This is a genomic window from Massilia aurea (assembly GCF_014200505.1).
In the GTDB taxonomy this organism is placed as follows: Bacteria; Pseudomonadota; Gammaproteobacteria; order Burkholderiales; family Burkholderiaceae_D; genus Telluria; species Telluria aurea_B.
Genome location: NZ_JACHBX010000003.1, coordinates 112,870 through 170,540 on the forward strand (window position 1 = coordinate 112,870; position 57,671 = coordinate 170,540).

The window sequence follows — 57,671 nt, forward strand, 5'->3', positions numbered from 1 at the left end:
TGTGGCAGCGGGACGTTGGCGCCGCGCAGGGTCGCGGTCACGGCGCCCGGCACGCCGACGGTCAGGTTGACGGGGCCGGCGACTTCGACCGACTCGGTGCTGCCGGCCTTGACCAGGCGCGAGATCAGCGGACGACCGCCGCCGCTCGGGCGCACTTCGATCCACGAATCAGCGCGCACGTTCAGCACCAGCGTGTTGGCGCCGGTGGCAGCCGGCGCTGCGGAAGCCGGTGCTGTGGCAGCCGGGGCCGCCGCGACTGGCGTCGGCGTGGCCGTCCCCGGTGCAGTGACCGGCGCGGCAGCAGGCGCGGCAGCGGGTGCGGTCGGCGTGGTCGGCGCTGTGGTTGGCGTGCCGGCCGGGGCCGTACCCTGGCTCGATGGCGACGGTACCGAGATGAGCGGCACCGATGGATTGATCAGGCCTTCATGCGCCGGCGTAGCGACGCCTGGCGCCACGACAGCGGCAGCCGGGTTTTCGAGCACCATGGCATCGCCCGATTCGACATCGCGGTTCAGGCTTGGTATCAGGTTGAACTGCCAGGCCGCGACAGCAGCGCCAGCCACGACGACCACGGCCGCGATCCAGCCCAGTGGCAGGCTGCGGCGCTTGCCATTGATCGGGAACCGGGTTTCCGAGAACGCAGCCGGTTTTTGTTCACGGCGGGCAGCAGCCATCGCCGACTGGGCGCCCGCACGGGCTTCCGGCGGCATGTTCAGTTCGATCATCGACACCAGTGGCGCCGCGTCGATGCGCAACAGCTTGGCGTAGGCGCGCACGAAGCCGCGCGTGACGGCCGGGCTGGGCAGCGAGGCGTAATCGCCCGCTTCCAGCGCCAGTACCTGGCGCGGCGCCAGCTTGAGCTGGTCGGCAACCTGCTCGACGCTCCAGCCCATGGTCTCGCGCTGGGATTGCAGGGTCTTGCCAGGGATGCCGGACGCGTTGCCCGGTGCGGCTGGCTGGTCTGCTTGCTCGTTCATTGTCCTTGTCCTTGTCCTTGTTCTTCTTTACTCACCAAACGCCCCGCGCTCGTACGCTGCGTACTCGGGCGAACCGGGGAAGCGGCGCCGCAACTGGGCTGCCAGCGACGCTTCATGGGTCCGGTCACCCGCCTTGCGGCCGATGCGCATGGCAAGCCACAGCGCATCAGCCGGCAGCGTCTCGAGCTTGGCTGTCTCGAGCAGGCGGTTGATGAAAAAACCGGCGCGCTCAAGGTCGCGCCGCTCGTAGTACACCCGCGCCAATCCGGTATTGACCGTTGGCAGACCGGGGTTCAGACGCAAGGCTTCGAGCAGATAGCGCTCGGCCGCATCGTTGTTCCGGTTCTTGATGCTGCACACGCCCGCATTTACCAGCGCGCTGAGCGGCGTCTGGTACGTGGGGTTCTTCAGTGCGGCATCGAAATAACGCATTGCCTCGGCCGGGCGGTTGACCGACTGGCACAAAAACGAACCGAAGTTGTTTGAAAACTCCGGGTCGTTCGGGCGCAGGCGCAGCGCCTGCTGGTAATTCTCTTCGGCCAGCGGATACTGGCCCATCGACGTGTAGACCAGCGCGCGCAAGCCGTACGCATCGGCGTAGGCTGCATCGGCCGCCAGCGCCTTCTTGATTTCGTCGAGCGCGATTTCGTACTTGCCCTGCTGGTAATAACCGACCGCCAGTTGAATGCGGATCGATGCACGCTTCTCGCCCGCCGTCTGGTCCGACGCCGTCTTGAGCTCGCCGGTAGTGCCCAACCCGCCGCCCGCGTTGCTGGCGCATCCGGCCAGCAGGGTCAGGGTCGAGGCGAGTGCAAGCGCGACGGCGGCAAGCTTCATCAGGTCGGGATCTCCACGATGCGCCCGAAGTCGGCGCCAAACTTTTTCTGGTACTCGGCCATTTTTTCCATGCGCTCGGCCACCCGGGTGCGGTCCTTGACCTCACCGGCCAGCTGGCCGCAGGCAGCGTCGATATCGTCGCCGCGCGTCTTGCGCACGGTGGTGACAATGCCGGCATCCATCAGCACCTGGGCAAACGCCTTGATGCGGGGATTCTTGGAGCGGAACAGGCCGGACTCGGGGAACGGATTGAACGGAATCAGGTTGAACTTGCAGTTCACGCCGACCACAGGGTCGTTGACCAGCGCGATCAGTTCGCGTGCGTGCTCGTCGCTGTCGTTGAAGCCGTCGAGCATGCAGTATTCGAAGGTGATGAAGTCGCGCGGTGCAAACTCGAGATAGCGCTTGCAGGCAGCCATCAGTTCGCGCAGCGGGTATTTCTTGTTCAGCGGCACCAGGATATCGCGCAGCGCATCGTTCGACGCGTGCAGCGACACCGCCATGGCCACCGGCACGTCCTGCGACAGCTTGTCGATGTTGGGCACCACGCCCGAGGTCGACAGCGTCACGCGACGGCGCGACAGGCCGTAGGCGTTATCGTCGAGCATCAGCTTGAGCGCGGTAACGGTGGGTTCGTAGTTCAGCAGCGGCTCGCCCATGCCCATCATCACCACATTGGTGATCTGGCGTTCGCCTTTCGGGCCGGGCTCGATGCCTTTGGTGCGGCGCAGCTCGAACTCGGCCATCCACAGCTGGCCAATGATTTCGGCGACTGTGAGGTTGCGGTTGAAGCCCTGCTTGCCCGTCGAGCAGAAGCGGCAGTTGACGGCGCAGCCGGCTTGCGTGGAGATGCACAGCGTGCCGCGGTTTTCTTCCGGAATGAACACGGTTTCGACCGCATTGCCATTGCCGACATCGACCAGCCACTTGCGCGTGCCGTCGGTGGACGTGTTGTCGCTGACGATGGCTGGTGCGCGCACTTCGGCGCGCGTGCTCAGCTTTTCACGCAGCGATTTGGCCAGGTCGGTCATGCTGTCGAAGTCCGCGGCGCCAAACTGGTGGATCCAGCGTTGGAGTTGCTTGGCGCGGAACGGCTTCTCACCCAAGTCGGCGCAATAAGCGACGAGTTGCGCGGGATCGAGGTCCAGCAGGTTGGTGAGCGTCGTCATGGCAAAAATTCCTCAGTTTCAGCACCCGCTCGCATCAGCCCTTGGCCGCAGGCGAGCGGGTTACTCATTGCATTAGTCCGGGGAGAATGCTCCGGGGCGCGCCCGGACTGCGCTCCCCCTTACTAATTAACGCGAGTAGACGTTCAGTGCCGGGAAGTAGTAAGCGATTTCCACAGCAGCGGTTTCGGCAGCGTCCGAACCGTGAACAGCGTTGGCATCGATCGAATCAGCGAAGTCAGCGCGGATGGTGCCGGCGTCAGCTTTCTTTGGATCGGTTGCACCCATCAGGTCGCGGTTTTTCAGGATCGCGCCTTCGCCTTCGAGGGCGGTGACCATGACTGGACCCGAGATCATGAACTCGACCAGGTCCTTGAAGAATGGACGTGCAGCGTGCACAGCGTAGAAGCCTTCGGCTTCAGCGCGCGACAGTTGCACCATGCGTGCAGCGACGATCTTCAGGCCAGCTTCTTCGAAACGGCTGTAGATTTTGCCGATCACGTTTTTTGCGACTGCGTCAGGCTTGATGATGGACAGGGTGCGTTCGATTGCCATGAGAAAACTCCAATAAAATGAAAGGTTTAGAACTGAGCGATGTAAACAAACTTTGGGACTCAATTAACCTTCAATTTTACCATATCCGACCCGAAAAGCTCATATTGCGGTGGCGGTCGGCAAGGTGGTACAGTGGCGGCAAACTTACGTCCAGCTTCTTGATCAAACTTCATGCTCGTTTAAGTCACGTGTTATAGGATGATAGGTAGTTGCTGTACAGTACCTGCAGTTATTCATTTCTCCGGAGGCACTATGTATCCTAGTACCCAAAGTACCATCGACCTGACCAAAGGTGGCCAGGCCTCGCGTAACAAAGTGCTACGCAATACTTACTGGTTGCTGGCGCTGTCGATGATCCCGACCGTGGCAGGCGCCTTCCTTGGCGTGTCCATGGGTGTCGCGCTGTTCAGCGGTATCCTCGGCTTCGTGATCTTCATGGCCGTCGCATTCGGCTTCATGTGGGCGATTGAAAAGAACAAGGACTCCGGCCTGGGCGTTGCCCTGCTGCTGGGCTTCACGTTCTTCATGGGCCTGATGTTGGCACCACTGCTGACGCACACGCTGAACTATTCGAACGGCGGCAGCCTGATCATGACCGCCTTCGGCGGCACCGCGATCGTGTTCGCCGTGATGGCCAGCATCGCCACCACGACCAAGCGCGACTTCTCGGGCATGGGCAGCTGGCTGATGGCCGGCGTCGTCGTGCTGCTGCTGGCGGTCGTCGCCAACATCTTCCTGCAGATGTCGGTGCTGTCGATCGTGATCTCGATCCTGGCGATCGGTATCTTCTCGGCCTTCATCCTGTATGACGTCCAGCGCATCGTCAACGGCGGCGAAACCAACTACGTCACCGCCACGCTGTCGATCTACCTGAATGTCTTCAACATCTTCTCCAGCCTGCTGCGCCTGCTGGGCATCGTGGGCGGCGACGACTGATCGTCCCCTGCCCCAATAAAAAAACCGGCCACTGGCCGGTTTTTTTTCGTTCATTCACTTCTTCACCCGATCCACTCTTCTGCCGGCGCCGGCTTTTCGCCCAGTTCGAACACGCCGATCGATTCCACGTGGGACGTGTGCGGGAACATGTTGACGACGCCTGCTTTTGTCATCACGTAGCCGGCTTCGTGCACGAGGATGCCGGCGTCGCGCGCCAGCGTCGACGGGCTGCACGAGACGTAGACGATCCGCTGCGGCATCAGGTGCTCGTGGGTGGTGCGCAGTTCGGCCAGCGACTGCGCCAGCGCCATGGCGCCATCGCGGGGCGGGTCGATCAGCATGCGGTCAAAGCGGCCCAGCGCCACCAGGTCTTCTTTCGTCACATCGAACAGGTTGCGGGTCGAGAATGACGTCTTGGCGGCCAGGCCATTGGCGCGGGCATTCTCCAGCGCGCGCTCGGTCAGCGCCGTGCTGCCCTCGATGCCGACGACTTCGCGTGCCTGGGTCGCCAGTGGCAGCGTGAAGTTGCCCAGGCCGCAGAACAGGTCGGCCACACGGTCGGTCGGCTGCACGTCCAGCAGACGCAGCGCCTTCGAGACCAGCACGCGGTTGATCTGGTGGTTGACCTGGGTGAAGTCGGTGGGCTTGAATGGCATGCGGATGCCGAACTCGGGCAGCGTGTAATACAGATCGGTACCCAGCGGATAGTACGGGTGCGCCGAATCGGGGCCATTCGGCTGCAGCCACCAGTGGATCTTCCATGTGTCGGCGAATGCCTTGAGCAGCGTTTCGTCCTTGCGGCTGAGTGGCGCCATGATACGCAGCACCAGCACGGTCGATTCTTCGCCGATCGCCAGTTCGATCTGGGGCACGTGGTCGATGATCGACAGTGCGGCGATCAGTTCGCGCAGCGGCACGATCAGGCGCGCGACGTGGTCGGGCAGGATTTCGCAGGTGACGATGTCGGCCACCAGCGCCGAGGCTTTCTCATGGAAGCCCACCATCACCGTGTTTTTCTTCGGCACGTTACGCACCGACAGGCGCGCGCGGTAGCGGTAATCCCAGGTCGGGCCGTACATTGGCCGCAGGATGGTCTCGGCCTTCACCTTGGCAATGTGCTTGAGGTTATCTTCGAGTACGCGCTGCTTCATCGCGACCTGCGCGCCTGGCTCCAGGTGCTGCATCGAGCAGCCGCCGCAGTAACCGAAATGGATGCACTTTGGCTCGACCCGCATCGACGACGCGCGCTGCAGCGTGACCATGCGGCCCGCTTCCCAGTTCTTCTTTTTCTTGAGCGTCTCGTAGCTGACGCGCTCGCCCGGCAGCGCGCCTTCGACGAAGACCACTTTACCGGGCGAGCCGTCGGCGTTCTCGAGGTGGCCAACGCCGCGCCCGTCCATGTCGAGGGATTTGATGTCGATGAAAATGTCGTGCATGGGCGATCAGAAAGGAGTGAGCGTCGAGGGGAGGATGCGCTGGCGGCGCATGATAGCAAGGAAACCGATGAGGCGCTATCGTAACCGGATGATCCAGATGCCAACCATCACCGCGTGGACGGCGTAGGGTGGGCGGCTTTGCCGCCCACGCGGTGATCGTTATCGGTGCCGCTTACGTGCCGGATGATCTGGCTGCCAACCATCGGCGCCGCTTATGTGCCGGATAATCTGGCTGCCAACCATCGGCGCCGCTTATGTGCCGGATGATCTGGCTGCCAACCATCACCGCGTGGACGGCGCCCCCGTCCACCCTACAGCAAAGCGTCGCGGACCACGCCACGGGCGGCCATCGCCCGCTTCAGCTTGACGAGCGCTTCCTGCTGGATCTGGCGCACCCGCTCGCGCGTGACGCCCAGCTCGTCGGCCAGCGTCTCGAGCGTGGCCGGCTCGTCGTTGTCCAGGCCGAAGCGGCGCGTGACGACCAGGCGCTGCTTGTCCGGCAGGCGCGCCAGCCAGTCGCGCACCAAGAGCGCGGCTTCCTGCTGCTCGGCGTGGGCGTCGGGGCTGCTCTCGCCGTCGTCGGGCAGCACGTCCATCAGGCTCGACTGCGGGTCGTTGTCGAGCGGCGCGTCGAGCGAGGTCGGATGTTCGGACAGCATCAGGATGTCCTGCACCTCTTCGACCGGACGGCCGACCAAGCTGGCGATATCCTCGCTCGAGGCTTCCTTGCCGTCGTGGGTTTGCGCTTCGAGGTGGTATTTGGCGCGCAGTACGCCGTTGAGTTCGCGCACCATGTGCACCGGCAGGCGCACCGTGCGCGCCTGGTTCATGATCGCGCGCTCGATGCTCTGGCGGATCCACCAGGTCGCGTAGGTCGAAAAGCGAAAGCCGCGCTCGGGCTCGAACTTGTCGATCGCGCGCATCAGGCCGATATTGCCTTCCTCGATCAGGTCGAGCAGCACCACGCCGCGGTTGATGTAATGCTTGGCAATCGAGACGACCAGGCGCAGATTGTGCTCGATCATCGTCTGGCGCGCGCCGAAATCCCCCGCCTTGGCCAGCGTGGAGAAATGGACTTCCTCGGCATTCGTGAGCAGCGCTCGGGTGCCGATCTGGTTCAGGTAGTGCTGGGTAGTGTCGGTCGCGAGCTCGGCCTGCAAGACTTTGCGCAGCTCGTCGACCGTGTCGACGACGGCGGCAACCGCCAGCGGCTCGCCGTCACCCGCAGCAGCCACCGGCCCGCTTTCCGGGTCATCCGGAAACTCGTCGGTGTCCTGCGGGTCGAGCGAGTGCGGCGGCTGTGTCATACCATCCTATCGAACGGGCAGGAACCTCGTCGGATCGACCGGCTTGCCCTGCTGGCGGATTTCGAAGTGCAGCTTGACCAGGTCGGCGTCGGAATCGCCCATTTCGGCAATCAACTGGCCCTTGGCCACATTGTCGCCTTCCTTCACGACGATCTTGCGATTGTGCGCGTAGGCCGACAACAGGCTGTTGCTATGCTTGACGATCACGAGATTACCATAACCGCGAATCCCGCTGCCAGCGTACATGACCTTGCCGGAACCGGCCGCCACCACGGGCTGTCCAGCCTTGCCGGCGATGTCCAGGCCCTTGTTGCGGCCGTCGTCGAAGGTGGCGATGACGCGCCCATCCGATGGCCACATCCAGCTCAGGCGCGCTTCGTCGCTGGCGCCGACAGCCGGGGCCGCTGGCGCTGCCGGCACGACCGGCGTGACGGCCGGGACGCTCGGGCGCGTATCGGCCACCGTGCTCTCGGTGGCCGGCTTCTTGTCGACGCGCGGCTCGGTCTTGCGCGGCGCGGTAGCAGCCGGCGGCATCGGAATCGGCTGGGTCTGGACGTTGGCGGTGCGTTCGCCGCCCGGCGCGCTCACGCGCAGAACCTGGCCGACCTTGATGTCGTCCGGGTTGGCCAGCTTGTTCCAGTCGACCAGGTCGCGGTAGTTCTGGCCGAAGTCGAAGGCGATGCGCAGCAGCGTGTCACCCTTGCGCACGGTGTACATGCCGCGCTCGTCGTGCTTGGGGGTCTCGTCGACGCGCACTGGCGCCGGACGGGTCTGTGCGGGCGGGGTGCCGCGTTCGACGACGGGCGCCTGGCGGGTCGTGGTGGAACAGCCGGCAACGAGGCCGATAAGGATCGTCAGGAGGGCGAAACGCGGTGCTTGTGTCATTGGCATTCTTTAGTCTTGTCGGCGTACTGCGGGCCTGGCGGCCCAGATTGAAATTAGATGGTGCCCGGGCGCAGGGGCACAAAGTGGCACGCTTCCAGCGTTTCGCTGGTCCACTCGGCCTTGCCGGTGCGGGTTATGCGGTGCAGGTGCTGCACCTCGGCGCCAACGGGCGCGACCAGATGCGCACCGATGGCCAGCTGCTCGAGCAGCGCGCGCGGCACATCGAGGCCGGCGGCCGCGAGAATGATACCGTCGAACGGCGCCACCTGCGGCAAGCCTAACATACCATCGCCATACTGCAAACGCAGGTTCGATATGCGCATCGGGCGCAGATTGGTTTTGGCAAGCTCATGCAGGGCCTTGATGCGCTCGATCGAGTACACATCCTTCGCGACGAACGACAGCACCGCGGCCTGGTAGCCGCAGCCCGTGCCGATCTCGAGCACGCGCTCGAGCTTGCGCCCGGCGCACATCATGTCGATCATGCGCGCCACGATGTACGGCTGCGACATCGTCTGCTGATGGCCGATCGGCAGCGACGCATCGACATACGCCTGGCCCGACATCGCCGGCTCCAGAAACAAGTGGCGCGGCACGATTTCCATGGCGCGCAGCACTTGCGGATCATTCACACCCTGGCGCGCGATGCGGGTCACCATCGCGCGGCGCACCGCTTCGGTAGCGGCCAGATCCGAGCGCTGGGCGGTCGGCGCGCCGGTCGCGGCCGGCACATAGCCGGGCGCGCGTGCAGCTGGTCCGGCTTCGGGCGGCGCCTTGCTGCCGCTCGCGGCGTTGCGGGTCGCCGTCTGCGGCGTGAACACCGGCGCCGGCGTGCCAGGCTTGCGCGCGCCGCCCGTCGTCGACGACAGCGGCAACGGGAAGTTCGGCCGCGCGTCCTTCATGGCAGGGCTCCCGCCAGCAGATCGAGCTGGGTCTTGTGGGTCAGGTCGATCTGCAGCGGCGTGATCGACACGCATCCCTGCGCCGTGGCATGGAAATCGGTGCCCTCGCCCGCATCGAGGCAGGCACCGGGTGCGCCGATCCAGAAGATCTCGCGCCCGCGCGGATCCTGCGCGCGGATGACGGGTTCGGCCTGGTGACGGCGACCAAGGCGGGCCGGCGTCAGCGGGCCGATCTGCTCGTACGGCAGGTTCGGGATGTTCACGTTGAGCAGGAACGGCGACGGCAAGGCGGCAAAACCGCCCGCCGCGAAACGCTCCACGATATCGCGCGCCACGCGGGCCGCATCGTCCACGTGGGCCCAGCCGCTGTTGACCTGCGAGAACGCGATGGCCGGTACGCCGAACAGATACGCTTCGGTGGCAGCGGCCACGGTACCGGAATACAGCGTGTCGTCGCCCATGTTCTGGCCATTGTTGATGCCGGAAACCACGAGGTCGGGCAGCGCGTCGGACATTCCGGTCAGTGCGATGTGCACGCAGTCGGTCGGCGTGCCATTGGCAAAGTAAAAACCGTTGGCCGCTTTGTGGACCGACAGGGGTCGGTCGAGTGTGAGGGAGTTGGATGCGCCCGAACGGTTGCTGTCGGGCGCAACGACGACGATCTCGGCGATGGGCGCAAGCGCATCCGCCAGCGCCTGGATGCCGGGCGCGAGATAGCCATCATCGTTGCTAATCAGTATCCGCATGGAGGCGATTTTACCTGAAGCAACGCTTGTATCGACACCTGGTGGCGGAAAAATGCGCCCGGATTTCATGATCCGGGACGCTGGATGCCGCTTTGACACCCGCTACGATCAATAACTTAGCGAATTGACAAGCAGCGTGGCAAGAGCGGCAACGGCCGAACAACCGCGCTCACGATCTGGCCCTCAAGCGTCCGTACCGGCGTCGCTGTCATCGCCCTCTGCCGCCGCCGGATCGAAGAAGCGCAGCACGTCTTCCTGCACCCGCGTGCGCTTGAACGATGGCAGGCTTTGCCAGATGCGGCGGCCGTACGGTTTGGTGATGAGGCGCGGATCGCAGATCATCAACACGCCCCGGTCGTCGACGTCGCGGATCAGGCGCCCAGCCCCCTGCTTGAGCGTGATGATCGCCTCGGGGAGCTGGTGGTGCATGAAGCCGTTGAGGCCCTGCTTTTCCATCACCTCGATGCGTGCGGCCAGCACCGGATCGTCCGGCGGTGCAAATGGCAGCTTGTCGATGATCACGAGCGACAGCGCATCGCCGCGCACATCGACGCCTTCCCAGAAGCTCTGGCTGCCCACCAGCACGGCATTGCCGGCCGTGCGGAACGAATCGAGCAATTCGGTGCGGCCCCGCTCGCCCTGCACGAACAGCGGGAAATCCCAGCCGCGCTCGGCAAACTCGACCCGCAGGCGTTCCGCCACCTTGTTCACGGCGCGAATCGTCGTGCACAGGAAGAACGTGCGCCCGCCGGCCGCCTTGATCACCGGCAGCGCCGCGTCGACGACGGCGTCGGTGTAGACCGCCGCCTGCGGTTCCGGCAAGCCGGTCGGCACGTACAGCAAGCCCTGGTTCACGTAGTCGAACGGGCTCGGCCAGGTCTTGGCCGGCTCGCCCGTCAATCCAAGCTGATCGGAGAAATGCTTGAAGTCGTTTTTGACGGCCAGCGTTGCCGACGTGAAGATCCAGCTGCGCGGCGTGCCTTCGCGCTGGTTGGAAAAGATCGGCGCGATCGACAGCGGCGTCTTGTGCAATTGCAGGGATGACGCGAACGCTTCGGCCCACAGCACGGCCTGCTCGGCGGCCGGGGCCTTGGCATCCGGTTTCCAGCCGTCGATGGCGGCGGCCAGGTCATGCGCCCGCACGCGGCAGGCTTCGATCGTTTCGGCGCGCGCCGCGTTTTCTTCGAGCACGGTGATCATCCCCGCCAGCTCGGCCTTGAGCTTGTCGAGCGCCGGGAAGAACTGCGACGTCGGCATGATCTGCGGCAGCGACAGGCGCAGATTGCCTTCGCCAAACGCCAGGCGCAGATCGCGCGCCGCTTTCTCGACGACGGTCACGACCTTGGCCCAGTCCGGGCCACCCCGTGCATGCGCCAGGCCTTCGGCCAGCACGTCGCGGCACAGTTCGAGCACTTGCGAGGTCGACACCGACTGGCCGAAGAACAGCGTCGCCGTGTCGGGCAGCTGGTGCGCCTCGTCGAAGATGATGGTGTTGGCCGACGGCAGCAGCTCGGCTACGCCGGTGTCCTTGAGGGCCACGTCGGCAAAGAACAGGTGGTGGTTGACGACGACGATGTCGGCCTGCTGCGCTTCGCGCCGGGCCTTCATGACGAAGCAGTCCTGGTAGTACTGGCACTCGGCGCCCATGCAGGTGTCGCGCGTGGACGTGACGAGGTTCCAGACCGTGGCGGTTTCCGGCACCTTGGCCAGCTCGGCCTTGTCGCCCGAGTTGGTCATTTTGATGAAGCGTGAAATTTCGCGCAGGTGGCCGACGTCGTCGCGCGACGTCAGGCGGCCGTTCTGCAGCGTGCGCTCCAGATGGAAATGGCAGACGTAGTTCGAGCGGCCCTTGAGCAGCGCCACCGAGACCGGCGCGCGCAGCGCAGCGCGGATGGTCGGGATGTCGCGCATGAACAACTGGTCCTGCAGGTTCTTGGTGCCGGTCGAGACGATCGTCTTGCCTCCCCACAGCAGCGCCGGGACCAGATAGGCGAAGGTCTTGCCGGTGCCCGTACCGGCCTCGGCCATCAGCACTTGCTGGTTGTCGATGGCGTGGGCGACGGCCTTGGCCATCTCGGTCTGGGCCTGGCGTGGCTTGAAGGTGCCGACGGCGGGCGCGAGCGGGCCGCCCGCACCGAACAGGCGGTCGAGGTCAGCGTCGTACTTGCCGGCAGGGATAGCGGAGTCGGTCAACGCGGCGGAATGTGCTTCCACAGCGCCAGTGGCCGACCCAGCCGTCCCGACCGGCTCTGCGGCAGGGCCGGGAACAGGGAGATGGTCGGTCAATGTATGTGTCGTAACTTATCTTGAAGAAACGTGGCTTGCAGCAATGGCTCAGGCCGGGATATCGGGGACCAGCTGCATCTTCAGCAGCGTAATATGATCTTTGAGCTGCAGTTTACGCTTTTTGAGGCGGCGCAGTTGTAACCCGTCGGCGTGGCCGTCCGCCGTCAACATGGAGATGACGGCATCGAGGTCGCGGTGTTCCACATCGAGTTCAATAATACGGCGCTGGATGTCCTGGACATCGATCATGATGGTCTGTTCCAAACAGTGTTTACAGATGGGATTGCGGGAATGGGAGCCGGTCGGCGCTGGCGCAGCGGGCCTTCCAGTATTGCCGTAAGCAAATCTTCTTGCTTGTTGGTTGGTTCTCGGTGCATAGTTTAATCCACGCGGTCATTGCCGCCAACAAAGATTGGCGTTAGGCCTAAGAAAACAAGCATTTATGACTTCCTACAGGATCGAAGCGGGTACCGCGCAACACATCGGTAACCGCCCCCAACAAAACGATCGCGCCGCCCTGTTCACGGGCGCGCGCGCGCCCGGCTATGTGCTCGCGGTGCTGTCTGACGGCATCGCCAGCCCGGCCGGGGCCGAACAGGTGCTGCACACGGCGCGCCAGGTATTCGACGAATTCAAGCCGGGCGACCATCCGGACATCGAGCGCCTGGCCCAGCTGCTGCACGAGATCATCAGCGAAACCCACACGGTGATCAAGATGAACGCCCTCGCCGGCAAGACCGAACTCCACGCCAGCTTCGTCGGCCTGGTGATCAGTCCGCATGGCGAGGCGGTCTGGGCCCACGTGGGCGACTCGCGCCTGTATCGCTTCGAGCACGACAAGTGCGCGATGCGCACCAGTGACGTCGCCTATGTCGAGCACCTGATCTCGAGCGACCGCCTGCCAGCCGATGCGGCGCGCAACCACCGCCGCTCCAAGCTGCTGCTCAATGTACTGGGAAACAGCCGCAAGGAGCCGTTCGTTACGACCGGCAGCCACACGGGCCTGGTCGCCGGCGACAGCTTTTTGCTCGGCTCCGATGGGCTGTGGCACTTCTTCACCGACGCCGAACTGGCCGCCGTGACCGCCAAGTCCACGCCGCGCCAGGCCGCCGAAAAGCTCATCAGCAAGGCCGGCGAACGCTCTCAGGGCAAGGGTGGCAATTGCACCATGGCCATCGTCAAACTGGTCAAACCGGCCAGCGCCTAGTTGCTCGCTGCCGGCGGCTGGGCCGCTTTCTTTGCAGCGTCGTCAGCGGCGCGCTTGGCGGCTTTTGCCTCGCGCTCGGCAACACGGCGCGCGACCTGCTTCTGACGCTCGATCGATTCCACACGCCGCGCTTCGGCCGCCGCCACATTCTGGGCTGCCCTCGCCTGGGCATTCTGGGTGCGGGCCGCATTCTCCTGCAGGCGCTTGGTGCGGGCTGCGCGCGACTCTGCCGGCGTCGTGCGCGGCGCTGGCAAGGCAGCGGGCGGTGGCGCCTTGACGGCCGGTGGATTGGCCGCCAGTTCAGCTTCTTCTTTCTGGAACGCCGCTTCGGACACCGCCAACGCGCGGTCGCGCTCATCTACCTTGGCCTGGCGCAGGTAGCGCGATGCTTCGATCTCGATGGCGCGCTGCTCGAGCAAAGCCACGCGCTGCTGCTCGCTTGCCTCGTCCAGGCAACGGGTGACGAAGAATTTGTCGTAGCAGACCACTTCGCGTTCGGCGTAGCGGGTTTCGATGGCGCGGCGCTCGGCGGCCACGGCTGCCAGCCGCTCCTGGGCCTGCGCGGTCGAGGTCGATGCGGGTGGTGGCACCTCCGGCGCGGCCAGCTGTGTCGTCGAGCAGGCCGCCAGCAGGCTTGCCAGGGCCAGCAGCGCGCCTGCGCGCAGCGTGGTAATGCGTGTCATGTGGATCCTTGTTGTCGTGCCTGGCCGGTTCAGGCGATCTTGTCGGCCGCGCCGCGCCGCTCGGAGAGCATGTATTCGCGCGACTGCATCTCGATGATACGCGATACGGTCCGGTGGAATTCATTGGCCAGCTGGCCCTGCGTGTAGAGCTCTTCGGGCTCGACGGCCGCGGACATGATCAGCTTGACCTTGTGGTCGTAGAACACGTCGATCAGCCAGGTGAAGCGGCGCGCTTCGGACGACTGCCCCGCCGACATTGCCGGGATACCGGACAACACCACCGTGTGGAACTGGCTGGCCAGCTCCAGATAATCGTTCTGCGAGCGCGGGCCGCCGCACAGTGTGGCGAAATCGAACCAGATGACGCCACCGGCACGGCGCAGCGCGCGGATTTCGCGGTTCTCGATGTGCACGATCGGCGCTTCGTCGGCGATGTCGGCCACTTTGGCATAGGCGTCGCGCAAGGCGCGGTCGGACGCGGCATTCAGTGGCGTGTAATACGCCTCGACCTGCTCGAGCGCGCGCTTGCGGTAATCGTTGCCGGCATCGACGTTCAGCACGTCCAGCTTGTCCTGCAACAGCGCGATGGTCGGCAGCATGCGGTCGCGGTGCAGGCCGTCCGGGTACAGCGTCGACGGTTCGTAGTTCGACGTCATCACGAAGCTCACGCCATTGTCGAACAGCGCCTTGAGCAGGTTGTACAGGATCATCGCATCGGCGATATCCGAGACGTGGAATTCATCGAAGCAGATCAGCCGGTATTTCTTGGCGATGCGCTTGGCCACTTCGTCGAGCGGATCGGCCACGCCCTTCAGTTCATCCAGTTGCCCGTGGACGGCGCGCATGAATTCATGGAAGTGCAGGCGCGTCTTGCGTACCACCGGCACGACCGAATAGAACGAGTCCATCAGGAACGATTTGCCGCGCCCTACCCCGCCCCACATGTACACGCCCTTGGGCACCGTGGGACGGTTGATCAGACGCTTGAAAGCGGACGACCGCTGGGCCTTGTAGGCGACCCAGTCGTCGTACGCCTGCTGCAGGCGGTCCACCGCCATTTGCTGCGCGGGGTCGGACGTGAAACCACGCGCGTTAAGCTCGTGTACATAATATTCTTGAACGTTCATGGGATACCGGGAAAAAGGAGGGTGGACGCGGCCGGCGAGGCGGGCTCCCGTCCACGCGTTCGACTCACGGCGTTATGCCACCATCGTGGCTTCACGCGTACATTGACCGCGTGGACGGCGGAGCCGTCCACCCTACGGCACTTGGCACCGTACAGCATTGCTAACGGTAGGGTGGACGGGTTCCCCGTCCACGCGTCCAACGTGCGGCACCAGGCCGGTGAAAATGCTTAGAAGTTCAGCGAACGCTTGTCCACCGCCAGAGCGGCTTCTTTGGTGGCTTCCGACAGCGACGGGTGCGCGTGGCAGATGCGGGCGATGTCTTCGGCCGAGGCTTTGAATTCCATCGCGACGACGGCTTCCGAAATCAGCTCGGACGCCATTGGGCCCACGATGTGCACGCCCAGGATTTCGTCGGTCGTGGCATCGGCCAGGAACTTGACCATACCCGACGTGTCACCCAGCGCGCGCGCACGGCCGTTGGCCATGAACGGGAAGGTACCGGCCTTGTAGGCGATGCCTTCGGCCTTGAGCTGCTGCTCGGTCTTGCCGACCCACGAGATCTCTGGCGACGTGTAGATCACCCAGGGAATCGTATTGAAGTTGACGTGACCATGCTGGCCGGCGATACGCTCGGCCACGGCAACGCCTTCTTCTTCGGCCTTGTGCGCCAGCATCGGGCCGCGCACGACGTCGCCCACTGCCCACACGCCCGGCAGATTGGTGCGGCACTCGTCGTCGACGACGACAAAGCCACGCTCGTCGAGCTGCACGCCCACGGCTTCGGCGTTCAGGCCGATCGTGTTCGGCACGCGGCCGATCGAGATGATCAGGCGGTCGAACGTGGTGCTCTGTTCGGCGCCGGTGCTGTCGGCATACGCCACAGTGACGTTGTTCTCGCCCTTGGTGATCGCGCCGATCTTGCAACCGAGGTTGATTTTGAGGCCCTGTTTGACGAACAGCTTGTGCGCTTCTTTGGCGATCTGCTCATCGACTGCGCCCAGGAAGGTCGGCAGACCTTCGAGCACGGTAACGTCAGCACCGACACGGCGCCAGACGCTGCCCATTTCGAGGCCAATGACGCCGGCACCGATCACGCCCAGCTTGCCCGGGACTGCGTCGATGGCCAGTGCACCGGCGTTCGACAGGATCAGTTTCTCGTCGAATTCGGCGCCTGGCAGCTGGCGTGCGTTCGAACCGGTCGCGATGACCACGTTCTTGGCGGTCAGCGTGTCGGTGGTCGGGCCACTGACATTGATGGTGTAACCACCTTCGGCAGTGCCGGCGAACGCGCCGCGGCCGTGGAAGAAGCTGACCTTGTTTTTCTTGAACAGGAACAGGATGCCATCGTTGTTCTGCTTGACGATCGTGTCCTTGCGACCCAGCATCTTGCCCAGGTCGAGTTCGAGGCCCGAGACATTAATGCCGTGGTCGGCAAACGCGTGACCGGCGTGCTCGAAGTGCTCCGACGACTGCAGCAGGGCTTTCGACGGGATGCAGCCGACGTTGGTGCAGGTGCCGCCCGGGGCAGGCTTGCCGGCGGCGTTGCTCCATTCGTCGATACAGGCAACCTTGAAGCCCAGCTGTGCTGCGCGGATGGCAGCAATGTAACCGCCAGGACCGCCGCCGATGACGACGACGTCAAATTGTTTATCGCTCATTACATGATTCCTAGTTGGTTGGAAGCGCATTGGTCAGCACGTCGTCCCGGCGCAGGCCGGGACCCAAGCGTGCTCGCGTGGTTGCTGCGTTCGATTGAGCGGCAACCCGGCGCACTTGGGTTCCCGCCTTCGCGGGAACGACGTGCCGGGGCTGGTAGCCAGGGCACGCTTCAAACGTGATTATTCTTCGGGTACAAACACCCACAGCAGTAAGTAAATCAGGATGCCGAAGCCGAACGTCAGGACGAACAGCACGAAGATCAGGCGCCAGACCCACGACTCGAGGCCATAGGTACGCGCCAGGCCGCCACACACGCCGCCGAGCCAGCGATCGAGCCGCGTGCGGCGCAGGCCGCTGAGCAGATCGTCGCGGTGCGTGTCGAACGACGAGCCGCTCTTGAACACGCTCTCCTTCGTCAGGCTGACAGTGGACGCGCCAGAGAGAATGCGCGCCTTGGCCTGTTCGAATTCAGCGTCGGTCAGGGCGCCGGCCTGGTGCAGCTCGTGCAGCCGCTTGATTTCGTCTGACAGCATGTCGTTCTCCGGCAAACTATGACCGGCGCCACGGGGCGCCGGCCAGGTTGAGACTTACAGGTCCAGCAGCAGGCGGGCCGGATCTTCCAGCGCATCCTTCATCGCGACCAGACCCAGGACGGCTTCGCGGCCGTCGATGATGCGGTGGTCGTACGACATGGCCAGGTAGTTCATCGGACGGATCACGATCTGACCGTTTTCGACAACCGCGCGGTCCTTGGTCGCGTGCACGCCCAGGATGGCCGACTGTGGTGGGTTGATGATCGGGGTCGACATCATCGAACCGAACACGCCGCCGTTCGAGATCGAGAACGTACCGCCGTTCAGATCGTCCAGGGTCAGCTTGCCTTCTTTGGCTTTCTGGCCGAATTCACCGATTTTCTTTTCGATATCGGCGATCGACATCTGGTCGGCGTTGCGCAGGATCGGCACCACCAGGCCACGTGGCGAACCGACAGCGATACCGATGTCGAAGTAGCCGTGGTAGACGATGTCGTTACCGTCGACCGACGCGTTCAGCACTGGGTACTTCTTCAGTGCGGCAACGGCAGCCTTGACGAAGAACGACATGAAGCCCAGCTTGACGCCGTGCTCTTTCTCGAACTTGTCCTTGTACTTGTTACGCAGGTCCATGACTGGCGCCATGTTCACTTCGTTGAACGTGGTCAGGATGGCGTTGGTCGACTGCGATTGCAGCAGGCGCTCGGCGATACGGGCGCGCAGGCGGCTCATCGGCACGCGCTCTTCCGGACGGTCGCCCTGGCTGGCTGGCGCGGCGGCAGCGACTTGCTGCAGTGGCGCTTTGGCAGGTGCGGCAGCTGGTGCAGGTGCTGCTGCAGCGGCTGGCTTGTTGGCAACGGCGGCCAGGGCGTCGCCCTTGGTCACGCGACCGTCACGGCCCGAACCATCAACGCCGGCGGCGTTCATGTTGTTGTCAGCCAGGATCTTGGCAGCGGCAGGCATCGCGACGCCAGCCTTCGACTGGTTCGAGGCAGCTTCCGGGGCCGCTTGCGATGGCGCGGCAGCGATCGGTGCGTTTGGCGCGGCCGATGGAATGGCTTTCACTGGCAGCGGGCTGGTCTGCGCCGATGCTTCGGTGTCGATGACGGCGATGACTTCACCGGCGACGACGGTTGCGCCGTCGGCCTTGAGCAGTTGCACGATCACGCCGGCGCTTGGCGCTGGCAGTTCCAGGACCACCTTGTCGGTCTCGATGTCGATCATGTTCTCGTCGCGCTCGACGGACTCGCCGACTTTCTTGTGCCAGGACAGCAGGGTTGCTTCAGCAACCGATTCCGACAATACAGGGACCTTGACTTCGATTTGTGCCATTTAAAACTCCAGTAATTATTCTTTGCAAGAAACCCCGACGCGCAGCGCCGGGGTCGTGGTCTTACTTATGCTTGTGCTTACTTCGTCAGGATGAAGCCCTTGAGCTTCGAGAACGCCGTCTCCAGCAGTTCTTTCTGCTGCGCGATGTGCTTGTCGGCATAACCGACCGCAGGCGACGCCGAGGCGGCGCGGCCGGCGTATGCCAGGCGCTGGCCATCTTCCATGCCCTCGAAGATGTTGTGCTGGATCTGGAACCATGGACCCTGGTTTTGCGGCTCGTCCTGCACCCACACCACTTCGCCAGCGTTCGGGAACTTTTTGAGTTCAGCGCCGAACGACTTGTGCGGGAACGGGTACATCTGTTCCATGCGGATGATCGCGGTGTCGGTCACGTTGCGCGCCTTGCGTGCATTGACCAGGTCGAAGTAGACCTTGCCCGAGCAGACCAGCACGCGCTTGACCTTCGATGCGTCGATCTTCTCGTCGCATTCGCCGATCACGGTCTGGAAACCGCCCTTGGCCAGGTCGGTCAGCGGCGAACCGGCATCCTTGTTACGCAGCAGGGACTTCGGCGTGAAGATGACCAGAGGCTTGCGGAACTGGCGCACCATCTGGCGACGCAGCAGGTGGAAGATCTGGGCTGCGGTCGTCGGCTGGACCACTTGCATATTGTTGTCTGCGCACAGTTGCAGGAAACGCTCGATACGTGCCGACGAGTGCTCCGGACCCTGGCCTTCGTAGCCGTGTGGCAGCATCATGACCAGGCCCGACGCGCGGCCCCACTTCACTTCGCCCGAGGCGATGAACTGGTCGATCACGACTTGCGCGCCGTTGACGAAGTCGCCGAACTGGGCTTCCCAGATCGTCAGCGTGTTTGGCTCTGCGGTCGAGAAACCATACTCGAAGGCGAGCACGGCTTCTTCGGACAGCACCGAGTCGATCACGGTGAAGTTGGCCTGATTCTCGGACACATTGGCCAGTGGCAGGTAGATGCCCTGGTCCCAACGTTCACGGTTCTGGTCGTGCAGCACGGCGTGACGGTGCACGAACGTGCCGCGGCCCGCATCCTGGCCCGACAGGCGGATGGCGTAACCCGACGACAACAGCGACGCGTATGCCAGGTGTTCGCCCATGCCCCAGTCGAGGTTGACTTCGCCACGGCCCATATTGGCGCGGTCGGCCAGCACCTTGTCGACCAGCGAGTGCGGCTTGAAATTTTCTGGCGTCGTGGTGATGCGTTGCGCCAGGCGCTTCAGTTCGGTCAGTGGCACGGCGGTATCGGCCGCATCGGTCCACTTCTTGTTCAGGAACGGCGCCCAGTCGACGGCGTACTTGTTCTTGAAGTTGGTCAGCACCGGATCGACCGTGTGCTTGCCGGCGTCCATCGCATCGCGGAACGCAGCGACGAGCTTGTCGCCACCATCGGCTTCGATGGTGCCCTGCGCTGCCAGCTTTTCGGCGTACAGCTTGCGGGTGCCCGGGTGCTTGGCGATCTTCTTGTACATCAGCGGCTGGGTCAGCGCTGGCGTATCCTGCTCGTTGTGGCCCAGCTTGCGGTAGCAGATGATGTCGACGACGACGTCCTTGCCGAATTCGGCGCGGTAGTCGAGCGCGATCTGGCTGGCCAGCACGACGGCTTCAGGATCGTCGGCGTTCACGTGCAGCACCGGTGCTTCGATCATCTTGACGACGTCCGAGCAGTACAGCGTCGAGCGCGCATCGCGCGGATCCGACGTGGTGAAACCGATCTGGTTGTTGATGACGATGTGGACCGTACCGCCCGTACCGTAGCCGCGGGTCTGCGCCAGGTTCAGGGTTTCCATGACCACGCCCTGGCCGGCGAATGCAGCATCGCCGTGCACCAGGATCGGCAAGACTTCTTTGCCCTTGCGGTCGCCACGGCGTTCCATACGCGCCTTGACCGACCCTTCGACGACCGGGTTGACGATCTCGAGGTGAGATGGGTTGAAGGCGAGTGACAGATGGACCGGGCCGCCCGGCGTGGTGATGTCGCTCGAGAAGCCCTGGTGGTACTTGACGTCACCGGCTGGCAGGTCGTCGGCGTGCTTGCCTTCGAATTCTTCGAACAGGTCGGCCGGGCTCTTGCCCAGGGTGTTGACCAGGACGTTCAGGCGGCCGCGGTGGGCCATGCCGATAACGATTTCCTGGACGCCCTTTTCACCGGCGCGCTGGATGACTTCGTCCATCGACGCGATGAACGATTCGCCACCTTCGAGCGAGAAGCGCTTGGCGCCGACGTACTTGGTGTGCAGGTAGCGCTCGAGGCCTTCGGCCGCGGTCAGGCGCTCGAGGATGTGTTTTTTCTTTTCAGCCGAGAAGGTCGGGGTCGAACGGATCGATTCCAGACGCTCTTGCAGCCAGCGCTTTTCGGTCGGGTCGCTGATGTACATGAACTCGGCACCGATCGAGCGGGTGTACGTGTCACGCAGCATGTTCAGGATATCGCGCAGTGGCGCGGTTTCTTGACCGAAATACGTATTGGTGATGTTGAAGACCGTGTCCATGTCGGACTCGGTGAAGCCGTAGAACGCAGGATCGAGTTCTGGCAGCAGTGGACGTTCCTGGCGCTGCAGCGGATCCAGGTTGGCCCAGCGCGAACCGAGGTAACGGTAGGCGGCGGTGATCTGGGTCACGGCGACGCGTTTGCGGCCCAGTTCGGAGTCAGCCGAGGCGACCACGGTACGGATCGGGCCCTGCTTGGCGCGTTCGGCGAACGACGCAATGACCGATGAATGGACGACGTCAGGACGGTTCGAGCCATCGACGGCCGGCACGTGCTGCATCTGGTCGAAGTAGGCGCGCCAGTTTTCTGGGACCGACGTCGGATTGTCCAGATAGGCCTCGTACAACTCTTCCACGTACGGGGCATTGCCGCCGAACAGGTATGAGTTGGCGTTTTGTTGTTGCATCATTCTTGCTCACCTTTCTTTTCGCGCTTCGCGAGGGTTGGGCGGGTTATTTAACCTTCCGCGACACGGCCTGACCGTTTAGCGGATTGCACTTCAAGACATCAAGTTGTGGGGGAAGGACTGTTTCAGTACCGATACATGTGCAAAATCCTGCCTGTTTGCGCTCATGATTGTAACGCATGATCCCATGCGGGGCAGATTACATTCCTAGAATAATTTATTACCAAATGTGTTTTTGAACACTCACACCACACCGGCAAATGTGCGGTTGTCGTCAATACCACGTTGACCTTGTAAATGATAATCGTTATCATTTAACGCATGTCCACCTCCGCCCCGTCCCCTGATGTCGTCCAGCCGGTGTTACCGGCATCGGCCAAAGCAACCAGCACGCCCGCCCCCGCTCCCGCGACTGGCGGCATGCCCCAGCGCCTCCCGGGTGCGGGCCGCGCCATGTTTCTCAAGCAATTGCACCAATGGCACTGGATCAGCTCGGCGATCTGCCTGATGGCGATGCTGCTGTTCAGCTTCACGGGGCTGACGCTGAACAACGCGGCCGTGATCAAGGCCACGCCCGAGGTCACGCGCCTGAAAGCCACGTTGCCGGCACCGCTGCTTCCGCAATTTAAACAGTGGGCCGAAGAACATGCCGACGCCAAGGTGCCGCTGCCGAGCAGCATCGCCGACTGGACCAACAGCGCGTTCCCCGTCGATGTGCGCGGCCAGCGCGCCGAATGGACCGAGGAAGACGCCTACATCGCCCTGCCCCGCCCCGGCGGCGACGCCTGGCTGCGCATCGCCGTCGACGGCAGCGCCGAATTCGAGCGCACCGACCGCGGCTGGATTTCGTGGCTCAACGACATGCACAAGGGCCGCAACACAGGCGCTGTCTGGAGCTGGTTCATCGACATTTTTTCGGTCGCCTGCATCGTGTTCTGCATCACGGGCTTTTTGATCATGAAATACCACGCGGCCAACCGGCCGTCGACCTGGCCAGTGATCGGCTTCGGCATCGTGCTGCCGGCCGTGCTGGCGTTGTTGTTTGTCCACTGATCGTTTATTTCCAACCTGAGAGAAGACCAAGAATGAAACTGTCCCACTCGCTCGTCCTGACCCTGCCGCTCGTTTCCGGCTGGGCCATGGCCGCCGACCTGTCGGTCAAATTCGACCTGCCGCAACTGAACGTGGCCGAATACCACAAGCCGTATGTGGCGATCTGGCTCGAACGCGCCGACCAGAGCGTCGCGGCCAATCTCGCCGTGCTGTACGACCTCAAAAAGGATGCTGCCGGCGACAAATGGGTCAAGGACCTGCGCACGTGGTGGCGCAAGGCAGGACGTGATGCGAAATTCCCGCTCGATGGCGTCAGCGGCGCCACGCGTCCGGCAGGCAGCCAGACGATGAAGTTCGACGGCGCCAAGCATGGCCTCGACAAACTGCCGGCCGGCGACTACAAGCTGGTCGTGGAAGCATCGCGCGAAGCGGGCGGGCGTGAACTGGTCAAGGTGCCGTTCACGTGGACCGGCAAGGGCAAGGTCGCAGCGAATGCGGCCGGCAAGGAAGAACTGGGCGCCGTCGCCCTCGAACTCCAATAACAACAATCCAGAGAGAATCCCATGCACAACCGTATCCTCAAGGGCGCTCTGCTCGGCCTGGCCCTGGCCGGTATGTCGATGAGCGCGCAGGCGCACCGCGGCTGGCTGTTGCCCAGCACGGCCATGGTCGAAGCGAAGGAACCGTGGGTCACGCTCGACGGCGCGATCTCGGAAGGCCTGTTCGAATTCCACCACGTGCCGCTGCGCCTGGACAATCTGACGATCACGGGCCCGGACGGCGTGACGACCAAGGCCGAAGGCGCCGTGCTCGGCAAATTTCGCAGCACGATCGACATCCGCCTGCCGAAGGACGGCACCTACCGCCTGGCCATCGTCAGCAACAACGTGATGGGCAGCTACAAGCTGGGCGGCGAGGTCAAGCGCTTCCGCGGCGTCGAAGGCACACCGGGCGCGCAAGTGCCGGCCGGCGCGACCGACGTGACCACCAGCACCACGCACACGCGTCTGGAAACCTTCGTGTCGGCCAATGACATGAACGACACGGCGCTCAAGCCAAGCGGCGTCGGCCTCGAAATGGTCCCGGTCACCAATCCGTCCGACCTTCGTGCGGGCGAGCCGATCACGTTCCGCTTCCAGCTCGATGGCAAGCCGCTGCCAAACTTCCCGTTCAGCATGGTGCCGGGCGCCGTCAAGTACCGCGGCACGCTGGGCGAGTTGCGCTTCACCACCGACGCCAAGGGCGAGGCCAAGTTCACGGTGCCGGACGCGAATATGTACTGGCTCTCGGCCAAGTTCCCCCTCGAGACGCAGAAAGGCCCGCCAGCGCCCGGCGCCAAGCGCTACAGCTATACGGCCACGCTCGACGTTCTGCCGCAGTAAGGGCACACGGGCTCGATGCGCACCATTCTTGTTCCCCTGAACGTCGACGCGGCCATGCCGCCCGGCGGCAGCACGCTGTTCACCACATCCGGCACGTCGATGGGCACGACCTGGTCGGCGCGGCTGATGCTGCCGCCGGGCGCCGATGGCGCCGTGCTCGCCCAAGCGCTGCAAGGCGAGCTGGACGAGATCGTTGCGCAAATGAGCCATTGGGACGAAGACTCCCTGCTGTCGCGCTACAACCGCGCACCGGCCGGCAGCTGGCACGCGCTGCCGCCGCAATTTTTTGCGGTCGCCGAGTATGCGCTGCAGGTGGCGGCCGCTAGCGGCGGCGCCTACGATCCGGCTGCTGGCGCGCTTGTCGACCTGTGGGGCTTCGGCGCCCGCGGGCGCTACGATCAGCCGGGGTTCCAGGCGCCGCAGGCGGAGCTGGTTGCCGACGTTATCGCGCGCCGGGGCGAGCGCCAGCCGGTGCTTGACCATGCCGGGCGGCGCCTGCTGCAACCGGGTGGCGCCATCCTGGATTTCTCGTCGGTCGCCAAGGGATATGCGGTCGATCGCATGGCTGCCTGCCTCGAGGATCGCAGCGTGCGCCATTTCGTTGTCGAAGCGGGTGGCGAATTGCGCGGCGCCGGGGTCAAGCCGGATGGCCAGCCGTGGTGGGTCGAGGTCGAGGGCGTGCCGGATTGCGAGACTGTCGGGCAGACGATCGTTGCCCTGCACGGGCTGGCGATCGCCACCTCGGGCGACTACCGTCGCAGTTTTCAATATGGCATGCGGCGCATGGCGCACACGCTCGATCCGCGCAGCGGCTACCCGGCCGATCACGACCTGGCCTCGGTCACCGTGCTGGCGCCGACCTGCATGGCGGCCGACGCGCTGTCCACTGCGCTGACCGTGCTCGGGCCGGATGACGGGCTGGCGTTTGCGGAACAACGCGGGATCGCAGCGCGCTTTCTCGTGCGCGCCGGATCCGGCTTGAAAGAAACCACGACGGGCGCCTGGCGCTCGATGCTCCAATGATGCTCCAATGATGTTGACAATCGAACCGCTGCGCTGGGGGAGCGCCTTGGCGCTGTCCGGCGTCTATCTTGCGATGTGCCTGGGACTGTGGCGCATGCATCTGGCCAAGGCACGCCCCAGCGGCGTGGCCGCCGACTGGCTCGTGGTCTACGCGAGCCAGACCGGCAGTGCAGAATTTCTGGCCGAACGGACGGCCGCCACGCTGGCGCTCGGGGGCCTGGATGCGCGCGCAGCCTGCATCTCGACGCTCGACCTGGCTACGTTGTCCAGCGCCAGCCGTATCCTGTTCGTCTGCAGCACCTACGGCGAAGGCGACGCACCCGATCCCGCCGCACGCTTTGCCACGCAGACGATGGACGCGATGCCGGACCTGTCGCAGCTGCACTTCGGCATGCTGGCCCTGGGCGACATCACCTACACCAACTACTGCGGCTTCGGCCGCGCGCTCGATGCCTGGCTGCGCGAACGCGGCGCAACAAGTCTGTTCGAGCGCATCGACGTCGACCGCGGCGCACCAGAAGCGCTGGCCGCCTGGCAGCACCACCTGAGCCATCTGGCCGGCACGAGCGACGCACCGGACTGGGAAGCGCCCACCTACGGCGCCTGGCGCATTGCCGAACGCACACTGCTCAATCCCGGCAGCGCCGGCGCGCCGCTGTACCGCCTCGCGTTGACGCCGCAGGATGGCGCGCTGCCGGCCTGGGAGGCCGGCGACCTGGCGCAAGTGAGCGCGCCGGCTGACCCGGCGTACCCGCGCGAGTATTCGATTGCCTCGATACCGGCAGAAGGCCAGCTCACGCTGCTGGTGCGATTGCAGCAGCGTGCCGACGGGACGCCGGGCGCAGCGTCCGGATGGTTGTGCATGGACGCGCTTGCGACAGACGCGATCCGGCTGCGGGTGCGCGCGCATGCACGTTTCCGGCTGGGTGAGAATGCGCTGCGGCCACTGATTGCGATCGGCAACGGTAGCGGGCTGGCCGGACTGCGCGCGCTGCTCAAGGCGCGCATCGACGTCGGCACCCACGACAACTGGCTGCTGTTCGGCGAACGCAATACGGCCCATGACTTCCTGTGCCAGAACGAACTCGAAGCATGGCGCGACAGCGGCGCCCTCACCCGCCTCGACCTGGCGTTTTCGCGTGACGGGAGCACGGCGCGCTATGTGCAGCATCTGGTTGCCGCGCAAGCTGACCTCTTGCGCCAGTGGGTGCAGGATGGCGCGGCGATCTACGTCTGCGGCAGCCTGCAGGGGATGGCTGGCGGCGTGCATGATGCACTGATCGACATCCTGGGCGCTGACGCGGTCGAGGCCATGATGGCCAATGGCCGCTACCGGCGCGATGTGTACTGATACATCCGACAAACAACCATCATGTTTGACACGGGATGCCGAGACGCACATGCTGTCAGGAACGCCGGTTTTCCGACAGGAACAGACATTCATCGCCGAACAATTCGGCCGCACAAAGTGAGCACATTAGATGACATCAGAAACCGATCCTTTTCGTCTTCCAACTGATGAAGAAATTACCTCTGCAGAGGCCCGTTTAGGGGTTGTATTCCATGCTGACTATCGCGCTTTTCTAAAAAGCGGCGGGGACGTTGCCAACGCCATATTTGACGCGGCCGTCGTATTGCCGGGGTCAGGATACTGCGATCTTTTTGAAATTGCCCAGTATGCGTGGGAAAACGCGGGCGTGCCTCGCGACCTCGTTCCTTTCGTTCAAGACAATGGAGACTACTTCTGCATTTCTTCGGCCGGCGAAGTCTCGTACTGGTCTCATAATGGCGCAACGTCGGAACGTTGGCCTAGTCTGTCGAACTGGTTCCAACAGGTTTGCATTGAACGTCGATAGACACTGCAACGGCCCAAACCATTAAAGGGCAAGCTCCGCTTCGGGTAAATGTCAGACTATCGCGCTTACTGTTCGACGTTCATCCCACATTGTTATGGTTCGCACCGCTGTCTACAACGGCGACGATTCACGTCAAAAGCTCGTCGAAATTTTTTGGCTTTTATCGACGTGAGCGCTCTTATGATAGAAATAGCTCACGCCACCCGGCCACGGATCGCTTGAAGAAGCTTTACTATCAGCTGAGATTCAAACATCGGAACTTACGCTCAGCGCTACAAGTCGCGCAACGAGCGGACGCACTATTAAGATGCAAATGAAGGCTGCCGGCATTGCAACGCGGTAGGCGGACATCACGTTCCTCAAATAGTTACTGTCGTATCCGAATTCCGTAAATGTAATTACCAAGGACATCAGAAATGACATCACTATTGCCATATATAGTGCAAATACATAGGGCGCGAGAAATTTTGGCAACCTGCGTTCTGTAATCCACCGATTTGAATGATTCATTGGTATTGACCTATCTAAGATGCAAGAGATAATTCAGGTTATCATTCAGCACTGGCCAACAGAAGACGCCGGCAGCTTAAGTCTTCACCAAGAAAAATTTATGAATGCTTTTAGGGAATGCCGTGAACATTGTGGGCGCAATCACCAACTTCACTTGTGTCGTCGAATCCGGAACTCTTGCCTCAGCCGCCCGTTCTCTGGGCGTCAGCGCGGCATCCGTTAGCCAAAACATCGCACGCCTTGAAGAGCATCTCGGTGTCCGTTTACTGGCGCGTACCACTCGGCAGATGGCACTGACCGAAGCCGGTCGCGTCTATTACGACAAGGTTCGTCATATTCCGCGCGAACTCGATCTGGCAAAACAGGCTGTAGACAAAGGGCTGGACTTGCAGGAGCATCTCACTATCGCAACCTTGTCCTCAGTTGGCCGCCATCTCCTTGCGCCCTTGCTACCGGCATTTGGCCGCCGCTATCCACGCCTGGCAATCGAGCTGGTAAGCGCCAATCACCGTGCCGACCACCTACGGGAAAAAATCGACGTCAGTATACGTATTGCTGCGCAACTCGACGACCGACTTGTGGCACGGGTTATTGCGTCGCGCCCGTTTCTAATCTGTGCTTCGCCTGCATATCTGAAAGATGCCGGAACACCGACCTCGCCTGAAGAGCTACGATCTCACGCCTGCCTTGTACTGCGCTACGCTACCAACGGCCGCTTCCTTCCTTGGGAGTTCGTACGCGATGGAGTGCACTTTGATGCGCCAGTTAATCCATCCATGATCAGTGACGATATCGATATGCTGGCGCAGATGGCGGTCAATGGGGGAGGCATCACGCGCTTGGCAGACTTTGTCGCGCAACCACTGATAGAACGCGGACTGCTTGTAACATTATTTGACCAGCTCCACCAAACCGCTGGACAAGCCATGCCCGAGCCAATGCAGATATTTGCCTGCGTAACCGACCATACGTCGCTCACGCCCAAGGTACGAGCCTTAATTGATTATCTCAAGGAGGCTCTGAACCAGTGCTAAGCTGGCTTACCGCACCTACATATTGGCCGTTTTGGAACAAACGCAATGCTCATAAACGTAAATGCACGTGGAACGGAGCAGACGAAGGAGTGAACTCTGCGTCTGCGAACTTTGCTGAAATGGTGCAGGTCGCTGAAATAAATGCGATCCCAGATAAGACGCGCTGCTTCCGGCCAGAAGCGGTTCTTGACAGAAATGCCTTGTCTGCGACAAACTCCAGTTTCGAACAATGCGAAAAACGATGGCTTAACTTTGCGTGACTCCATGGTCACGCAGCCAGCCAATCGCCGACACGCCGCTTTGCACTTCTGTAAGGCAGGCCAGCGTTTCCTCCGACTTTGTCGGGAATTTTCGAGCTTGCGCGCTTTCGTCGCGTCGTCTCAGATCGGAACGCTTCCAAATGGCCTACTCTGCACGCCCCCTTCATCCAGCCTCCCCGAGTATCGCTATTGTCGGGGCCGGCTTGGCCGGTTTAACGCTTGCGCGTGTTTTGCACGTCAACGGCATACGGGCCACCATTTACGAATGCGAAGCGTCACCCACAGCGCGGGCCCAAGGTGGCTTACTCGATATTCACGAGCACAACGGCCAGTTAGGGCTGAAAGCGGCAGGCCTTTACAAGGCATTTCTCGCCCTTGCACTCCCCGGCGAAGATGCGAAGCGTATTGTTGACAAACACGGCGCCCTTTTATTTGACAGGCCGAGCTCCGGCTCTGGTGCACGGCCCGAGGTAGAGCGAGGAGCCTTGCGAGACCTTTTAGTCGCTTCCTTGCCCGCCTGCGCCATAAAATGGGGAAGAAAGCTGACCCAGGCTCTTCCACTTGCTAACGGGCGGCATCAACTCGTGTTTGCAGACGGCACTACGGTTGAGACGGACCTGCTCGTTGGGGCAGATGGCGCATGGTCGAGAGTGCGGCCACTGGTCTCATCCGCCACGCTACAATATACCGGCACATTCTTCGTCGAGAACCGCCTGTTTGATGGCCCGGCCCGGCATCCCGAAAACACGGCGGCCATTGGCTCGGGTACGTTGATGGCAGTGGCACCAGGCAGGGCAATCCTGGCGCATCACCATGCGAACGGCATGTTGCATACCTATATTGCTTTGAATAAGCCTGGACCATGGATCCATGCCATCGATTTTAGTCGGAGAACAGAGGCTCTCAACCGGATCGCCATGGAGTTTGCTGGCTGGGATGCGCAGCTTCTCGCACTGGTAACTTCGAGCGATACCGCACCAGTCGTATGGCCCATCCATGCGTTGCCGGTAGACCATCAATGGAAACGAATCCGTGGCGTCACGCTGGTTGGTGATGCTGCGCATCTAATGTCGCCATTTGCCGGCGAAGGCGCAAACCTCGCACTCCTTGACGGTGCTGAACTCGCACATGCGCTTTGCAATCATCCCGATGACATTGAGGCCGCATTGGCAACGTACGAACTAGCGCTCTTCTCACGCAGCGCCGCTGTCGCCATGGAGAGTGCGCAGAATCACCTGCGCTTTTTTGGTAACGAAGCGCCTCACAGTGTGGTGGCGATGTTTACGGGGCGTTAACGGATATCCTCAGCACGTGCCGGTGTCAGGTCTCACACCGCCAATGAATGCCCGATGAATTTCCCGATGCGAGAACCTGCTCATCTGACGTGAACGACCGGGTTTGGCCTTGGACTCAACCAGTCACTCGTGACAATCTGAGGAATTCTCCACCCAGGAAGCTGCTATCGTGCTTCGAGAAGCCGGATTCGGCCAAGAGCTCTGGCTGATGAGCGGTGTTCGGTACGATTACTGCTACCGGATTTAGTCAATGCGGACTTTGATGCACAGGACGATAGGATTGCGTGAAAATCGATTTCAAACATATCGCTCTATTGTCGGCATCAATCTGCATTGCACTTGCGCTCATCTGGCTGCTCACGCCGAAGCTTTTACTGTCTCTATGGGCCGTGGAGTTTTCTGAGCCAGTTGGGCTCGTCAGCAGACGCGCTTCGCCCCTGTTCGCTGGCATGGGCCTGATGTTATTCAAGTTGAGGCACGTCGGACCATGCCCCGCTCGCACAGCCGTATCGTCGGGCCTCATGGTCACCTGTCTCATGCTTGCCCTATTGGGCATCATTGAACTCGTTATGGGCCATGCTGGTCCGGGCATTCTGCTGGCAGTGACCGTTGAGATTGCTCTTGCTCTTGGGTTCTATTTGGCAAACTGAACGCCAAGTTTCGCGATGGATCGACAGCTGCCGGTCGGACAGGTCCAGGCAAACCGGCAGGTTGTGTCCAACTTTATTGGATTGCCCAACGTGCGCTACGCACCTCTGGTGTCATTGCTACGGGCAGAAATCAAGTTTGCATTGATCCACGACGCCACGTCGGTCACCGGAATAGCGCGCTGGGTATTAAAACTGTCACTTTTATCCCAAGCAACACCTCTTCCCTGCGCAAAGGCGGCGCGATACTTGCGCATCATATTATGTGGGTCGCGGGCCAACTCGCCCAGCAAGTACTCCTCGCTCCATGCCGAACGGCTGAAGGATTGGCCTAGCGCCGCTTGCAGCTTGTCGGCCACTTCCCCATACGTCACAGTGTCGCCAGCCAAATAAACGATGTCGTTGCGGATACGTGGTTGCGTGAAAACGACCTCGGCAGTGAGAACGCCAATGTCATCTGGCGTGGTCAGCGTGACCGCAGTGTCAAGGCTGCCAAGAGCGTGGACAGCATGTTCTTCAAGATCGACGACGCCGAATTCTGGCTCAAACAGGTAGCTCATGAACATACCGGTCGAGATGATCACCCACTCAGTCTGGTGCTGACCCCGCAGCAATTCGCGCACGTCCAACTGTGCGTCGAAGATGTCCTGCGGACTGCCGCGACCGATGACGTCAAAATCGACGCCGAACTGCCATGGGAAGTACCTGGGAATTTGCGCTTGCAGGGCAGCACGCGCCAATTTCATTGGCGTGTCGATACCCGCTGCATAGCCAGTACACCCTATGACTGTGTCATATTGGCCGAACACCGCAGCCAGCTCGTCGATCGAGCTTTTTACAAGATCGCCGATGATGATGTCGATCCCAAGGTCTCGGATTTCGGCCACATCACGCTGCTTGTCTGGCACATTGGACGCGGCGGTGCTTGCGCGTAGCAACACGTTGATGTTCACACCATCGACGTCCTTCGCGCGTTGCGCAAGACTGCGCAGTACCGGCATCCCGAGTTCGCCGGCGCCGAGGACAAGGATCTTTTTAGACATCGCGTTGGGATCTGCCCGGTTCGTCGTCAGGGGTACGGATAATTGGCTGATTTGGTTGGCCATGTTGATTTCTCCTTTAGCGTTGATGCCTGCACTGTAGAGGGCGCAACGAGGCGGAAAAAGTGGGCGTGGAGGTTTTCATCGTGCAGAAAATACGAACAATGGTGCGTTATAGTGCCGTTTTCGTTACAGCTCTCAGGCCAACATATGGATCGCGTACAAGCAATGCAGGTGTTTGTCCGGGTCGTCGAAGGCAAGAGCTTTGTACGCGCAGCGCAGACGCTCGGCCTACCGCCATCATCCGTCACCGGCATCATCAAAAGGCTTGAAAAACATTTGCAAATTCGGCTGCTCAACCGTTCAACGAGAAACCTCAGCTTGACACCGGAAGGCGAGCAGTACTTCTACCGTTGCCGCGAGATACTCGACCTGATTGACGACACGGAAACGAGCCTGAACGGCTCTGCCGAGCGCCCGCAAGGGCGGCTGCGGGTGGATATGCCGGGGGGCATTGCGCATGCCTTGATCTTGCCGCGTTTGGCGCAATTTGAGCAGCGCTACCCCGATATCTATCTCATGATCGGTATAAATGATCGTCAGGTGGACCTGATCCAGGATGGCGTCGATTGTGTGATCCGTACCGGCAACCTCAATGACTCGACGCTGGTCTCGCGCCGTTTGGGGGCGTTGCGCTGGGTCACATGCGCAGCGCCGTCCTATGTGGAAGAAAAGGGAACTCCCAAGACGCTGCTGGATCTGCAAGCACACCAGGCTGTCCACTACTTCTCCAGCACGACGCGGCGCGGAAGTGAGCTGCATTTCGTCGAAGACGGGCATTGCGTCGCCGTTCCGGTGTCCGGCAAGGTCGCAGTCAACGAGACTGGGCTTTACATCAAGCTTGGAATCGACGGACGCGGCCTGATTCAGTTGGCGGAGATCCTGGTGGCGGAACAATTGCGGAGCGGAGAGTTAGTCGAAGTGCTGGCCGACTGGCGGCCAGCACCTGTTCCTGTATCACTACTTTACCCCCACCGCCGCTTTCTCTCTCCGGCGATGCGGGCGTTTGCCGATTGGACAGCCGAACTGTTTGCCGACACCTGTTAAGGGTCGATAGTTGCCTATCAAAACAACGAATGAATCGCGTCAGGGCTGTACATCCACACCCTTCCAGAACGCGATGTGGCCAGTAATATTTGACGCGGCGGATTTTGGTGTGGCATACACCCACGCCGCATCCTTGTTGACCTTCCCGTTTACTTCAATGTTGTAGTAGCTCGCGGTCCCCTTCCAGGGACAGTTGGTTGTTGTGCTCGAGTCGCTGAAAAACTGGCGGTTTAAAGAGGCGGGGGGAAAATAATGGTTCCCTTCGACGACGACCGTATCGTTCGACTGCGCCAGCACTTCACCATTCCATATTGCTTTCATATGCACTCCGGTAGCGCTTCGGATCTGAAGCGCGGACCAGTCTACACCGGTTGCGTGAGAAAGTTGATGCGGATGTTTGTGCGACGAGTGCGCGCATAGCGGGGTCGCGTCTGACATTCAAACCCGGGGTCTGCGATGATCCGGCTCGTTCATTGTTCGAGCGCGTCTTGAAAGGCCAGTGGTCTCTTCGAAATTCCCTCGATTCAGGCTCCACCCTTTCGTCGCAGGGTATGCACGGGTCGGCGCATTCCGCTGGACCGCTGTGCGGCGGCTGCCTAAGGTGGAAACTTTCCAACCCCCGGGAGTTTCCATGCGCGTTCTACTGTCTTCCCTTCTTCTCGCACTTTGCCTGGCGAGTCCGGCACATGCCGCCGAAGGCGCCGCCCCAGGCGCCCGTGCGGCCGACGTGGCGGCGATCCACGTGGTCATCGATCAATTCAAGGCGGCGATCATCGCTCATGACGGCAAGACCCTCGGCAGCCTGTTCCTGCAAGACCACGACAGCTGGCTGTCGGTGGCCGACGAGGCGGCCTGGGCCAAAGTCAAGGCGCGCAATCCGAAGGCACGCAAAGTAGTTCCCTCGAGCTGGAAGAAGTTCGCCGCATTCATCCAGACGGCAGACAAACCGATCGAAGAACGTTTCTACAACGTGCGGGTCGACACCAATGGCGCCGTCGCCTCGGTGTGGTTCGATTTCGACTTTCTTGACGACGGCAAGGTGACCAACCGCGGCAGCGAGAGCTGGCAAATGGTGCGTGCGGAAGACGGTTGGAAGATCAGCTCGATGCTGTTTTCCATGGGCGACTGAGACGATAGAATAGCAACATTACAATTCGAAAAGCCGGCATGAAAGTCGAAACGCCCCTGTTCGTCCCCGTGCTGGCCGCCCTGCCGGTCGCCGCCTGCATGGCCATCCTCGGGCTGCCTGTCTTCGGCTACCAGTATGCTGCGGCCTTCCGCAGCTTGTACTTCGTTGCCTGCCTGGTGTGGTTGATCCCGTTGGCGCTGCTCCAGCGCGCCATGTGGCGCTGTGACTGGCCCTGGCTGCGCATGGCGCTGGTGCTGCTGGCCGCCAGCTACGCCATGTCCATCCTGAACGCCGTGCTGGGACAGGGCCTGGGCATCTGGCTCGGGCTGCAAAAGCACTACCGCTGGAATGAGCTGGCCGAGGGTCTGGACGGCTGCTGGCTGGCCCTGATCGCGTTCTGCGCCGTGCATGCAGTGGCGGCCTACTACCTGTCGCTGCAGCAAGTGCGCCTGCATCTGGCCCAGGCGCAGGCCGCAGCGCGCGACGCCCAGCTGCGCGCGCTGCGCCTGCAGGTCAACCCGCACTTTCTTTTCAACTCCCTGAACGCGATTTCCGCGCTCGTGTCGGCCCAGTCCAACCGCGAGGCCAACCGCATGCTCGGCTACGTGGCCGACTTCCTGCGCGCCACGCTTGCGCACGACGGCCGCCACGAGCATTCGCTCGCGGAAGAACTGGCCCTGCTCGACGCCTACCTCAAGATCGAACAGGCACGCCTTGGCGAACGCCTGTGCTTGAATATGAAAGCCGGTCCGGACCTGCTCGATAACGTCATGCCCTACCTGATGCTGCAGCCCCTGGTCGAGAACGCGATCCGTCACGGCATCGCGCCGTTGTCCGTTCCCGGGCGGCTCGACATCCGTCTTGAGCAGGTCGGCGGGCGCCTGCTGGTCGAGGTGCGCAACGACGGTCAGCAGCCGGCGCAACCGGGCTGCGGTATCGGCTTGGCCAACGTGAGGGAACGCTTGCGCCACCTGTACGGCGACGATCAGGAAGTCGAGACGGGATGGGGGCCGGACGGCCGCTTCGGCGTGCGTATCGCCCTGCCGCTACGCAGCATGGCGGCGGCATGAACATACGGGTCGTCATTGTCGACGACGAACCGCTAGCCAGGCTGGCGGTCAAGCTCAGGCTCGCGCGGCGCGGCAGCTTTGCTCTCGTCGGCGAGTTCGGTGACGGTGAGAGCGCGCATGCCGGCATCCTGGCGCTGCGGCCCGACCTGGTATTCATCGATGTCGAGATGCCAGGCAAGACCGGGCTTGAGGTGCTGGCCGCGCTGCCGCCGGCGCAGCGGCCGATGGCGATCCTGCTGACCGCCTACGACAGCTTCGCCCTGCAGGCGTTCGACCTGGCCGCCCTGGATTACCTGCTCAAGCCGGTCGATGACGAACGCCTGGACGAAGCCCTGGACCGCGCACAGCAGGCCTTTCCTTATCGCGCCCAGGGCCGTACGTTGCCACCAGCCGCGCCGGCACTGCGCAGCTTCAGCGTGCGTGTCGGCGCGCGCACGGTGCTGGTGCCGGTTGCGCAGGTCGAGCGCATCGAGGCCGATGGTGACTACGCCACCCTGCATGCGAACGGCAAGACCTGGCTGGTTCGCGAGCGCCTGCACAACCTGGCCATACAGCTCGATGCGCGCCAGTTCCACCGTGTGCACCGCTCGACCATCGTGCGGCTGGACATGATCGCCGAGCTGCGCTCGCTGACCAATCGCGACGCCCTGCTGCGCCTGCATGACGGCAGCGTGCTGCGCGCCAGCCGCACCTATATGCCCGCCCTGGCGGAAGCACTACAACACCTCGACAAGACATCCGCATGATGCAGCTTCAATCCCCTTCCGCCCGGCTCGCCGGGCTGGACACCCTGCGCGCGCTTGCCATCGCGCTGGTCCTGATGTCGCACTACCAAGGCTTCGTCAGCCACGCGCCGACCTTCGGCATCATGGGAAAAATCGGCTGGGCCGGCGTCGACCTGTTTTTCGTGTTGAGTGGTTACCTGATCGGCAATCAGCTGCTGGCGCCGGCCGCGCGTGGCGACAACCTGGACCTGAAAACTTTCTTCGCACGCCGCTTGCTGCGGACGCTGCCGAATTACTACGCAGTGCTGGCGGTGTATCTGCTGCTGCCGGATAGTCCCATCGCCGGCAAGAGCATGGCGCCGGTCTGGCAGTTCCTTACCTTCACCCAGAACTTCGGTTTGAACTATGGGGAAACCTTCACGCACTCGTGGTCACTGTGCATCGAAGAGCAGTTCTACCTGGTGTTCCCGCTGGCAGTGCTGGTACTGGTCGGCAGCGAGCGCTCGCCGCGCCTGCTCTGGTGCGCCTTGCTTGCCGCCATCGGCACCGGCATGACGGTGCGCGGCATGGCGTTCCTGGATGGGATGGATGCCTTTGCGGCACCGGTGTACTACGCGAGCTTTTCCCGCTTCGACGAATTGCTGCCCGGTGTCGCCATCGCAATGCTGAAGAATTTCCATCCGGCGGCCTTTGCACGCATCCTGCGCCATGGGAATGCGCTGCTGGTAGCGGGCCTGGCGATGTCGGTAGCTGTGCTGTACGGAATAACGAACGACGTGCCGACCGCTTTCGCGGCATCCACGTTCGGGTTTTCACTGGTCGCTGCCAGCTTCGCACTGTTGACCTGTTCAGCGCTCAGCCCAGGCTCGATCCTGAACCGGGCGCGCATTCCCGGCGCGGCCAGCCTGGCCCTGTGGTCCTACGCCATCTACCTGGTGCACAAGCCGGTGTTCATGGCCTTGCGGCCGGAATTGATCAGCAGGCGCATCGATCCCGGCGCACCCATGACCATTGCAGCGGTCATGGCGACCGGCATCCTGGGCGGCTGGGTACTGTACCGCGTGATCGAGACGCCGTTCATGCGACTGCGGGCGCGCTGGTATCCGGCTGGAACATCAACGACGCATCACACGGGCGCGCCTATGCCCGCCGGTCGTTCGATAAGGGGCTAGTCCAGAAAGGCTGAACAGTCGCCGCTAAACATCGTGCACGTTCAACATGCCGCGTCGCGATGCTGATGGCTTACCATGCACTGTCACCACTTCCTTGCCCGCCCGTGAAAATCGCCATCGGCCACCGCCTCTTTGCTTCCGTGCTCCTTGCCATGCTGACGGTGGCTGCCGCCGCCGTGCTGCTGCTGCGCCAGAATGTGCTGGGCAGTTTTGGCGACTACGCGGTGGCGATCGAACTGGATCGCCTCGATGAACTCTCTGGCGCCGTCGCGCGCCAGTACAACCAACATGGCGACTGGACGTTCCTGCCGTCCGGTGACGACCGGCGCGACTGGATCGGCGGCGAATTGACGCGCCTGCAGTCCGTGCGCGGGAAGCCGGCGCCGCCGGTCGGGCCGGTCAGGCCAGTGCCGCCAGTGGACCCCGCAGCGCCTGCTGCACCCGCCGCTCCCCTGCACACGCGAGCCGGCCCGCCCATGCCACCGCTACCGCCGCCCCCACCCGCCCCACCGGGCATGATCGCCGACCTGCACACACGCATCACGCTGCTCGATGCGAACGGCGCATATCTCGCCGGTCGCCCGCCGGGCAACCTGCCCCTGGCCCGGCGCGCGATCACGGTTGATGACCGCACGATCGGCTATCTCGGCGTCGCGCGCAGCGCGCGGCCCAGCGACGCGATGGCGTTTGCGTTTCTCGACCAGTTGCAACGCAGCCTGTGGCTGATCGGCGGGCTAGCCCTGGTGCTCAGCGCGCTGGCGGCAATCGGCCTGGCGCGTCACTTCCGGCGCCCGATCGACCGCCTCGCGCGCGGTGCCGGCGCACTGGCCGCAGGCGACTACGCCGTGCGCCTGCCGGTCCAGCGCAGCGACGAACTGGGCGACCTGGCGCGCCACTTCAATGCGCTGGCCGAGCGGCTCGATCAGGCCGAAGCGGCGCGCCGTCAATGGGTGGCCGACACGTCGCACGAACTGCGCACGCCGCTGGCCGTGCTGCGCGCGCAGCTCGAAGCGATTCAGGATGGCGTGCGCCAGGCCACACCAGCCACGGTCGATGCGATGGTGCTGCAGGTACACGCGCTGACGAAGCTGATCGACGAACTGTATGCGCTGGCGCGGGCCGACGTCGGCGAACTGGCGTGCCAGCGCGTGCCGCTCGATCTGTGGCAACTGGCGACCGCCGAGTCGCAGGCATTCGGCGCGCGCTTCCAGGCGGCCAACCTGACGTTCGAGGCCGGCGGGGCGCCGGCACAATCACAGGTGCTGGGCGACCCGGACCGCCTGCGCCAGGTGCTGGCCAACCTGTTCGAAAATAGTCTGCGCTACACGACGCCCGGCGGCGCGGTGCGGCTAAGCGCGCAGGTGCATGATGGCCAGTTGCACCTGACGCTCGACGACAGCGCGCCGGGCGTGCCCGATGCCGCGCTGGCACGGCTGGCCGAGCGCTTCTACCGCGTCGATGCATCGCGCAGCCGCGCGCATGGCGGCGCGGGCCTGGGTCTGGCCTTGAGCCGGCGCCTGCTTGCCGCGCAAGGCGGCGCACTGGCGTTTGCCCACTCGCCACTGGGTGGCCTGCGCGTGACCGTGTCGCTGCCGCTGCTTACAAAGGACACGCCATGAACAGCACGATCATGATCGTCGAGGACGAACCGGAACTGGCCGCCGTGATCGCCGACTACGCACGCGCGGCCGGCTATCTCCCGACCGTGCATGGCGACGGCGCGCAGGCCCTGGCCGCGATCCGCGCGGCGCCGCCGGATCTGATCGTGCTCGACCTGATGCTGCCGGGCCTGGACGGCCTGGCGCTGTGCCGCGCGGTGCGCGCGTTTTCGGAGGTGCCGATCGTGATGGTGACGGCGCGGGTCGAAGAAATCGACCGCTTGCTGGGACTGGAACTGGGCGCCGACGACTACCTGTGCAAGCCATTCAGCCCGCGCGAGCTGATGGCGCGCATCAAGGCGATCCTGCGCCGCGCCGGAAGCGCGGACGTTGCCCCGGCGTTGCTGCTGCTCGACGAGGCCGCGCGCAGCGTCAGGATTCACGGCCACGCGCTCGACCTGACGCCAAGCGAATACGCGATCCTGGCTGCGCTGGCGCGCCGACCGGGCCAGGTGCTGTCGCGCGCCCAGCTGCTCGACGCGGCCCGCGCCGACAATCTCGACGCCACCGACCGCGCGATCGATAGCCACGTCAAGAACCTCAGGCGCAAGATCGACGGGGCGGCGCCGGGACTGGAGCCGATCCGCTCGATCTACGGCCTCGGCTACCGCTACGACGCGTAGTGCTTGCTTTGATGCTTACTTCGGCGCGTACATCGACGCGTAACGTGCACCGAAGTACAGGATGAACCCATAGCAGGCGGCCGGCAGCAGGAACGAGATCTGCACGCCCAGCGAATCGGCCAACGCGCCCTGCGCGAACGGCACCAGCGCGCCGCCGACGATGGCCATGCACAGGATGCCGGAACCCTGGCCCGTGTGCTTGCCCAGGCCGTGCAGCGCCATGCTGAAGATCGTCGGGAACATGATCGAGTTGCACAGGCCAACCGCCAGGATCGCCCACATCGCGATGTCGCCCTGCGCGAACGTGCCGACCAGCACCAGCGCGATTGCTGCCACCGAATTGAACGCCAGCGTCTTGCCAGGGCTGACCACACGCATTACGGCAAAGCCGATGAAGCGCCCCACCATCGCGCCGCCCCAGTAGATGCTGACGTAATGGGCGGCGTCGGCGTGCGCGAGGCCAGCGATCTGCGGCTCGCCGATGAAGTTGATCAGGAAGCTGCCGATGCTCACTTCAGCGCCCACGTACAGGAAGATGCCGATCGCACCCAGCACCAGGTGGCGATGCGCCAGCACCGAGCCAGCGGCACCCGCCACCGGCGTGCCATCGTCATCGGCCGCGACAATCTTCGGCAGCTTCGCCATCAGGAACAGCACGGCCAGCACTACCAGCAGGCCGGCCAGCATCAGGTACGGCCCGCGCACGCTGGCTGCTTCCGAAGCCGCATCGGTCCCGGCCACGGCGGCTGCGCCCGCTGCCGACAGGATCAGCACCCCACCGACGGCCGGACCGATCGTCGTGCCCAGCGAATTGAATGCCTGCGTCAGCGTCAGGCGGCTCGACGCCGTGCGCGCCGGGCCCAGCACGGCCACATACGGATTGGCCGCAACCTGCAGCACCGTGATGCCCGACGCCAGCACGAACAGCGCCAGCAGAAACATGCCGTAGCCACCGGAAGCGGCCGGGTAAAACAGCGTGCAGCCGCCGGCAGCCACCAGCAGGCCCGTCACGGCGCCCTTCTGGTAGCCGATGCGGCGAATCAGCGCGCCGGCAGGCAGCGATACGATCGCATACGCACCGAAGAAGCAGAACTGCACCAGCATCGCCTGCACATACGTCAGCGTGTACACCGCCTTCAGATGCGGAATGAGCACGTCGTTGAGCGACGTGATCAAGCCCCACATGAAGAACAGGATGGTGACGATGACGAGCGCCCCCGTGTTACTGCCTTGTTGCGTCCCGGGGGGACCGTCCTGCCGCGCGACCGGTGCCGCGCCCGTTGCCATATTGGCCATGCCGTCTCCTGATAATTGTTATGGTGGCGAAAGTGCTTAGCGGGCCATGCCGGCGGGCGCACGTGGCAGGTCGCGGGCACGCGTGCCCCAGCCCTGCGCATCCGGCTGCGGCGCCAGCTGGTACTTCAGCGCGCCGCCCGACTGCAGTTGCTCCCAGTCGAGCCAGACGCGTTCCACCGCGCGGCCACCGTAGTTGACCGACTTGACGAAGCCGCGCTGGCCCGGCTTGGCGCCCGCAGCGTCGATGCGCAGCGTGCGGCCCTGCGCCAGGTCGATCTCGGCGCCGGCAAAGCGCGGCGCATGCAGCAGGAAGCGGCCGCTGCCCGGCATGTCCGGATAGATGCCCAGTGCGCTGAACAGGTACCAGGCCGACATCGTGCCCAGGTCGTCGTTGCCCGTCACGCCGCCCGGCCCGTTGGTGAACAGCGTTTCGGCAGCGCGCAGCACGGTCGTCGTCTTCCACGGCTGGCCCATCAGCGTGTACATCCACGGTGCGTGCAGGTCCGGCTCGTTGTTCGGGTTATAGCGGAACTGCGCGTAGTAGCTGTACGGCCCCACCACCCACGACTTGCGCACCGCGTTCGGGTCGGCCAGCACGGCGTCGTAGTCGAAGAACTGGTCGAGGCGACCGAGGGCTGGCGCCTGGCCGCCCATCGCTGCGGCCAGGCCCGGCACGTCCTGCGGCGCCAGCCACTGGTACTGCCACGCCGTGCCTTCATGGAAGCCATGGTCGCCGCGCGGGTCGAAGCCGCTGCCGACATCGGCGAACCAGCTGCCGTCGATCAGGCGTGGGCGCGGGAAGCCGCGCTGGCCGGTCGGCTCGTCAACGGCATTGGCGTCCCAGATCGTTTTCCAGTTCAGCGCGCGCTGCGTCAGCACACGGGCATCGTCCTCGTGGCCAAGTGCCTTGGCCATCTCGGCCAGCGCGCCATCGGCCAGCGCGTATTCGAGCGTCGCCGAGGCGCCGTGGTGCGGATCGGTGTCCATCCCTTTCGACACAAAACTGCGGTCGTACTGCACGAAGCCCTGCTTCATGTAGTTCGGATTGCCCGAGCGGCCTTGTGGACGGATGCCGTGGGCCGGCACGCCGAATGCGTTTTCACGCAGCGCCGTGTAGGCCTGGGCTTCGCGGCCCTTCAGCGCACCAAAGCGCCACAGATCCACTAGGAACGGCGTGACCGGGTCGCCCGTCATGATATTGGTCTCGAAGTTGGCATAGCCCCAGCGCGGCAGCCAGCCGCCCTGGTCGCGGATCGCCAGCACCGAGGTCGCGATATCACGGGCGCGCTCGGGCCGGATCAGCGCCAGCAACTGGTTCTGCGCGCGGTAGGTATCCCACAGCGAGAAGAATTCGTAGTAGGTCCAGTCCTTGGCGGTATGGATCGCATCGTCGTAGCCGCGATAGCGCCCGTCGGCGTCGTTGCCCGTCAGCGGCTGCAGCAGCGCGTGGTACAGGGCCGTATAGAACACGGTGCGGTCATCCTTGCTGCCTCCCTTGATCCGCACGCTCTTGAGTTCACGCTGCCAGGTGGCCTGCGCCTTGGTTTTCATTGCGTCGAAGCTCAAGGCTTTTTCGCCCGCCTTGCCGTCGGCCGCGAGGTTGATGCGCGCGCCTTCGGCGTCGACGTGCGAGATCGCGCTCACGGCGGTCACCGCTTGGCCGTTCTTCAGGTCAAAGGTCAGCCACACGCCATGCGGCTTGGCCTCACCCTGCTGGCTCGGACCGGCGGCGCCGGGCCAGCCGCCGCGATCGTCCCAGACGCCCTTGGCGGCGATCGGCTGGTCGAACTCCATGCGGAACCAGGTCGTGTACTTGGCGCCGCCGCAGAAACTGCGGGTGACGATCTTGCCTTCGACGGCGCGCTCGCCGACGACCTGCACTTCGCTGCCGATGACGCCATGGCGCTCGTTGGCCTGGGCCACGTTGAGCAGCACGTGGCCCGTCTTGGTGCCGGGCGCATAGGTGTAGCGTTCGGCGGCGGCGCGGGTCAGCGCGGTCGCTTCGGCCGTGATGCCGCCGTAGCTGGTCAGCTTGACCTTGTAGTAACCAGCCTGGCCCACTTCGCCGTCATGCGTGTAGTCGGCGGCGTAGCGCTTGTGGTCGAACGTGCCTTTCTTGGCGGTGTCGAAATCGCCGCCCGGGCCGATGGTGCCGGTGACCGGCAGCACCGACAGCTGCCCGCCCTGCTCCCAGCAGCCGGCGCCGGACAGGAACGAGTGGCCAAAACCCCGGATCCGCTTGTCGCTGTAACGGTAGCCGGCGTAGTGGTCGGCGATCGGGCTGACCTGGATCATGCCGAACGGCGCGGAGGCGCCAGGGAAGGTATTGCCTTCATCCTGGGTGCCGATGAAGGTGTTGACCGGCATGCTGTCGGCGGCCAGGGCGACTGGAGCGCCCAGGGGCAGCAGGCAGGCCAGTACCAGCGTGGGGACACTGAAACGGGTACGGAAATGCGACATCACGATGCTTCTCCTTCGAGCAGTTCGAACAATTGGTGCATGGCCGCCGGTAGCGGTGGGGTGGCGCCGGCCTGCAGGCAGGCGGCGGAGCCGGCCGCCAGTGCGGCGTGCAGGTGCGCCTGCAAGGGGCGCTGCGGATGGCGTGCAAGGCTGTGCAACAGGCCAGCAGCGCTGGCATCGCCCGCGCCGACTGTATCCACGACCGCCACCTTCGGCGCCAGCGCGTGGCAGCGCTCGTCTCCATGGAACAGGCTCGCGCCCTGGCCGCCGCGCGTGAGGAGGCAATAGGCCCCCGGGTTGAACGCGCGCAGGCGCGACAGTGCATCGTCCAGGCTCAGGCCAGGGAACAGGCCGCGCAGGTCGTCGTCCGATACCTTGATCAAGTCGGCCAGGGATGCCATCGCTTCGAGCGTCGGCGTGTAGCGCGCATCCATCAGGTTGCGGTAATTCGGATCAAAACTGATCGACACGCCGCATTCCTTTAGCGCGCGCGCCAGCGCAACCAGCGTGGCGGCCAGCGGCTCGCGCGCCAGGCTGATGCCGCCGAAGTGCGCCCAGCGCAGACCGTCGAAGGCGCCGGCCGGCAACGCGGCCGGATCGAAATGCAGGTCGGCGCTGTCGTCGCCGATGAAAAAGTAGCGTGGCGGCTCGCCGCCCTCGACCACGGCCAGCAGCGGCGCGCGGTCCACGCGCTGCAGCAGGCGCAGGTCCAGGCCGGCCGCTTCGCTTGCGGCCCACAGCGCGTCGCCAAAACGATCACGGCTGATCGCGCCGGCAAACGCCGTTGGCTCGCCCAGCACCGCCAGCGCGCGCGCCACGTTCCAGGTGGAGCCGCCCACGCGGCTGACCCAGCGTTCGTCGCCCTGGTGGATCATGTCGGTCAGCGCCTCGCCGGCGCACAGCATGAACGGCGCATCAACCATGGCGGGGTCCTTTCATCGCGGCGACGATGTCGTAGACGGCGCCCATCGTGTGGTAATCGACCTTGCCGGCCGGGCTTTTCTCGTCACTGAGCTTGCGGTTTTCGCGGTCCAGGATGCGGTACCAGGCGCCGTGCTCGTGGTCGACGAAGTGGCTCCAGCTGTACTGCCACAGCCGTTCGTACCAGGTCCAGTAGGCGTCGTTGCCGGTGCGCGTGCCCAGGAGCGCCGCTGCGGCGGCGCTTTCGGCCTGCACCCAGAAGTACTTGTGGCTGTCGCAGACGGTCAGGTCGGGCGCGAGCGAATAGGCCACGCCGCCGAACTCGTTGTCCCAGCCCTTCTCCACCGCGACCTTGAACAGGCGTTCGGCGGTCGGCAGCAACCAGCTCAGATCATCAAGCAGGACACCGGGGGCGCGTGCTTCGAGCTGCACCAGTAGCTTGGCCCATTCGGTGAAGTGGCCCGGCTGGTAACCCCACGGGCGGAACAGGTTTTCCGGGTCGTCGATGTTGAACTTCCAGTCCGGCTGCCACTGTTCGTCGTAGTGTTCCCAGATCAGGCCACCGCAGCGCGCGGCCTGGCGCTGTGTGATGTTGCTGGCCACCAGATAGGCGCGCTCTAGGTAGCGCGCTTCGCCCGTGGCCCGGTGCGCTGCCAGCAGCGCCTCGACCGCGTGCATGTTGGCGTTCTGGCCGCGGTACGTCGACAGCGTGCGCCAGTCCTGGCTTGCTTCGTCGGCGTACAGGCCATCGGCCGCGTTCCAGAAGCGTGCTTCCATCAGGTCGAACGTCTCGCCGATCCAGGCGCGCGTCTCTTCCAGCCCTGCCATCGTCGCGTGCGAATACGCCAGCAGCACGAAGGCCTGGCCGTAGGCATGCTGGGTGCCGTCTTCGACGTCGCGGCCGTCCAGCATCCAGGCGTAGCCGCTGCCGTCCGGTGCGCGGTGCGCGTCGCGCAGGAAGCGCACCGCGTGCTGCAGGCCGTCCAGGTAGGCCGGATCGCCGAACTGGCGGTAGGCCATCGCGTAGGTGAACACGAAGCGCGTGCTGCTCACCAGGTGCCGGTGGCGCGGGTCGTAGACGGCGCCGTCATCCTTGAAATAATGGAACATGCCGCCGGCGGGATCGATCGCGCGCGGGTGGTAGAAGCGCATCGTGTGGCGCGCGTGGTCGAGCAGCAGGTCCGGGCTGCGAAAGTTCGGGAACGTGGTCATGGTGGGGGCTGGTGGTTGTTCGCTAGTCGTCGTAGCTGCTCTCGCGCACGATCATCTCGACTGGCAGGGTTATCTGGGTGGCGTCCACGTCGCTCTGCTGGAGGCCGGGCTGTTGAGAGTTGGTCTGTTGAAGCTCGGGCTTGGCGAGCAGCGCATCGACGCCGGCGCGACCCAGCGCTTCCTTGTCCACGCGCACGGTGCTCAGTGGCGGGATGGCCGCAGCGGCAGCGGCGATATCATCGAAGCCGACGATGGCGAGGTCGTAGGGAATCTTGAGCCCCTCGCCCAGGCAGTACTTCATCGCGACCAGCGCCGTGCTGTCGTTGTAGCAGAACAGCGCGTCGGGTCGCTTCGGCAGCGCCAGCAGGCTGCGCATCGCCTCGATCACGCCGTCGTCGCCCTCGCCCATGGTGGGCACGCTCACTTCGAGGTTCGGATCGGCATGCATCTTCGCGTCGAACAGCGCCTGGCGAAAGCCGCGGTTGCGCTGCCCGATGCTGTAGTGGGCCAGGGACCCCGACAGCATCGCGATGCGCTTGCGCCCGACGCGCAGCAGGTGCTGCGTGGCGAGGTAGCCGCCGCTGATATTGTCCGGATTGATCGACGTGAATCCACGCCGGTGCATGTCGACCAGCACCATTGGCTTGCCGGTCTGCTGCAGGGCGGTGAGGATTTCCGGCTCAAAAAAGCCGGCGCACAGGATCGCGTCCGGCTGGTGCAGGCGGATCTGTTCCAGCACCGGCTCGGCCGGTCCGACGACGATCAGCGACAGCGCGATGCCCTCGCGCCGGCACGCTTCTTCGGCCCCGTGCAGCACGGGTGTGAAGAAGGGGCTGGACGTGAGGGTGTTGTGCTGGCTGTGCAGCAGGAAGGCGATGCGGCGGATGCGGCCTTTCTTAAGCAGCGAAAAGTCGTAACCCAGCCGCAGCGCTGCGTCGCGCACGGCCGTGCGCGTGGCCTCCGTCATGCCACCCTGGTTCTTCAGCGCGCGCGAGACGGTGCCGATCGACAGCCCGGTGGCGCTGGCGATGTGGCGCAGCGTGACCTGGCTCACAGGCGCGCCTCCGGCATGCCGGGCATCGTGATCATGGACATGATCGGTCTCCAATCGTTGGTTTAATAAACGCCTCTATGGGCGTTTTTTGCGTCGTCCGGATGGCATCCGGCGCGCGTTGTTCCAGTGCGTTTTATAACAGCCGCGCCTTTGGAGCGTCAACGCGGGCAGACTAAACTGCCCGTGTTTTAGCGCGTTTTAGTAAACAAGGAGCGCCCCAGAGTGCAGTGTGTTTACCGCGCTTCGAGCAGCTCCACTTCGGCCAGCTCGAACGCAGCACCCTGCGCAAAGCGCAAGCGGTACGCCTTGTACACGCCGGGCTTGGCGATGCCGAATGGCCGCAGCTGACGCTCCCATGCAAAGACTTCGTTCTCGCGCGTGTCCAGTGCGACCCAGCCGCCCTTGGCGTCGCGGCCTTCCAGCGTCCACGACACCTTGCCCAGCGGCGCCTTGCCGCCGGTGAGCGTGTAGTGGCTGATGCGCGCGCTCTTGGTCAGGTTGACACCGATGTTCGCTGCCGCCGGTACGTCCACGGCCGTCGCTGCATCGTCGTCGGTGAGCGGCGCAGGAGCGCGTTTGCCATCCAGCGTGAGCGTGGCGCCCTTGCTGCGGTCGATCAGGCCTGCAGGGCGCTTGCCGGCTGGCGTCAGCGACGCCGGCAAGTCACCTGCCCCGGTGCCCCAGGTCGATGGCGTGCTGTCCATCGTGAATTCCAGCGTCGCGCCGGCGGCGATGTCGTCGTGGCGGATCCATGGCTTGGTCCACGGCTTGCCATTGACGGTGAGCGACTGCACGTAGACGTTCTCCGGGCTGTTGTTATGCGCGATCACGGACAGCGTGCGGCCGTTTTCCAGGCGCACGTCGGTGCGCGCGAATGCCGGCGAACCGATCACGTATTCCGGGGACCCCATCCGCAGCGGATACAGGCCCATCATCGCGAAGGTGTACCAGGCCGACATCTCGCCATTGTCTTCGTCACCCGCATAGCCTTGCCCGATCTCGCTGCCCAGGTACAGGCGCGCCAGGATGTCGCGCGTGATCTTCTGCGTCTTGGCCGGCTGACCGGCGGCCGCGTACATCCATGGGATGTGGTGCGACGGCTGGTTGCTGTGCGCGTACATCCCCATGCGCACGTCGCGCGCTTCCGTCATTTCGTGGATCACCTGACGGTAGCTGCCCGAGAACGCTGCCTGCGCCGTTTCCGGTGTGGCGAAGAACGTGTCGAGCCGCTTGCCCAGCGCCGCGCGCCCGCCCATCAGGCTAGCCAGTCCTTCGGCGTCGTGCGGCACGGTGAACGCGAAGTTCCAGGCATTGGCTTCCGTGTAGTCGCCGCCCCAGCGGCGCGGATCGAACGCCTTGGCCGGTTCGCGCCACGCACCCTTGGCGTCGCGGCCGCGAAAGAACCCCGTGGCCGGGTCGTACAGATGGACGTAGTCGGTGGCGCGCGCGCCGAAGTACGCGGCTTCTTCGCGGTAGCGGCGGCCACGCGCCGTGTCGCCCTCGCCGCCGGCCAGCGCGGTGGCCATCTGCGCCAGGCCAAAGTCGTTCAGCGCACCTTCGAGCGTCCACGACATGCCTTCATGGACCGACGCATCGGCATAGCCGCGGTACATCGACTTGCCCAGGCCCTTGCGCCCGACGTTCGACACGGGCGGCACGACGGTCGCATTCTTCAACGCCGCCTCATAGGCCTGGTGCGCATCGAAGCCGCGCACGCCCTTGAGCCAGGCGTCGGCGAAAGCGACGTCGGAACTGGTGCCGACCATCAGGTCAGCATAGCCGGGCGACGACCAGCGCGCCACCCAGCCGCCGTCGCGGTACTGCTGCAGGAAGCCGTCGACCATCTCGCCGGCGCGGGTCGGCGCCAGCAGCGCGTACGCCGGCCAGGTGGTGCGGAACGTGTCCCAGAAGCCGTTATTGACATAGACCTTGCCAGCGACGACGGGCGCCGAGGTCTTGTCGTCGTCGCCACCGGTCTTGGCCTGCGACCAGCCGCTCTGGTCGGCGTGGCGCCAGTCGGGCTGCTGCGCGCTGCCGACGTTTTCGTGCCCGACGTTCGGGTACAGGAACAGGCGGTACAGATTCGAGTAGACCGTGGTCAGCTGGTCGTCGCTGGCGCCATCGACCTTCACCCGGCCCAGTTCCTTGTCCCACGCCGTCTGCGCGCGATCGCGCACGGTGTCGAAGCCGGCGTCGCCGATTTCCAGCGCCAGATTCTTTTGCGCCTGCTCGACCGAGATCAGCGACGTGGCGATGCGCATGCGCACTTCGCCGCCGTCGGCCTTGAACTTGATGTAGCCGGTCGGGCGGCCCGTCTCCAGCGGGCCGCTGGCCTGCCAGCGCTGGTCGAAACGGGCGAACACGAACATGCGCGTCGCGCCGTTCGAGAGGCCGCTGCGCGTGTCGGTGTAGCCGCGCAGCGTCTGCGTGGCTGCGTCCAGGCGCAGGCCGCCGCGCGCGTCGACGTTATCGAACAGCAGGTTGGCGTCGCCCCCTTGCGGGAAGCGGAAGCGGAAAATCGCCGCCCGCTCGCTCGGCGCAATCTCGGCGCGGATGCCGTTGTCGAAGTCCACGCGGTACGTGTGCGCACGCGCCACTTCGTTCTCGTGCGAGAACGACAGCGCGCGGCGCTTGCGGTCGGCGTCGGGCTGGCCGCTCGCGTTCGACGGCATGATCTGGAAGGTCTGGCGGTCGCCCATCCAGGGACTCGGCTGGTGACTCAGCGACAGCGCCTGCAGGCGCGGCCGGTTGTTCTCGTCGTTCTGTTCGTTCCAGCGATACAGCCAGCTCAGGGTGCTGGCGTCGGTGGCCGGCGTCCAGAAGTTGAAACCGTGCGGCATCGCCGTGGCCGGGATATTGTTCCCGCGCGAGAAGGTGCCGTTGGCCTGGGTGCCGCGCGTGGTCAGCACGTGGTCGGTCGGGCGCTTGGCCTCGGCGCGAGCCTGCTCGCCGATGACGATGTCATCGAGCCAGCCGCTGGCGCCGGCGGCCGCAGTGGGCTGCAGCGCCAGCTCGATCGACTTGATGCGGCGCCCCGCCAGACTGCCCAGGCGTACGGACTTGTGCGCCCACTGCTGCGGATACAGGGTGTTCGACCTGGCCTGCGCCGCCGCGTCGATGCGCACGCCGTGATTGTCGCGCAGGTCCAGGCTCGAGATGCGGCGGCCGTCGTCCAGTACCAGGTCCAGCGCCACGCCGGTCGAGGTGGCGATGTCGCCATCGACGATCTCGGGCAGCACCTTCCACGACAGGACCGTGTCGGCCTTGATTGCCAGATCGACCGCGAACAGCGGCAGGCGTCCGCCCTTGCCGTCCGCGCGATATTGCAGCGCGCGCAAACCGGTATAGCCGGTCTTCGGCTTGGCAGCATACGGCTTGTCGGGGCCACTGCCCGGCGTGACCCGAATGCCTTCGCCCGTGCCGGTGGCAGGAAGGGGCTCATTCGCTTCGAACGACGTGGCAAAACCGTTTGCAGTGCGGGGTTCGGCAGCATTGGCCATGCTGGCCAGCAGCATGGCCACGGCGGCGCCGATGGTGTGGGTCTTGTTCATGGGGTGGTCTTCCAGGAAGTTGGGTTGGTCGCGCGCATGGCATCTCGCAGCGAATGGACATGGAGGGCCGCGCGCAGCACGCTGTCGCTGGCGGTGGAGGTCACCTGCACGGTGACGGGTTCGCCCGGCAACATGGTCAGGGCATTGTCGTGGAACTGCGCATCGACGTCGCCGGCATCGAGCCAGACGCCGCGCGCCAGTGTCGCTGCCGTGATCTCGATGCGGTAGCCATCGCCATCGCGATGCACGGTCGTGTGCAGGCCGGGATCGCGCCAGGCGACGTCTTTCGCCGGCACGAAGTAGACGACGCCGGTCGATGCCGGCTCGCCATCTGCGTGCAGCGTGAACACCGCAACCGTCGATGCGGGATCTGCGCCGGCCAGCAGGTCGGCGTCAGCATACGCGCCCACGTCGCCGGCCGACAGCGGCGCGATTGTGATGGCCTCGCGCGCATCGCGCAGCACGGCGCCATCGAGCGACATCACGCGCGTGCGCAACGTGCCCTGCACGGCGTGCGTGCGGTCGTTCAGCAGGCTGACGCGCGTGGCGCCCCGGGCGTCGCGCAATGCCGCGACGGCGACCGGCGCAAAGAAGCGGCGCGCATGAAACTGCAGCGCTTTTGGCCGGCCGAACCAGTCGATGCTCGACCACGACGCGCCCGGCCACACATCATTGAGCTGCCAGTACAACGAGCCCATCGTATGCGGCCGGCTGCGGCGATGGTGCAGCGCCGCCAGCTCGATGCCGTCGGCCTGCATCACCTGGCTCAGGTACGCAAACGCCGGGAAATCGACCGGTTCGCCGAACTGCTCCCGCACATACTTCATCAGGCGTTCATTGCCCTTGCCGGCCATGAATTTCTGGTGCGCTTCGATGACCGGCGTGGCCACGCCCTGCTCGGCGCGCGTGGCAAACGCGTCGATCGTGCGCTGCACCGGCCAGGCTTGCAGCCCGTATTCGGACATGAAGCGCGGCGTGATGTCGAGGTAGTTCGATACCGGATGCGCCGGATTGCCCCACACTTCCCAGTAGTGCATGTCGCCGCTGCCGGGCGTGTTGGCGGCTTCCTGTAAATCGTTGCCGGGCGAGCTCGACCAGTAGCCGATGCCGCCGGCTTCTTCAGCCACCACGCGGCGCAGGTCGACGCCGAACAGCGCGACATAACCGTCCCAGACCTGGCTCGCAAAGACCGGATCGGCGCGCTCGAGCGTCTTGCGGTGGCCCCAGTTTTTCCAGGCGATCTCCTGCTCGTTGTTGCCGCACCAGAGCACGACGCTCGGGCGGTTGCGCAGGCGTCGCACCTGGTCGCGCGCCTCGTGGACGACATTGGCGCGAAACGCCGGATCGTACGCCGGCTGCATCCCGCCGCCGAACATGAAATCCTGCCAGACCATCAGGCCCAGCTCATCGGCGAGGTCGTAGAAATCCTCGTCCTCGTAATAGCCGCCGCCCCAGCTGCGCAGCATGTTCATGTTGGCGTCGGCTGCCGACTGCAGCACGCGCCGCAATTGCTCGCGGCGCACGCGCGGCTGGAACATGTCGAACGGGATCGTGTTGGCGCCCTTGGCGAACACGGGAATGCCATTGATGACGAAGTAAAAGCCCTGGCCGGCGGCGTCATGGTCGCGCCGCAGCTCGACGCTGCGCAGGCCCGTGCGCGCAGCGTGCGTGGCAAGTGTGCCGTTGCCATTGCTTACCTCGAGCTGGTAGCGATACAGCGGCTGCTTGCCGTAGCCGTTCGGGAACCAGCGCTGCGGGTCGTCGATCCGCACCGGCAGTTCAATGCGGTTGGCGCCGGCGCGCAGATCGATCTGCTTCGTTGCGGCGAGCGTGCGCCGGCCGCCGGGCGCCGTTTGCCACAGGCGCAGCGTGAAGCGCCCCGCGCGCACCCCGTCGAGCGACGCGATGGCGGCAACATCGGCGCGCGTGGCGTCGACGCGGTCCTGGCGCAGCTGCAGGTCGTCGATGCGCACCGCATCCCAGCTGTGCAGCACGACGGGCTTGCCGATGCCGGCCGTGACGTAGCGCGGGCCCCAGTCCCAGCCATAGTGGTAGCCGGGTTTGCGCACGAAGTTGGCGCTCAGGACATCCTTGGGTTCATCGCCATACGGCGATGCGTAATTGCCAGCGATCTTGTGCGGCATCGCGGCGACCTGCGGCAGCATCGTGTTGATCGGTGAGCGGAACACGATGCGCAGGATGTTGCCGTGCTCGCGCAGCCGGCCCGCCACCGGCACGCGCCAGGTGCGAAACGCATTGTTCGCATCGAGCAGCTTGACGCCGTTGAGCCAGACCTCGGCAAAGGTGTCGAGTCCGGCAAATACCAGCTCGCTGCGCGCGCGTTGCAGCACGGCGCGCGGCACATCGAAGGCGGTGCGGTATTCCCAGTCGGCCAGGCCGATCCACTGCAGGCCCGCTTCGGGCGCGCCGACATACGGATCGGGAATCAGGCCGTGGGCCAGCAGGTCGGTGTGCACGGTGCCCGGTACGGTGGCCGCGCGCCATGGCATGAGATCGGGATGCGCCGCTTCGCGCGCGTCGCCCGGCAACAGGTGGAAGCGCCAGCCGCCGTCGATGACGAGCTTGTCGGATGGGTTGGCCAGGGCGAGGCCTGCGCAAAAGAAAAGAAGCAGGCCGGCGCACAGCGCGCGCCAGCCGCCGGCCGTCGAGATCATGTTGATCCGAGCGTTCATTGCGTGATCCTGGAAAAGAGAAACTGTCCTGCGTTCAAACCAACCTGATTTTGTGGCGAACCCGGGGTTCGTTGGACGCGTGGACGGGGAAACCCGTCCACCCTACGTGTGTGGCAAATCCCGGGTTCGTTGGACGCGTGTGGCAAACCCCGGGTTCGTTGGACGCGTGTGGCAAACCCCGGGGTTCGTTGGACGCGTGTGGCAAACCCCGGGGTCGTTGGACGCGTGTCACAAACCCCGGGGTTCGTTGGATGCGTGTGGCAAACCTCGGGGTTCGTCGGACGCCTGTCCTGCGGGCGGTAGGGTGGACGGCTACGCCGTCCACGCGTTCAAACCAACGTGATTGTGTGGCAAACCCGCGGTCCGTTGAACGCGTGACCCCGGCGAGCATCGATACGGACTAGAACTTGTAGTTCAGGCCCATATACGCCACACGGCCGGCGTAGTTGTTGCTGTAGAAGCGCGACTTGGTGTCGTTGCCCAGGTACGAGTGCGACTCTTCCTCGGTAGCGTTCAGGACCGATGCGGTCAGGCTCAGCTCCGGCGTGAAGTTGTACGACGCGTTCAGGTCGACCTGGCTGTACGGCGCCTCATACACGTTCAAGCCGTTCATCAGGCCGTTGACCACCAGGCCGCGGCGGTTGTACGACGCGCGCAGCATGAGCCGGTCGGTCGAGTAGAACACCGTCACGTTGGCCTGGTTCTTGGCGCTGCCCACGAGCGGCGAGGTACCGATTTCGGTGCCGTCGGCCAGCGTGATCGCAGCCTGGTTGGTCTTGTTGTACGTGTAGTTGACCTGGAAGCCGATACCGTTGTCGAACGTGTGCTGGGCATACAACTCGATGCCTTTCGACACCGCGTCACGTCCGCCGGCACTGGTGGAGTAGTTCTGCACCGCGATCGCCTCGCCACCGAGGTTCAGGTTGACGTCACGCACGACCGGTACCGCGAAGTTCTGGACATTCTTGCGGAAGATGCCGGCGCCGAGCACCGAGCCACGGTGGAAGTACCACTCCAGGCCCAGGTCGTACTGCGTGGCCTGGTACGGCTCGAGATCCTTGTTGCTGCCCGAGCCGAACCAGCCCTGGCGGTCGCCCCCGCCGATCAGGCGGCGATCGTTGACGTATTCCTGGCTGTAGTTGCTCAGGGCGCCCGGCGCACCGATATCGTTGTAGCTCGGGCGTGCCACGACCTTCGAAGCCGCGCCGCGCAGCAGCAGCGTGTCGGTCAGGTCGTACGCGACGTTCAGGCTTGGCAGCACGTCGGTGTAGGTGCGGTCGAGCGCGCTGACGACATAGGTCGACACGTGGCCCGTGGCCGGATTGGTTTCGCTGTCCGGCACGACCGTGAAGCCACTCGTGCAACCCGAGCCGGCAGGTGCACCGGCAGCTGGCAGGCCACCGGCCAGGCATGGCGCCGGGGTGCCGTCAGGACCGTCGAAGAAGTAGTCGTTGTAGTAGTCGACCTTGTCGGTCGAATCGGCATGCTGGCGGGTGCGCACGACGCGCACACCCAGGTTGCCGCGCAGGCGGTCCGTCTTGAAATTGCCCTGCAAGTACATCGACGTGATCTTTTCGTCCACGTTGTAGATGAAGTTTTCTTCGTTGCGGGTCTGCATCTCGCCATACGTCTGGTTCAGGTACGAGATATACGCCGGGTAATTGATGCCGGGGAAAGCGCTGGCTTTCAGGCCGCCCGTCAGGTTGCCCAGCGATTCGTCGTACAAAAATTCTGGACGGAACTGGTTGGCCGACGAATCGCAGCCGTTCTGGTAGCGGCTGTCGTAGTCGGCCGGATTGGCGCCCTTGCAGACCCAGTAGTTGTTGCCGGTGCTGCGGCTGGTGCCGCCATCACGGTACTTGGCGCCGAACTGGACCGAGTCGAGCCAGTTGCTGTCGGCGTGCCAGGTCAGGTCGGCCTGCGCGTAGTTCTGTTCGGTGCTGTTGCGGGTCCAGGACGACGAGGTCGAACCCAGGTCGATCTCACCAATGCCGTTGCGCAGGTTCTGCATCAGTTCCGGTGCGAACGTCATCGTCGGCTTGCCGCTCACGTCCCACGACGTGGCCGTGTTACCGAGCGACCAGCTGCCGTCGGCGTTCTGGCGGCGCGGCTTGATCGGCATGCCGAATTGCAGTTCCGGGCCGCCCTTGGCCCAGGTGCGGCCGGCCTTGAAGGTGGCGTCGACGGACTCGCCCTTCCATTCGACTTCGAAGTCCGCCGTTTGCGACAGCGCCTTCTCGCGGCTGTAGCCGCCGGCGATCTGCGGGGTCGGGATCGTGCAATCGTCTGGCCCGAAGCCGCCGGTGTTGGTCAAGCCGGCAGCGCCAGCCTGCGCACTGTTGCAGTAATACGCCTTGCCCGGGCGCGCGCTGTACTGCGCGCCGGTGACGACGGTGCCGCTCGGGTCGAACGTAAGGCCGTCGAGCAGGCGCCCGCCCGGCCAGTTGCCGTCGCCGTCGTAGCGCGCGATATTCCATTCCGGGACCTTCAGCTGGTTCAGCTGCGAATTCTGCTGCAGGTCGAAGCGGAAGTAATTGGCCGTCATGTTCAGGTTACGCAGCGGCTTGAACTGCAGCGTGACCTGCCCGCCCTTGCGCTCGCGCTCGGTGGTGCGCACGTCCAGCGCGACGGCGGTCGGCATCGCGAACTTGGTGTAGTACTTGCCCGACTGGTCGTAGAAGCCCGACTGGCCCCACCAGAACGAATTGAGTTTGGATGGCTGGCCATCGGCGCCCACCGGCGGCTGCGCCTTGTAGTCGTCGGCATACCATTGCCAGTTCTCGGTGCTCGCGCCCATCGTGCGCGTGGTGCGCTTTTGCTGGGTGTAGCCGACCAGCACACCGAAGCGGTTGCTCTCGTCGTGCCACGCGTACTGGCCCGAGAACTGCGGGTCGGTTTTCTTGGTGGTATCGGCCCAGGTGCCTTCGGCGTTGACGAAGCCCGTGCCCGACTTGACGTCGAGCGGCCGGCGCGTGCGCAGGATCACCGTGCCGCCGATGCCGCCTTCATCGAAGCGCGCTTCGGAGGTCTTGTACAGTTCGGCGCTGGCCAGCATGTTCGACGGCATCAGCATGTAGTTGAACGAGCGCGACGGATCGCCATTCGATTCGGCGGTGGCGACGTAGTTGCCGTTCAACTGGGTCAGGGTCAGGTCGGACGACAGGCCGCGCACGCTGACGTTCTTGCCTTCGCCGCCACTGCGGGTGACGACCACGCCCGGCACGCGCTGGAGCGCATCGGCCACGTTCTTGTCCGGGAATTTGCCCACGTCTTCGGCGGTCACCACCTCGACGATGGAATTGGCTTCCCGCTTCTGGTCGAGGCTTTTCTCGATGGAATAGCGGAAGCCCGTCACCACCACCGTCGACGGGCTGGCAGCAGCAGGCTGGTCGGCGGACGGCGCCTCGGTGGCTGCAGTTGCGCCTGGCTGGGCGGCCGGCGGCTGGGCAGGCTGGTCGGCCGGCATGGTCTGCGCGTGGACGGTCGACAGCGACAGCAGCGCAAGGCTGACCGCCATGGCGATGGGCGTGACGCTGCAGCGCTGCCGTGAAGCGCGGTGGGTGTGTGAATACATGTGTGTCTCCTGGTCGTGCCCTGTATGGGCTATCTTTTATGGCGGCAGCAGGTTCAGGCGGCCGTCAACCGGCAGCCTTTGCGCACCGCAACGTGAAGCGTCCCGATGTCATCGCCAACGCGACACGTTCTCAGGGTGTCGCCTGCCGGCCTGTCGCAGATTTACTAAACGGCGGGCATCTCATCTGCATGTCGCAGGGGTCGTGCAAACCGGTACCGCAAATTTATACAAGTAGTGTGTGAAGCCTCAACAAACTTTAGCGGTTTGCGTGAAGTTTAGTGCCGTTTAGTAAACGAAGACTGCACAATTTGCTTCCAGGAATTTTTCGTGGCGCGTACACGCCTTCTAGCATCTCCATGATTTCTCCACATTGTGGGCGCACGATGTATTTCATGCCCACCAAGGAGAACACCATGAACCGCATCATCCGATCCAGCCTGGCCCTCGGCCTTGCCATCACCCTGCCACTGTCAGCCAGCCTGGCGCACGCCGCCGAACAACCCGACTGCCGTGGGGCCAGCAGCAAATGCGCACCGCCACCACCCCCGCCTGCGCCACCGGCACCTCCGGCGGGTGCAATGGCACCAGTGGCGCCGCCGGCGCCGCCGGTTGGTGCGCCGCCACCACCGCCACCACCAGCACGGGGTGCTCGCGCCCTGAAGGACATGCCAGTACCACCGGCGCCACCGGCACCGCCAGCGCACGCCAAGCGGATCGCACCGCCGCCGCCGCCACCGCCAGCAGCCGGAATGCCCGACGTTCCGCCGCCCGCACCGGCTGATGGACCTGCCGTCAAACCGGTAGCAAGGTAACCGGACGCACCGCAGCATGCGACTTGACTGATGTTATGTTGCGGTGCAAAATAGCTGGCTATGACCGTATTGTCCCTCCCCGCCACCCAGCTCCGCCGCGCCCAACGTGCTCACAGCACGCGTCGCGCCGTACTGCGGCTGGCCGCAGCATCCTTCCCGGGATGCGGACTGCCACGCGGTTATTTCTGCTCAGTAACACCCCCGTAATACCCCTTCCCCATTGCACGTCCATGCACCGCCGTCATCACGATGCCGGTGCGTTGTCGTTCGTCTTGCTGCGCCCTGCTTCGTGCATGGCGTTTCCATTTCTTGCACTCGGCTGTTACAGCCCGGGAAGGTATCCTCATGGTATTTCAACACATCCGCCAGGACTGGTTCTCCAACGTCCGTGGCGACCTGCTTGCAGGTATCGTCGTCGCTCTCGCCCTCATCCCAGAGGCCATCGCGTTTTCCATCATTGCCGGCGTCGACCCGAAGGTCGGCCTGTACGCGTCGTTCTCGATCGCGACACTAATCGCCTTTTTCGGCGGGCGGCCGGGCATGATTTCCGCTGCCACCGGCGCCATGGCACTGATCATGGTCTCGCTCGTCAAGGAGCACGGCCTCGATTACCTGCTGGCCGCCACCATCCTGACCGGCGTGCTGCAGATCATCGCCGGCTGGATCAAGCTGGGCCGCCTGATGCGCTTCGTCTCGCGCTCGGTGATCACGGGCTTCGTCAACGCACTGGCGATCCTGATTTTCCTCGCCCAGTTACCTGAACTGACGAACGTCACGTGGCACGTGTACGCCGTCACTGCGGCCGCGCTGGCGATCATCTATGGCTTGCCTTACCTGACGCGCGCCGTGCCGTCGCCGCTGGTCGCGATTGTCGTGATGACGGGCGCGTCCATCGCACTGGGCCTGGACATCCGCACCGTCGGCGACATGGGCGAGCTGCCGGACAGCCTGCCGTCGTTCCTGATCCCGAACGTGCCGTTCAGTCTCGAGACCCTGCAGATCATCTTGCC

48 protein-coding genes (2 of these 48 only partly in view) are annotated in these 57,671 nt (G+C 64.0%); 20 read left to right on the plus strand and 28 right to left on the minus strand.

The window, feature by feature from the left end:
- The 4 genes from HD842_RS14405 to ndk all read right to left on the minus strand — a co-directional run.
- Positions 1 to 977, minus strand: the 5' portion of a protein-coding gene (locus tag HD842_RS14405) for a RodZ domain-containing protein (RefSeq protein WP_183555422.1). The gene continues 40 nt to the left of window position 1, outside the view; 977 of the gene's 1,017 nt are visible here — the first part of the coding sequence; it begins with the start codon at positions 975 to 977; its stop codon lies beyond the left edge, outside the window.
- Positions 978 to 1,004: 27 nt separating this feature from the next.
- Positions 1,005 to 1,814, minus strand: a complete 810-nt coding sequence (pilW, locus tag HD842_RS14410) for a type IV pilus biogenesis/stability protein PilW (protein ID WP_183555423.1) — start codon at positions 1,812 to 1,814, stop codon at positions 1,005 to 1,007.
- On the minus strand, positions 1,814 to 2,983 hold the full coding sequence (gene rlmN, locus HD842_RS14415; RefSeq protein ID WP_183555424.1) for a 23S rRNA (adenine(2503)-C(2))-methyltransferase RlmN: 1,170 nt from the start codon (positions 2,981 to 2,983) through the stop codon (positions 1,814 to 1,816). The genes pilW and rlmN overlap by 1 nt, the downstream gene beginning before the upstream one ends.
- 126 nt (positions 2,984 to 3,109) lie before the next feature.
- On the minus strand, positions 3,110 to 3,535 hold the full coding sequence (gene ndk, locus HD842_RS14420) for a nucleoside-diphosphate kinase (protein ID WP_183555425.1): 426 nt from the start codon (positions 3,533 to 3,535) through the stop codon (positions 3,110 to 3,112).
- A gap of 252 nt (positions 3,536 to 3,787) precedes the next feature.
- On the opposite strand from ndk, the gene HD842_RS14425 reads away from it, so the two are divergent.
- Complete coding sequence (locus tag HD842_RS14425; RefSeq protein WP_183555426.1) at positions 3,788 to 4,471, plus strand: Bax inhibitor-1/YccA family protein; 684 nt, start codon at positions 3,788 to 3,790, stop codon at positions 4,469 to 4,471.
- Positions 4,472 to 4,533: 62 nt separating this feature from the next.
- Here the strand turns inward: HD842_RS14425 and rlmD are convergent, their stop codons facing one another.
- The 7 genes from rlmD to HD842_RS14460 form a co-directional block, all read right to left on the minus strand.
- Positions 4,534 to 5,907, minus strand: a complete 1,374-nt coding sequence (gene rlmD / locus HD842_RS14430; protein WP_183555427.1) for a 23S rRNA (uracil(1939)-C(5))-methyltransferase RlmD — start codon at positions 5,905 to 5,907, stop codon at positions 4,534 to 4,536.
- A gap of 311 nt (positions 5,908 to 6,218) precedes the next feature.
- Entirely contained in the window at positions 6,219 to 7,214 is a 996-nt protein-coding gene (rpoS, locus tag HD842_RS14435; RefSeq protein ID WP_183555428.1) for an RNA polymerase sigma factor RpoS, read from the minus strand.
- 6 nt (positions 7,215 to 7,220) lie between these two features.
- Complete coding sequence (locus HD842_RS14440) at positions 7,221 to 8,099, minus strand: peptidoglycan DD-metalloendopeptidase family protein (RefSeq protein WP_183555429.1); 879 nt, start codon at positions 8,097 to 8,099, stop codon at positions 7,221 to 7,223.
- Positions 8,100 to 8,152: 53 nt separating this feature from the next.
- Positions 8,153 to 9,001: a protein-L-isoaspartate(D-aspartate) O-methyltransferase gene (locus HD842_RS14445; RefSeq protein WP_183555430.1), complete on the minus strand. Its 849-nt coding sequence runs from the start codon at positions 8,999 to 9,001 to the stop codon at positions 8,153 to 8,155.
- On the minus strand, positions 8,998 to 9,747 hold the full coding sequence (gene surE / locus HD842_RS14450; RefSeq protein WP_183555431.1) for a 5'/3'-nucleotidase SurE: 750 nt from the start codon (positions 9,745 to 9,747) through the stop codon (positions 8,998 to 9,000). The genes HD842_RS14445 and surE overlap by 4 nt, the downstream gene beginning before the upstream one ends.
- A gap of 183 nt (positions 9,748 to 9,930) precedes the next feature.
- Entirely contained in the window at positions 9,931 to 11,940 is a 2,010-nt protein-coding gene (locus HD842_RS14455; protein WP_183555432.1) for an ATP-dependent DNA helicase, read from the minus strand.
- 141 nt (positions 11,941 to 12,081) lie between these two features.
- Positions 12,082 to 12,282 (minus strand): YdcH family protein, encoded by a 201-nt coding sequence (locus HD842_RS14460; RefSeq protein ID WP_183555433.1) that lies wholly within the window; start codon positions 12,280 to 12,282, stop codon positions 12,082 to 12,084.
- Between the two features lie 193 nt (positions 12,283 to 12,475).
- Here HD842_RS14460 and HD842_RS14465 point away from each other — a divergent pair, with 193 nt between their 5' ends.
- Entirely contained in the window at positions 12,476 to 13,240 is a 765-nt protein-coding gene (locus HD842_RS14465; protein WP_183555434.1) for a PP2C family protein-serine/threonine phosphatase, read from the plus strand.
- On the opposite strand, the gene HD842_RS14470 is transcribed toward HD842_RS14465, so the two are convergent.
- The 6 genes from HD842_RS14470 to HD842_RS14495 all read right to left on the minus strand — a co-directional run bounded on the left by HD842_RS14470 (position 13,237) and on the right by HD842_RS14495 (position 21,507).
- Positions 13,237 to 13,923 (minus strand): hypothetical protein, encoded by a 687-nt coding sequence (locus tag HD842_RS14470; RefSeq protein ID WP_183555435.1) that lies wholly within the window; start codon positions 13,921 to 13,923, stop codon positions 13,237 to 13,239. The genes HD842_RS14465 and HD842_RS14470 overlap by 4 nt on opposite strands.
- Before the next feature lie 29 nt (positions 13,924 to 13,952).
- On the minus strand, positions 13,953 to 15,050 hold the full coding sequence (gene zapE, locus HD842_RS14475) for a cell division protein ZapE (RefSeq protein ID WP_183555436.1): 1,098 nt from the start codon (positions 15,048 to 15,050) through the stop codon (positions 13,953 to 13,955).
- A gap of 227 nt (positions 15,051 to 15,277) precedes the next feature.
- Positions 15,278 to 16,708 carry a dihydrolipoyl dehydrogenase gene (gene lpdA, locus HD842_RS14480; protein ID WP_183555437.1) on the minus strand — a complete coding sequence of 477 codons (1,431 nt, stop codon included), beginning with the start codon at positions 16,706 to 16,708 and terminating at the stop codon, positions 15,278 to 15,280.
- A gap of 180 nt (positions 16,709 to 16,888) precedes the next feature.
- A complete protein-coding gene (locus HD842_RS14485; RefSeq protein ID WP_183555438.1) occupies positions 16,889 to 17,242 on the minus strand; it encodes a PspC domain-containing protein in 354 nt (117 codons plus the stop codon).
- 54 nt (positions 17,243 to 17,296) lie between these two features.
- Complete coding sequence (gene odhB, locus HD842_RS14490; protein WP_183555439.1) at positions 17,297 to 18,574, minus strand: 2-oxoglutarate dehydrogenase complex dihydrolipoyllysine-residue succinyltransferase; 1,278 nt, start codon at positions 18,572 to 18,574, stop codon at positions 17,297 to 17,299.
- A 77-nt stretch (positions 18,575 to 18,651) separates the two neighbouring features.
- Positions 18,652 to 21,507, minus strand: coding sequence for a 2-oxoglutarate dehydrogenase E1 component (locus HD842_RS14495; RefSeq protein ID WP_183555440.1), 2,856 nt, complete (start codon positions 21,505 to 21,507; stop codon positions 18,652 to 18,654).
- A gap of 417 nt (positions 21,508 to 21,924) precedes the next feature.
- Here HD842_RS14495 and HD842_RS14500 point away from each other — a divergent pair, with 417 nt between their 5' ends.
- The 6 genes from HD842_RS14500 (at position 21,925) to HD842_RS14525 (ending at position 26,818) form a co-directional block, all read left to right on the plus strand.
- The gene (locus tag HD842_RS14500; RefSeq protein ID WP_183555441.1) at positions 21,925 to 22,557 is read left to right on the plus strand and encodes a PepSY-associated TM helix domain-containing protein; all 633 of its coding nucleotides are present in this window, start codon (positions 21,925 to 21,927) and stop codon (positions 22,555 to 22,557) included.
- 32 nt (positions 22,558 to 22,589) lie between these two features.
- On the plus strand, positions 22,590 to 23,099 hold the full coding sequence (locus HD842_RS14505) for a DUF2271 domain-containing protein (protein ID WP_183555442.1): 510 nt from the start codon (positions 22,590 to 22,592) through the stop codon (positions 23,097 to 23,099).
- A gap of 21 nt (positions 23,100 to 23,120) precedes the next feature.
- Positions 23,121 to 23,939 (plus strand): DUF4198 domain-containing protein, encoded by an 819-nt coding sequence (locus HD842_RS14510; RefSeq protein ID WP_183555443.1) that lies wholly within the window; start codon positions 23,121 to 23,123, stop codon positions 23,937 to 23,939.
- Positions 23,940 to 23,954: 15 nt separating this feature from the next.
- On the plus strand, positions 23,955 to 24,962 hold the full coding sequence (locus HD842_RS14515) for an FAD:protein FMN transferase (RefSeq protein WP_183555444.1): 1,008 nt from the start codon (positions 23,955 to 23,957) through the stop codon (positions 24,960 to 24,962).
- 7 nt (positions 24,963 to 24,969) lie between these two features.
- Positions 24,970 to 26,313: a sulfite reductase subunit alpha gene (locus HD842_RS14520; protein WP_183555445.1), complete on the plus strand. Its 1,344-nt coding sequence runs from the start codon at positions 24,970 to 24,972 to the stop codon at positions 26,311 to 26,313.
- Between the two features lie 130 nt (positions 26,314 to 26,443).
- Positions 26,444 to 26,818 (plus strand): SMI1/KNR4 family protein, encoded by a 375-nt coding sequence (locus tag HD842_RS14525; RefSeq protein WP_183555446.1) that lies wholly within the window; start codon positions 26,444 to 26,446, stop codon positions 26,816 to 26,818.
- A gap of 246 nt (positions 26,819 to 27,064) precedes the next feature.
- Here the strand turns inward: HD842_RS14525 and HD842_RS24100 are convergent, their stop codons facing one another.
- The gene (locus HD842_RS24100) at positions 27,065 to 27,328 is read right to left on the minus strand and encodes a DUF2798 domain-containing protein (protein ID WP_183555447.1); all 264 of its coding nucleotides are present in this window, start codon (positions 27,326 to 27,328) and stop codon (positions 27,065 to 27,067) included.
- Between the two features lie 104 nt (positions 27,329 to 27,432).
- On the opposite strand from HD842_RS24100, the gene HD842_RS14535 reads away from it, so the two are divergent.
- From HD842_RS14535 to HD842_RS14545, 3 genes are all read left to right on the plus strand, one after another.
- On the plus strand, positions 27,433 to 28,362 hold the full coding sequence (locus HD842_RS14535) for a LysR family transcriptional regulator (protein ID WP_221290613.1): 930 nt from the start codon (positions 27,433 to 27,435) through the stop codon (positions 28,360 to 28,362).
- Positions 28,363 to 28,762: 400 nt separating this feature from the next.
- Positions 28,763 to 29,917, plus strand: coding sequence for an FAD-dependent oxidoreductase (locus tag HD842_RS14540; RefSeq protein WP_183555448.1), 1,155 nt, complete (start codon positions 28,763 to 28,765; stop codon positions 29,915 to 29,917).
- Between the two features lie 284 nt (positions 29,918 to 30,201).
- Positions 30,202 to 30,567 (plus strand): hypothetical protein, encoded by a 366-nt coding sequence (locus tag HD842_RS14545; protein ID WP_183555449.1) that lies wholly within the window; start codon positions 30,202 to 30,204, stop codon positions 30,565 to 30,567.
- Between the two features lie 95 nt (positions 30,568 to 30,662).
- Here HD842_RS14545 and HD842_RS14550 read toward each other — a convergent pair whose 3' ends face one another.
- Positions 30,663 to 31,670, minus strand: coding sequence for an aromatic alcohol reductase (locus HD842_RS14550; RefSeq protein ID WP_183555450.1), 1,008 nt, complete (start codon positions 31,668 to 31,670; stop codon positions 30,663 to 30,665).
- Between the two features lie 144 nt (positions 31,671 to 31,814).
- On the opposite strand from HD842_RS14550, the gene HD842_RS14555 reads away from it, so the two are divergent.
- Positions 31,815 to 32,711 (plus strand): LysR family transcriptional regulator, encoded by an 897-nt coding sequence (locus tag HD842_RS14555; RefSeq protein WP_183555451.1) that lies wholly within the window; start codon positions 31,815 to 31,817, stop codon positions 32,709 to 32,711.
- Positions 32,712 to 32,750: 39 nt separating this feature from the next.
- On the opposite strand, the gene HD842_RS14560 is transcribed toward HD842_RS14555, so the two are convergent.
- Positions 32,751 to 33,032: a DUF427 domain-containing protein gene (locus HD842_RS14560; RefSeq protein ID WP_183555452.1), complete on the minus strand. Its 282-nt coding sequence runs from the start codon at positions 33,030 to 33,032 to the stop codon at positions 32,751 to 32,753.
- A gap of 310 nt (positions 33,033 to 33,342) precedes the next feature.
- On the opposite strand from HD842_RS14560, the gene HD842_RS14565 reads away from it, so the two are divergent.
- The 6 genes from HD842_RS14565 to HD842_RS14590 all read left to right on the plus strand — a co-directional run bounded on the left by HD842_RS14565 (position 33,343) and on the right by HD842_RS14590 (position 39,088).
- Positions 33,343 to 33,840 (plus strand): hypothetical protein, encoded by a 498-nt coding sequence (locus tag HD842_RS14565; protein ID WP_183555453.1) that lies wholly within the window; start codon positions 33,343 to 33,345, stop codon positions 33,838 to 33,840.
- 38 nt (positions 33,841 to 33,878) lie between these two features.
- Entirely contained in the window at positions 33,879 to 34,910 is a 1,032-nt protein-coding gene (locus tag HD842_RS14570; RefSeq protein ID WP_229424772.1) for a sensor histidine kinase, read from the plus strand.
- A complete protein-coding gene (locus HD842_RS14575; RefSeq protein WP_183555454.1) occupies positions 34,907 to 35,656 on the plus strand; it encodes a LytR/AlgR family response regulator transcription factor in 750 nt (249 codons plus the stop codon). The genes HD842_RS14570 and HD842_RS14575 overlap by 4 nt, the downstream gene beginning before the upstream one ends.
- Positions 35,653 to 36,807: an acyltransferase family protein gene (locus tag HD842_RS14580; RefSeq protein ID WP_229424773.1), complete on the plus strand. Its 1,155-nt coding sequence runs from the start codon at positions 35,653 to 35,655 to the stop codon at positions 36,805 to 36,807. Before HD842_RS14575 ends, HD842_RS14580 begins: the two co-directional genes overlap by 4 nt.
- Positions 36,808 to 36,911: 104 nt before the next feature.
- Positions 36,912 to 38,426, plus strand: a complete 1,515-nt coding sequence (locus tag HD842_RS24480) for an ATP-binding protein (protein WP_183555455.1) — start codon at positions 36,912 to 36,914, stop codon at positions 38,424 to 38,426.
- Complete coding sequence (locus tag HD842_RS14590) at positions 38,423 to 39,088, plus strand: response regulator (RefSeq protein WP_183555456.1); 666 nt, start codon at positions 38,423 to 38,425, stop codon at positions 39,086 to 39,088. The genes HD842_RS24480 and HD842_RS14590 overlap by 4 nt, the downstream gene beginning before the upstream one ends.
- A gap of 15 nt (positions 39,089 to 39,103) precedes the next feature.
- Here the strand turns inward: HD842_RS14590 and HD842_RS14595 are convergent, their stop codons facing one another.
- The 8 genes from HD842_RS14595 to HD842_RS14630 form a co-directional block, all read right to left on the minus strand.
- Positions 39,104 to 40,384, minus strand: coding sequence for a sugar MFS transporter (locus tag HD842_RS14595; protein ID WP_183555457.1), 1,281 nt, complete (start codon positions 40,382 to 40,384; stop codon positions 39,104 to 39,106).
- Positions 40,385 to 40,420: 36 nt separating this feature from the next.
- Positions 40,421 to 42,844, minus strand: coding sequence for a GH92 family glycosyl hydrolase (locus HD842_RS14600; RefSeq protein WP_183555922.1), 2,424 nt, complete (start codon positions 42,842 to 42,844; stop codon positions 40,421 to 40,423).
- Positions 42,844 to 43,767, minus strand: coding sequence for a carbohydrate kinase family protein (locus HD842_RS14605; RefSeq protein WP_183555458.1), 924 nt, complete (start codon positions 43,765 to 43,767; stop codon positions 42,844 to 42,846). The genes HD842_RS14600 and HD842_RS14605 overlap by 1 nt, the downstream gene beginning before the upstream one ends.
- The gene (locus HD842_RS14610; protein WP_183555459.1) at positions 43,760 to 44,977 is read right to left on the minus strand and encodes an AGE family epimerase/isomerase; all 1,218 of its coding nucleotides are present in this window, start codon (positions 44,975 to 44,977) and stop codon (positions 43,760 to 43,762) included. The genes HD842_RS14605 and HD842_RS14610 overlap by 8 nt, the downstream gene beginning before the upstream one ends.
- Positions 44,978 to 44,999: 22 nt before the next feature.
- Positions 45,000 to 46,031 carry a LacI family DNA-binding transcriptional regulator gene (locus HD842_RS14615; RefSeq protein WP_183555460.1) on the minus strand — a complete coding sequence of 344 codons (1,032 nt, stop codon included), beginning with the start codon at positions 46,029 to 46,031 and terminating at the stop codon, positions 45,000 to 45,002.
- A gap of 233 nt (positions 46,032 to 46,264) precedes the next feature.
- A complete protein-coding gene (locus HD842_RS14620) occupies positions 46,265 to 49,582 on the minus strand; it encodes a GH92 family glycosyl hydrolase (RefSeq protein ID WP_183555461.1) in 3,318 nt (1,105 codons plus the stop codon).
- Positions 49,579 to 52,275: a beta-mannosidase gene (locus HD842_RS14625; RefSeq protein WP_221290630.1), complete on the minus strand. Its 2,697-nt coding sequence runs from the start codon at positions 52,273 to 52,275 to the stop codon at positions 49,579 to 49,581. The genes HD842_RS14620 and HD842_RS14625 overlap by 4 nt, the downstream gene beginning before the upstream one ends.
- Before the next feature lie 400 nt (positions 52,276 to 52,675).
- Positions 52,676 to 55,849 (minus strand): TonB-dependent receptor, encoded by a 3,174-nt coding sequence (locus HD842_RS14630; RefSeq protein ID WP_221290632.1) that lies wholly within the window; start codon positions 55,847 to 55,849, stop codon positions 52,676 to 52,678.
- Between the two features lie 413 nt (positions 55,850 to 56,262).
- Here HD842_RS14630 and HD842_RS24290 point away from each other — a divergent pair, with 413 nt between their 5' ends.
- A complete protein-coding gene (locus HD842_RS24290) occupies positions 56,263 to 56,661 on the plus strand; it encodes a hypothetical protein (protein ID WP_183555462.1) in 399 nt (132 codons plus the stop codon).
- A 345-nt stretch (positions 56,662 to 57,006) separates the two neighbouring features.
- On the plus strand, positions 57,007 to 57,671 hold the 5' end (the start) of the coding sequence (locus tag HD842_RS14640; RefSeq protein WP_183555463.1) for a SulP family inorganic anion transporter. Its footprint extends 826 nt past the window's final position; 665 of the gene's 1,491 nt are visible here — the first part of the coding sequence; the start codon lies at positions 57,007 to 57,009; the stop codon falls past the right edge of the window.

Excerpts from the sequence above, each read along its gene's own strand:
- pilW (WP_183555423.1), bottom strand. The coding sequence starts at position 1,814 with ATGAAGCTTGCCGCCGTCGCGCTTGCACTCGCCTCGACCCTGACCCTG.
- rlmN (WP_183555424.1), bottom strand. The coding sequence starts at position 2,983 with ATGACGACGCTCACCAACCTGCTGGACCTCGATCCCGCGCAACTCGTC.
- ndk (WP_183555425.1), bottom strand. The coding sequence starts at position 3,535 with ATGGCAATCGAACGCACCCTGTCCATCATCAAGCCTGACGCAGTCGCA.
- HD842_RS14425 (WP_183555426.1), top strand. The coding sequence starts at position 3,788 with ATGTATCCTAGTACCCAAAGTACCATCGACCTGACCAAAGGTGGCCAG.
- rlmD (WP_183555427.1), bottom strand. The coding sequence starts at position 5,907 with ATGCACGACATTTTCATCGACATCAAATCCCTCGACATGGACGGGCGC.
- rpoS (WP_183555428.1), bottom strand. The coding sequence starts at position 7,214 with ATGACACAGCCGCCGCACTCGCTCGACCCGCAGGACACCGACGAGTTT.
- HD842_RS14440 (WP_183555429.1), bottom strand. The coding sequence starts at position 8,099 with ATGACACAAGCACCGCGTTTCGCCCTCCTGACGATCCTTATCGGCCTC.
- HD842_RS14445 (WP_183555430.1), bottom strand. The coding sequence starts at position 9,001 with ATGAAGGACGCGCGGCCGAACTTCCCGTTGCCGCTGTCGTCGACGACG.
- surE (WP_183555431.1), bottom strand. The coding sequence starts at position 9,747 with ATGCGGATACTGATTAGCAACGATGATGGCTATCTCGCGCCCGGCATC.
- HD842_RS14460 (WP_183555433.1), bottom strand. The coding sequence starts at position 12,282 with ATGATCGATGTCCAGGACATCCAGCGCCGTATTATTGAACTCGATGTG.
- HD842_RS14465 (WP_183555434.1), top strand. The coding sequence starts at position 12,476 with ATGACTTCCTACAGGATCGAAGCGGGTACCGCGCAACACATCGGTAAC.
- HD842_RS14470 (WP_183555435.1), bottom strand. The coding sequence starts at position 13,923 with ATGACACGCATTACCACGCTGCGCGCAGGCGCGCTGCTGGCCCTGGCA.
- zapE (WP_183555436.1), bottom strand. The coding sequence starts at position 15,050 with ATGAACGTTCAAGAATATTATGTACACGAGCTTAACGCGCGTGGTTTC.
- lpdA (WP_183555437.1), bottom strand. The coding sequence starts at position 16,708 with ATGAGCGATAAACAATTTGACGTCGTCGTCATCGGCGGCGGTCCTGGC.
- HD842_RS14485 (WP_183555438.1), bottom strand. The coding sequence starts at position 17,242 with ATGCTGTCAGACGAAATCAAGCGGCTGCACGAGCTGCACCAGGCCGGC.
- odhB (WP_183555439.1), bottom strand. The coding sequence starts at position 18,574 with ATGGCACAAATCGAAGTCAAGGTCCCTGTATTGTCGGAATCGGTTGCT.
- HD842_RS14495 (WP_183555440.1), bottom strand. The coding sequence starts at position 21,507 with ATGATGCAACAACAAAACGCCAACTCATACCTGTTCGGCGGCAATGCC.
- HD842_RS14500 (WP_183555441.1), top strand. The coding sequence starts at position 21,925 with ATGCCCCAGCGCCTCCCGGGTGCGGGCCGCGCCATGTTTCTCAAGCAA.
- HD842_RS14505 (WP_183555442.1), top strand. The coding sequence starts at position 22,590 with ATGAAACTGTCCCACTCGCTCGTCCTGACCCTGCCGCTCGTTTCCGGC.
- HD842_RS14510 (WP_183555443.1), top strand. The coding sequence starts at position 23,121 with ATGCACAACCGTATCCTCAAGGGCGCTCTGCTCGGCCTGGCCCTGGCC.
- HD842_RS14515 (WP_183555444.1), top strand. The coding sequence starts at position 23,955 with ATGCGCACCATTCTTGTTCCCCTGAACGTCGACGCGGCCATGCCGCCC.
- HD842_RS14520 (WP_183555445.1), top strand. The coding sequence starts at position 24,970 with ATGATGTTGACAATCGAACCGCTGCGCTGGGGGAGCGCCTTGGCGCTG.
- HD842_RS14525 (WP_183555446.1), top strand. The coding sequence starts at position 26,444 with ATGACATCAGAAACCGATCCTTTTCGTCTTCCAACTGATGAAGAAATT.
- HD842_RS24100 (WP_183555447.1), bottom strand. The coding sequence starts at position 27,328 with ATGAATCATTCAAATCGGTGGATTACAGAACGCAGGTTGCCAAAATTT.
- HD842_RS14535 (WP_221290613.1), top strand. The coding sequence starts at position 27,433 with ATGCTTTTAGGGAATGCCGTGAACATTGTGGGCGCAATCACCAACTTC.
- HD842_RS14540 (WP_183555448.1), top strand. The coding sequence starts at position 28,763 with ATGGCCTACTCTGCACGCCCCCTTCATCCAGCCTCCCCGAGTATCGCT.
- HD842_RS14550 (WP_183555450.1), bottom strand. The coding sequence starts at position 31,670 with ATGGCCAACCAAATCAGCCAATTATCCGTACCCCTGACGACGAACCGG.
- HD842_RS14555 (WP_183555451.1), top strand. The coding sequence starts at position 31,815 with ATGGATCGCGTACAAGCAATGCAGGTGTTTGTCCGGGTCGTCGAAGGC.
- HD842_RS14560 (WP_183555452.1), bottom strand. The coding sequence starts at position 33,032 with ATGAAAGCAATATGGAATGGTGAAGTGCTGGCGCAGTCGAACGATACG.
- HD842_RS14565 (WP_183555453.1), top strand. The coding sequence starts at position 33,343 with ATGCGCGTTCTACTGTCTTCCCTTCTTCTCGCACTTTGCCTGGCGAGT.
- HD842_RS14570 (WP_229424772.1), top strand. The coding sequence starts at position 33,879 with ATGAAAGTCGAAACGCCCCTGTTCGTCCCCGTGCTGGCCGCCCTGCCG.
- HD842_RS14575 (WP_183555454.1), top strand. The coding sequence starts at position 34,907 with ATGAACATACGGGTCGTCATTGTCGACGACGAACCGCTAGCCAGGCTG.
- HD842_RS14580 (WP_229424773.1), top strand. The coding sequence starts at position 35,653 with ATGATGCAGCTTCAATCCCCTTCCGCCCGGCTCGCCGGGCTGGACACC.
- HD842_RS14590 (WP_183555456.1), top strand. The coding sequence starts at position 38,423 with ATGAACAGCACGATCATGATCGTCGAGGACGAACCGGAACTGGCCGCC.
- HD842_RS14595 (WP_183555457.1), bottom strand. The coding sequence starts at position 40,384 with ATGGCCAATATGGCAACGGGCGCGGCACCGGTCGCGCGGCAGGACGGT.
- HD842_RS14600 (WP_183555922.1), bottom strand. The coding sequence starts at position 42,844 with ATGTCGCATTTCCGTACCCGTTTCAGTGTCCCCACGCTGGTACTGGCC.
- HD842_RS14605 (WP_183555458.1), bottom strand. The coding sequence starts at position 43,767 with ATGGTTGATGCGCCGTTCATGCTGTGCGCCGGCGAGGCGCTGACCGAC.
- HD842_RS14610 (WP_183555459.1), bottom strand. The coding sequence starts at position 44,977 with ATGACCACGTTCCCGAACTTTCGCAGCCCGGACCTGCTGCTCGACCAC.
- HD842_RS14620 (WP_183555461.1), bottom strand. The coding sequence starts at position 49,582 with ATGAACAAGACCCACACCATCGGCGCCGCCGTGGCCATGCTGCTGGCC.
- HD842_RS14625 (WP_221290630.1), bottom strand. The coding sequence starts at position 52,275 with ATGAACGCTCGGATCAACATGATCTCGACGGCCGGCGGCTGGCGCGCG.
- HD842_RS14630 (WP_221290632.1), bottom strand. The coding sequence starts at position 55,849 with ATGTATTCACACACCCACCGCGCTTCACGGCAGCGCTGCAGCGTCACG.
- HD842_RS24290 (WP_183555462.1), top strand. The coding sequence starts at position 56,263 with ATGAACCGCATCATCCGATCCAGCCTGGCCCTCGGCCTTGCCATCACC.